General features: G+C 71.0%; 58 protein-coding genes (1 of these 58 only partly in view). 22 read left to right on the top strand and 36 right to left on the bottom strand.

Annotated features, from left to right (window positions below):
- The 4 genes in view from trpC to trpE are tightly spaced (at most 17 nt apart) and all read right to left on the bottom strand, a layout consistent with a single transcriptional unit that may run on beyond the window.
- On the bottom strand, positions 1-324 hold the 5' end (the start) of the coding sequence (trpC, locus tag CKO43_RS00290; protein WP_200377478.1) for an indole-3-glycerol phosphate synthase TrpC. The gene continues 465 nt to the left of window position 1, outside the view; the window shows 324 of its 789 coding nt (coding positions 1-324); the start codon lies at positions 322-324; its stop codon lies off the left edge, out of view.
- 2 nt (positions 325-326) lie between these two features.
- A complete protein-coding gene (gene trpD / locus CKO43_RS00285) occupies positions 327-1,361 on the bottom strand; it encodes an anthranilate phosphoribosyltransferase (protein WP_200225799.1) in 1,035 nt (344 codons plus the stop codon).
- A gap of 17 nt (positions 1,362-1,378) precedes the next feature.
- On the bottom strand, positions 1,379-1,969 hold the full coding sequence (locus CKO43_RS00280; protein ID WP_200225797.1) for an anthranilate synthase component II: 591 nt from the start codon (positions 1,967-1,969) through the stop codon (positions 1,379-1,381).
- A gap of 2 nt (positions 1,970-1,971) precedes the next feature.
- A complete protein-coding gene (trpE, locus tag CKO43_RS00275; protein ID WP_200225795.1) occupies positions 1,972-3,447 on the bottom strand; it encodes an anthranilate synthase component I in 1,476 nt (491 codons plus the stop codon).
- Positions 3,448-3,741: 294 nt separating this feature from the next.
- On the opposite strand from trpE, the gene CKO43_RS00270 reads away from it, so the two are divergent.
- Positions 3,742-4,356 (top strand): chalcone isomerase family protein, encoded by a 615-nt coding sequence (locus CKO43_RS00270; RefSeq protein WP_200377477.1) that lies wholly within the window; start codon positions 3,742-3,744, stop codon positions 4,354-4,356.
- On the opposite strand, the gene gph is transcribed toward CKO43_RS00270, so the two are convergent.
- From gph to CKO43_RS00255, 3 genes are all read right to left on the bottom strand, one after another.
- On the bottom strand, positions 4,345-5,016 hold the full coding sequence (gene gph, locus CKO43_RS00265) for a phosphoglycolate phosphatase (RefSeq protein ID WP_200225790.1): 672 nt from the start codon (positions 5,014-5,016) through the stop codon (positions 4,345-4,347). The two genes, CKO43_RS00270 and gph, sit on opposite strands and share 12 nt — an antisense overlap.
- 67 nt (positions 5,017-5,083) lie before the next feature.
- Positions 5,084-5,527, bottom strand: a complete 444-nt coding sequence (locus CKO43_RS00260; protein ID WP_200225788.1) for a hypothetical protein — start codon at positions 5,525-5,527, stop codon at positions 5,084-5,086.
- Positions 5,528-5,606: 79 nt separating this feature from the next.
- Positions 5,607-6,701 (bottom strand): saccharopine dehydrogenase family protein, encoded by a 1,095-nt coding sequence (locus CKO43_RS00255; RefSeq protein WP_200225786.1) that lies wholly within the window; start codon positions 6,699-6,701, stop codon positions 5,607-5,609.
- Positions 6,702-6,833: 132 nt separating this feature from the next.
- Between CKO43_RS00255 and CKO43_RS00250 the strand changes: the two genes are divergently transcribed.
- The 10 genes from CKO43_RS00250 to CKO43_RS00205 all read left to right on the top strand — a co-directional run bounded on the left by CKO43_RS00250 (position 6,834) and on the right by CKO43_RS00205 (position 15,522).
- Positions 6,834-7,271, top strand: a complete 438-nt coding sequence (locus CKO43_RS00250) for an Lrp/AsnC family transcriptional regulator (RefSeq protein WP_200225784.1) — start codon at positions 6,834-6,836, stop codon at positions 7,269-7,271.
- Positions 7,272-7,447: 176 nt separating this feature from the next.
- Complete coding sequence (locus tag CKO43_RS00245) at positions 7,448-8,215, top strand: IclR family transcriptional regulator (protein WP_200377476.1); 768 nt, start codon at positions 7,448-7,450, stop codon at positions 8,213-8,215.
- Positions 8,212-8,985: an ABC transporter ATP-binding protein gene (locus CKO43_RS00240; protein WP_200225779.1), complete on the top strand. Its 774-nt coding sequence runs from the start codon at positions 8,212-8,214 to the stop codon at positions 8,983-8,985. The genes CKO43_RS00245 and CKO43_RS00240 overlap by 4 nt, the downstream gene beginning before the upstream one ends.
- Positions 8,985-9,692 (top strand): ABC transporter ATP-binding protein, encoded by a 708-nt coding sequence (locus tag CKO43_RS00235; RefSeq protein ID WP_200225777.1) that lies wholly within the window; start codon positions 8,985-8,987, stop codon positions 9,690-9,692. Before CKO43_RS00240 ends, CKO43_RS00235 begins: the two co-directional genes overlap by 1 nt.
- A gap of 37 nt (positions 9,693-9,729) precedes the next feature.
- On the top strand, positions 9,730-10,938 hold the full coding sequence (locus CKO43_RS00230) for an ABC transporter substrate-binding protein (protein WP_200377475.1): 1,209 nt from the start codon (positions 9,730-9,732) through the stop codon (positions 10,936-10,938).
- Positions 10,939-10,953: 15 nt separating this feature from the next.
- Positions 10,954-11,838, top strand: a complete 885-nt coding sequence (locus tag CKO43_RS00225; protein WP_200225773.1) for a branched-chain amino acid ABC transporter permease — start codon at positions 10,954-10,956, stop codon at positions 11,836-11,838.
- Entirely contained in the window at positions 11,838-12,797 is a 960-nt protein-coding gene (locus CKO43_RS00220; RefSeq protein WP_200225770.1) for a branched-chain amino acid ABC transporter permease, read from the top strand. The genes CKO43_RS00225 and CKO43_RS00220 overlap by 1 nt, the downstream gene beginning before the upstream one ends.
- 300 nt (positions 12,798-13,097) lie before the next feature.
- On the top strand, positions 13,098-13,559 hold the full coding sequence (locus CKO43_RS00215) for a GNAT family N-acetyltransferase (RefSeq protein ID WP_200225767.1): 462 nt from the start codon (positions 13,098-13,100) through the stop codon (positions 13,557-13,559).
- A 621-nt stretch (positions 13,560-14,180) separates the two neighbouring features.
- Positions 14,181-14,954, top strand: coding sequence for a carbon-nitrogen hydrolase family protein (locus CKO43_RS00210; RefSeq protein ID WP_200377474.1), 774 nt, complete (start codon positions 14,181-14,183; stop codon positions 14,952-14,954).
- Positions 14,955-15,030: 76 nt separating this feature from the next.
- Positions 15,031-15,522 (top strand): DUF6265 family protein, encoded by a 492-nt coding sequence (locus tag CKO43_RS00205; RefSeq protein ID WP_200377473.1) that lies wholly within the window; start codon positions 15,031-15,033, stop codon positions 15,520-15,522.
- 270 nt (positions 15,523-15,792) lie between these two features.
- On the opposite strand, the gene rpe is transcribed toward CKO43_RS00205, so the two are convergent.
- The gene (rpe, locus tag CKO43_RS00200; RefSeq protein WP_200377472.1) at positions 15,793-16,455 is read right to left on the bottom strand and encodes a ribulose-phosphate 3-epimerase; all 663 of its coding nucleotides are present in this window, start codon (positions 16,453-16,455) and stop codon (positions 15,793-15,795) included.
- 33 nt (positions 16,456-16,488) lie between these two features.
- Between rpe and apaG the strand changes: the two genes are divergently transcribed.
- Together apaG and CKO43_RS00190 are read left to right on the top strand one after the other, a co-directional pair.
- Positions 16,489-16,863: a Co2+/Mg2+ efflux protein ApaG gene (gene apaG, locus CKO43_RS00195; RefSeq protein WP_200225759.1), complete on the top strand. Its 375-nt coding sequence runs from the start codon at positions 16,489-16,491 to the stop codon at positions 16,861-16,863.
- A gap of 16 nt (positions 16,864-16,879) precedes the next feature.
- Positions 16,880-18,856, top strand: coding sequence for a site-specific recombinase (locus tag CKO43_RS00190; protein ID WP_200377471.1), 1,977 nt, complete (start codon positions 16,880-16,882; stop codon positions 18,854-18,856).
- Between the two features lie 57 nt (positions 18,857-18,913).
- On the opposite strand, the gene CKO43_RS00185 is transcribed toward CKO43_RS00190, so the two are convergent.
- The 24 genes from CKO43_RS00185 to CKO43_RS00070 all read right to left on the bottom strand — a co-directional run bounded on the left by CKO43_RS00185 (position 18,914) and on the right by CKO43_RS00070 (position 39,917).
- Positions 18,914-19,678, bottom strand: coding sequence for a 4'-phosphopantetheinyl transferase superfamily protein (locus CKO43_RS00185; protein WP_200377470.1), 765 nt, complete (start codon positions 19,676-19,678; stop codon positions 18,914-18,916).
- Positions 19,612-20,049, bottom strand: a complete 438-nt coding sequence (locus tag CKO43_RS00180) for an excinuclease ATPase subunit (protein ID WP_200225752.1) — start codon at positions 20,047-20,049, stop codon at positions 19,612-19,614. Before CKO43_RS00180 ends, CKO43_RS00185 begins: the two co-directional genes overlap by 67 nt.
- Positions 20,050-20,087: 38 nt before the next feature.
- The gene (locus tag CKO43_RS00175; protein ID WP_200377469.1) at positions 20,088-20,498 is read right to left on the bottom strand and encodes a hypothetical protein; all 411 of its coding nucleotides are present in this window, start codon (positions 20,496-20,498) and stop codon (positions 20,088-20,090) included.
- Between the two features lie 19 nt (positions 20,499-20,517).
- Positions 20,518-21,747 (bottom strand): beta-ketoacyl-ACP synthase, encoded by a 1,230-nt coding sequence (locus tag CKO43_RS00170; RefSeq protein ID WP_200377468.1) that lies wholly within the window; start codon positions 21,745-21,747, stop codon positions 20,518-20,520.
- On the bottom strand, positions 21,744-22,490 hold the full coding sequence (locus tag CKO43_RS00165) for a 3-ketoacyl-ACP reductase FabG2 (RefSeq protein ID WP_200377467.1): 747 nt from the start codon (positions 22,488-22,490) through the stop codon (positions 21,744-21,746). Before CKO43_RS00165 ends, CKO43_RS00170 begins: the two co-directional genes overlap by 4 nt.
- A gap of 13 nt (positions 22,491-22,503) precedes the next feature.
- A complete protein-coding gene (locus CKO43_RS00160) occupies positions 22,504-22,977 on the bottom strand; it encodes an ApeP family dehydratase (RefSeq protein WP_200225742.1) in 474 nt (157 codons plus the stop codon).
- Between the two features lie 2 nt (positions 22,978-22,979).
- Positions 22,980-24,164 carry a beta-ketoacyl-ACP synthase gene (locus CKO43_RS00155; protein ID WP_200225739.1) on the bottom strand — a complete coding sequence of 395 codons (1,185 nt, stop codon included), beginning with the start codon at positions 24,162-24,164 and terminating at the stop codon, positions 22,980-22,982.
- Positions 24,161-24,715 carry a DUF3261 domain-containing protein gene (locus tag CKO43_RS00150; RefSeq protein WP_200377466.1) on the bottom strand — a complete coding sequence of 185 codons (555 nt, stop codon included), beginning with the start codon at positions 24,713-24,715 and terminating at the stop codon, positions 24,161-24,163. Before CKO43_RS00150 ends, CKO43_RS00155 begins: the two co-directional genes overlap by 4 nt.
- Positions 24,712-25,791 carry a class I SAM-dependent methyltransferase gene (locus tag CKO43_RS00145; protein WP_200377465.1) on the bottom strand — a complete coding sequence of 360 codons (1,080 nt, stop codon included), beginning with the start codon at positions 25,789-25,791 and terminating at the stop codon, positions 24,712-24,714. Before CKO43_RS00145 ends, CKO43_RS00150 begins: the two co-directional genes overlap by 4 nt.
- A gap of 4 nt (positions 25,792-25,795) precedes the next feature.
- Positions 25,796-26,224: an Sbal_3080 family lipoprotein gene (locus tag CKO43_RS00140; RefSeq protein WP_200377464.1), complete on the bottom strand. Its 429-nt coding sequence runs from the start codon at positions 26,222-26,224 to the stop codon at positions 25,796-25,798.
- Positions 26,221-28,581 (bottom strand): MMPL family transporter, encoded by a 2,361-nt coding sequence (locus CKO43_RS00135; protein WP_242481009.1) that lies wholly within the window; start codon positions 28,579-28,581, stop codon positions 26,221-26,223. Before CKO43_RS00135 ends, CKO43_RS00140 begins: the two co-directional genes overlap by 4 nt.
- Positions 28,574-29,194: an outer membrane lipoprotein carrier protein LolA gene (locus tag CKO43_RS00130; RefSeq protein WP_200377463.1), complete on the bottom strand. Its 621-nt coding sequence runs from the start codon at positions 29,192-29,194 to the stop codon at positions 28,574-28,576. The genes CKO43_RS00135 and CKO43_RS00130 overlap by 8 nt, the downstream gene beginning before the upstream one ends.
- Complete coding sequence (locus CKO43_RS00125) at positions 29,191-29,610, bottom strand: acyl-CoA thioesterase (RefSeq protein WP_346728189.1); 420 nt, start codon at positions 29,608-29,610, stop codon at positions 29,191-29,193. The genes CKO43_RS00130 and CKO43_RS00125 overlap by 4 nt, the downstream gene beginning before the upstream one ends.
- 68 nt (positions 29,611-29,678) lie before the next feature.
- The gene (locus CKO43_RS00120) at positions 29,679-31,229 is read right to left on the bottom strand and encodes an HAL/PAL/TAL family ammonia-lyase (RefSeq protein ID WP_200377461.1); all 1,551 of its coding nucleotides are present in this window, start codon (positions 31,227-31,229) and stop codon (positions 29,679-29,681) included.
- Positions 31,226-32,182 carry an LpxL/LpxP family acyltransferase gene (locus CKO43_RS00115; protein WP_200377460.1) on the bottom strand — a complete coding sequence of 319 codons (957 nt, stop codon included), beginning with the start codon at positions 32,180-32,182 and terminating at the stop codon, positions 31,226-31,228. Before CKO43_RS00115 ends, CKO43_RS00120 begins: the two co-directional genes overlap by 4 nt.
- Positions 32,179-32,925 (bottom strand): glycosyltransferase family 2 protein, encoded by a 747-nt coding sequence (locus CKO43_RS00110; protein WP_200377459.1) that lies wholly within the window; start codon positions 32,923-32,925, stop codon positions 32,179-32,181. The genes CKO43_RS00115 and CKO43_RS00110 overlap by 4 nt, the downstream gene beginning before the upstream one ends.
- On the bottom strand, positions 32,918-34,615 hold the full coding sequence (locus tag CKO43_RS00105; RefSeq protein ID WP_200377458.1) for an AMP-binding protein: 1,698 nt from the start codon (positions 34,613-34,615) through the stop codon (positions 32,918-32,920). Before CKO43_RS00105 ends, CKO43_RS00110 begins: the two co-directional genes overlap by 8 nt.
- Entirely contained in the window at positions 34,608-35,162 is a 555-nt protein-coding gene (locus CKO43_RS00100; RefSeq protein ID WP_346728188.1) for a COG4648 family protein, read from the bottom strand. Before CKO43_RS00100 ends, CKO43_RS00105 begins: the two co-directional genes overlap by 8 nt.
- 20 nt (positions 35,163-35,182) lie before the next feature.
- Positions 35,183-35,440 (bottom strand): acyl carrier protein, encoded by a 258-nt coding sequence (locus CKO43_RS00095; protein ID WP_200225712.1) that lies wholly within the window; start codon positions 35,438-35,440, stop codon positions 35,183-35,185.
- A gap of 20 nt (positions 35,441-35,460) precedes the next feature.
- Positions 35,461-35,724, bottom strand: coding sequence for a phosphopantetheine-binding protein (locus CKO43_RS00090; RefSeq protein ID WP_200225710.1), 264 nt, complete (start codon positions 35,722-35,724; stop codon positions 35,461-35,463).
- On the bottom strand, positions 35,711-36,487 hold the full coding sequence (locus CKO43_RS00085; protein ID WP_200377456.1) for a lysophospholipid acyltransferase family protein: 777 nt from the start codon (positions 36,485-36,487) through the stop codon (positions 35,711-35,713). The genes CKO43_RS00090 and CKO43_RS00085 overlap by 14 nt, the downstream gene beginning before the upstream one ends.
- A complete protein-coding gene (locus CKO43_RS00080) occupies positions 36,480-37,124 on the bottom strand; it encodes a beta-ketoacyl synthase chain length factor (protein WP_431191951.1) in 645 nt (214 codons plus the stop codon). Before CKO43_RS00080 ends, CKO43_RS00085 begins: the two co-directional genes overlap by 8 nt.
- A gap of 427 nt (positions 37,125-37,551) precedes the next feature.
- The gene (locus tag CKO43_RS00075; RefSeq protein WP_200377454.1) at positions 37,552-38,673 is read right to left on the bottom strand and encodes a YbdK family carboxylate-amine ligase; all 1,122 of its coding nucleotides are present in this window, start codon (positions 38,671-38,673) and stop codon (positions 37,552-37,554) included.
- Positions 38,670-39,917, bottom strand: a complete 1,248-nt coding sequence (locus CKO43_RS00070; protein WP_200377453.1) for a cation:proton antiporter — start codon at positions 39,915-39,917, stop codon at positions 38,670-38,672. The genes CKO43_RS00075 and CKO43_RS00070 overlap by 4 nt, the downstream gene beginning before the upstream one ends.
- A 199-nt stretch (positions 39,918-40,116) precedes the next feature.
- On the opposite strand from CKO43_RS00070, the gene mltA reads away from it, so the two are divergent.
- Positions 40,117-41,283 carry a murein transglycosylase A gene (gene mltA, locus CKO43_RS00065; protein ID WP_242481008.1) on the top strand — a complete coding sequence of 389 codons (1,167 nt, stop codon included), beginning with the start codon at positions 40,117-40,119 and terminating at the stop codon, positions 41,281-41,283.
- Between the two features lies 1 nt (position 41,284).
- Here the strand turns inward: mltA and CKO43_RS00060 are convergent, their stop codons facing one another.
- The 4 genes from CKO43_RS00060 to CKO43_RS00045 form a co-directional block, all read right to left on the bottom strand.
- The gene (locus CKO43_RS00060) at positions 41,285-42,163 is read right to left on the bottom strand and encodes an EamA family transporter (RefSeq protein ID WP_200377537.1); all 879 of its coding nucleotides are present in this window, start codon (positions 42,161-42,163) and stop codon (positions 41,285-41,287) included.
- Positions 42,164-42,195: 32 nt separating this feature from the next.
- Entirely contained in the window at positions 42,196-43,287 is a 1,092-nt protein-coding gene (locus CKO43_RS00055) for a GGDEF domain-containing protein (protein ID WP_200225697.1), read from the bottom strand.
- Between the two features lie 73 nt (positions 43,288-43,360).
- On the bottom strand, positions 43,361-44,482 hold the full coding sequence (locus tag CKO43_RS00050) for a GGDEF domain-containing protein (RefSeq protein WP_200377451.1): 1,122 nt from the start codon (positions 44,480-44,482) through the stop codon (positions 43,361-43,363).
- Positions 44,483-44,522: 40 nt separating this feature from the next.
- Positions 44,523-45,071: an Lrp/AsnC family transcriptional regulator gene (locus CKO43_RS00045; RefSeq protein ID WP_200225692.1), complete on the bottom strand. Its 549-nt coding sequence runs from the start codon at positions 45,069-45,071 to the stop codon at positions 44,523-44,525.
- A 140-nt stretch (positions 45,072-45,211) separates the two neighbouring features.
- Here CKO43_RS00045 and CKO43_RS00040 point away from each other — a divergent pair, with 140 nt between their 5' ends.
- The 8 genes from CKO43_RS00040 to CKO43_RS00005 form a co-directional block, all read left to right on the top strand.
- Complete coding sequence (locus tag CKO43_RS00040) at positions 45,212-48,790, top strand: indolepyruvate ferredoxin oxidoreductase family protein (RefSeq protein WP_200377450.1); 3,579 nt, start codon at positions 45,212-45,214, stop codon at positions 48,788-48,790.
- A 9-nt stretch (positions 48,791-48,799) separates the two neighbouring features.
- Positions 48,800-49,648, top strand: coding sequence for a DUF4743 domain-containing protein (locus tag CKO43_RS00035; protein ID WP_200377449.1), 849 nt, complete (start codon positions 48,800-48,802; stop codon positions 49,646-49,648).
- Between the two features lie 98 nt (positions 49,649-49,746).
- Positions 49,747-50,283, top strand: coding sequence for a cytochrome b (locus CKO43_RS00030; RefSeq protein ID WP_200225686.1), 537 nt, complete (start codon positions 49,747-49,749; stop codon positions 50,281-50,283).
- 35 nt (positions 50,284-50,318) lie between these two features.
- On the top strand, positions 50,319-50,924 hold the full coding sequence (locus tag CKO43_RS00025; RefSeq protein WP_242481007.1) for a YceI family protein: 606 nt from the start codon (positions 50,319-50,321) through the stop codon (positions 50,922-50,924).
- A gap of 38 nt (positions 50,925-50,962) precedes the next feature.
- Complete coding sequence (locus CKO43_RS00020; RefSeq protein ID WP_200225682.1) at positions 50,963-51,532, top strand: YceI family protein; 570 nt, start codon at positions 50,963-50,965, stop codon at positions 51,530-51,532.
- A gap of 171 nt (positions 51,533-51,703) precedes the next feature.
- The gene (locus CKO43_RS00015; RefSeq protein ID WP_200377447.1) at positions 51,704-52,822 is read left to right on the top strand and encodes a TRAP transporter substrate-binding protein; all 1,119 of its coding nucleotides are present in this window, start codon (positions 51,704-51,706) and stop codon (positions 52,820-52,822) included.
- A gap of 100 nt (positions 52,823-52,922) precedes the next feature.
- Positions 52,923-53,537, top strand: coding sequence for a TRAP transporter small permease subunit (locus tag CKO43_RS00010; protein ID WP_200377446.1), 615 nt, complete (start codon positions 52,923-52,925; stop codon positions 53,535-53,537).
- Positions 53,538-54,636: TRAP transporter large permease subunit (locus CKO43_RS00005; RefSeq protein ID WP_200377445.1), on the top strand; the 1,099-nt coding region annotated here is incomplete at its 3' end.

Here is a 54,636-nt window from a genome sequence, read left to right as displayed (position 1 = left end):
CTGCAGCGCGGCGACCGAACCCTGGAAGAAGCGCTGGTCGGTCAGCACGCTCAAGGCAGCGGCACCGTGGCGCTCGTAGGACGCGGCGATCTCGGCCGGCACGAAGTGTTCGCGCAGCACGCCTTTGCTCGGGCTCGCCTTCTTGACCTCGGCGATGACGCCGGCGTGGCCGGCGGCGATGCGCTGGCGCAGCCCGGCCTCGAAACCACGCGTGTCGCGCCGCGCCTCGGCCTCGTCGCGCCAGCTCTGCAGGCTGCGCTCGCGCCGGCCGGCGGCGATCTCCTCGTGTTTGACGGCCACGATGCGCTGCAGGATGTCGTCCATGTTCAGGCGGGGCGGAAACGGTTGCTGACGGCGACGTACTGCTCGAGCTTGGCCGCCGCCGCACCCGAAGCCACCGCTTCGCGCGCCCGGCGCACGCCGTCGGCGATCGAAGCCGCGACGCCGGCGCAGTAGAGCGCACCGCCGGCGTTGAGCAGCACGATGTCGCGCATCGGCCCGTCTTCGTTGGCGAGCACGCGGCGGATGCAGGCCAGCGACTCGTCGCGGTTGGCCACACGCAGCACGCGCACGTCGTAGACGGGCAGGCCGAAGTCGCTCGGGTGCACCACGTACTCGCGCACCTCGCCGTCCTTCAGCTCGCCGACCATGGTTTCGCCCGACAGCGAGATCTCGTCCATGCCGCAGGTGCCGTAGACGACGAGCGCGTGTTCGCTGCCCAGGCGCTGCAGCACCCGCACCTGGATGCCGACCAGGTCGGGGTGGAACACGCCCAGCAGCTGGTTGGGCGCGCCGGCCGGATTCGTCAGCGGGCCCAGGATGTTGAAGATCGTGCGCACGCCGAGCTCGCGCCGCACCGGCGCGGCGTGTTTCATCGCCGCGTGATGGTTGGGCGCGAACATGAAGCCGATGCCGGTTTCTTCCAGGCAGGCGGCGACCTGCTCCGGCGTCAGGCCGATGTAGGCGCCCAGCGCCTCCATCACGTCGGCCGAACCCGAGGTCGACGAGACGCTGCGGCCGCCGTGTTTGGCCACGCGTGCACCGGCCGCGGCGGCGACGAAGGTCGCCGCGGTCGAGATGTTGAAGGTGTGCGAGCCGTCGCCGCCGGTGCCGACGATGTCGACCAGGCCGCTGCGGTCGGCCACCGGCACAGGCGTCGCGAACTCGCGCATCACCTGGGCCGCGGCCGCGATCTCGCCGATGCTCTCCTTCTTGACGCGCAACCCGATCGCGAAGGCCGCGATCATCACCGGCGACATCTCGCCGTTCATGATGCGGCGCATCAGCTCGAGCATCTCGTCGTGGAAGATCTCGCGGTGCTCGATGACGCGCGTCAGCGCCTCGGTATTCGTGATCGCCATCGTGTTCCCCTTCGGCTTCAGCGCGCCGCGCCCATGGTCAGGAAGTTCTTCAGCATCGCGTGGCCGTGTTCGCTGAGGATGGACTCGGGGTGGAACTGCACCCCTTCCAGCGGCGTGGCCGTGCCGGCCAGGCCGCGGTGGCGCACGCCCATGATCTCGCCGTCGGCCGTCGTCGACGTGATCTCCAGCTCCGCCGGCAGCGTCTCGCGCTCGATCGCCAGCGAGTGGTAGCGGATCACCGTGAACCGTTCCGGCAGGCCGGCGTAGACGCCGCGGCCGTCGGTCCTGATCTCACTCGCCTTGCCGTGCATCTGCACCTGGGCGCGGACGACGCGCCCGCCGAGCGCCGCGCCGATGGCCTGGTGGCCCAGACACACGCCCAGCAGCGGCAGCTTGCCGGTGAAGTGGCGGATGGCCTCGACGCAGACCCCGGCCTCGGCCGGCGAACACGGCCCCGGCGACAGCACCAGCCGGTCGGGCTTGAGCGCGGCGATGCCGGCGACGTCGATCTCGTCGTTGCGCAGCACGCGCACGTCCTCGCCCAGCTCGCCGAAGTACTGCACCAGGTTGAAGGTGAAGCTGTCGTAGTTGTCGATCATCAGCAGCATGATCAGAACCCCTCTTCCACGAGTTCCGCCGCGCGGATGAGCGCCCGGGCCTTGGCCTCGGTCTCCTTCCACTCGAGCTCGGGCACCGAGTCGGCGACGACGCCGGCCGCGGCCTGCACGTACAGCGTGTTGTGCTGGACGATGCCGGTGCGGATCGCGATCGCCAGGTCCATGTCGCCGGCGAAACTGAGGTAGCCGCAGGCGCCGCCGTAGATGCCGCGCTTGACGGGTTCGAGCTCGTCGATGATCTCCATCGCCCGGATCTTGGGCGCGCCGCTCAGCGTGCCGGCCGGGAAGCTGGCGCGGAACACGTCCAGGCTGGTGGCGCCGTCCTCCAGCAGGCCCTCGACGTTGCTGACGATGTGCATCACGTGCGAGTAGCGCTCGACCTCGAAGGCCTCGGTCACCTTGACCGTGCCGGTCTTGGCGATGCGGCCGATGTCGTTGCGCGCCAGGTCGATCAGCATCAGGTGCTCGGCGCGTTCCTTCGGGTCGGCCTTCAGCTCGGCGGCCAGCGCCGCGTCGCGCTCGGGCGTCGCGCCGCGCGGGCGCGTGCCGGCCAGCGGGCGGATCGTCACCTTGCGGCCTTCGGGCGTGCTCTCCTGGCGCACCAGGATCTCGGGGCTGGCGCCGACGATCTGGAAGTCGCCCATGTCGTAGTAATACATGTAGGGCGACGGGTTCAGCGAGCGCAGCGCGCGGTACAGCGACAGCGGGCTCTCGGTGTAGCGTTTCTTCAGCCGCTGGCCGATGACGACCTGCATGCAGTCGCCGGCGGCAATGTATTCCTTGCAGCGCCGCACTGCGTCTTCCAGCTGCTGCTGCGTCGTCTCGCGCTCGACGGCGTAGCTCGGGCCACGCCGCACCTGCGGCGCGGTGACCGAATAACGCAGCCGGTCGGTCAGCTCGGCGAGACGCTTCTTGCCGCGGAAGAAGGCCTCGGGCGATCCCGGGTCGGCCCAGACGATCAGGTACAGCCGGCCCGACAGGTTGTCGATGACGGCGACTTCCTCGGTCTGCAGCAGCAGGATGTCGGGCGTGTCCAGGCCGCCGGGCTTCTCGGTCCTGGCCAGCCGCGGCTCGATGTAGCGCACCGCGTCGTAGCCGAAATAACCCGCCAGCCCGCCGCAGAACCGAGGCAGCCCCGGCGGCAGCGCCACCTTGAAGCGTTTCTGGTAGGCCTCGATGAAGTCGAGCGCATTGCCTTCGTGCGTCTCGACCACGGCGCCGTCGTGCACGACCTCGGTCAGCCCGCCCGTGGCTCGCAGCAGCGTGTGCGCGGGCAGGCCGATGAAGGAGTAGCGGCCGAAACGTTCGCCGCCGACGACCGATTCGAGCAGGAAGCTGTTGCGCTGGCCGCCGGCCAGCTTCAGGTACAGCGACAGCGGCGTCTCGAGGTCGGCGAAGGCCTCGGCGATGAGCGGAATGCGGTTGTAGCCCTGCTCGGCAAGGCTCTTGAATTCGAGTTCAGTGATCACTTCTGGGCCCTCTCGCGGCAGTCACCCGGCGCGTCTAGGCTCAGGCACTGCATGTCGTCTTGAGAAGCGGCGCCGACTGGGGTGTCGGCGTCTCGCGGCGTGGCCTGACGCGGTGGTCAGGCGAGGCTAGCGAGAGCGACGCCAGGGCCAGGCTCCCCGGTCGCGGGAACCTTTGGTCGATGCGTGGGCCGTGAACATGAGTGCTGCCAGTGTAACCGGGGCGACCGCCGCTCGGCCGATGCGATGCCAGACTCAGGCGCCCGCCATCGCCGGGTTCATCCTTCGAGCACCGCCATGCATCTGCGCGTCCTGACGGCCTTCCTGGTGACCACGCTGCTCCTGTCCAGCGCCGCGAACAGCCAGCCCGCCGCCGAGCCGGCGGGCGTGCCCTACCCCGCGGCCGCCAGCGTCGGCGGCAACAGCCTGGGGCTCAATGGTGCCGGCGTGCGCTACAAGTTCGTCGTCAAGGTCTACACCGCGGGGCTGTATCTGCCCCAGCGCGCCGACACGCCCGAAGCCGTGCTCGCGATGCCCGGCCCCAAGCGCATCCACGTCGTGATGCTGCGCGACATCGATGCCAACGAACTCGGCCGGCTGTTCACGCGCGGCATGGAAGACAACGCGCCGCCGCAGCACTGGCTGCAGTCCATCCCCGGCACGCTGCGCATGGCCGACATCTTCTCGGCGCGCAAGAAGCTGCTGGCCGGTGACCACTTCAGCGTCGACTTCGTGCCCGGCGTCGGCACCAGCGTGCTCGTCAACGGCAAGGCGGCCAGCGAGCCGATCCGCGAGCCCGAGTTCTTCACCTCGCTGCTCAGCATCTGGCTGGGCCCCAGGCCCGCCGACGCCGCGCTCAAGGACGCGCTGCTGGGGCGCGCGACGCGGCGCGGTGCCGAGTCAGGCCATTAGCGCCGGCAGCTCGTCGATGCGGTCGACGATCGCGTCGGCGCCCGCGGCCTCGACCGGCTCGCCGTGGTTGTAGCCGTAGCGCACCAGCGCCACCCGGCAGCCGGCGGCGCGGGCCGCCTGGGCGTCGTTCATCGAGTCGCCGATCATCAGCGTGCGCGCCGGCAGCGTGCCCAGTGCTTCGCAGGCCTTGAGCAGCGGCATCGGGTCGGGCTTCTTGCGCTCGAAGGCGTCGCCGCCGTAGGCGAGGTCGAACCAGCGCGCCAGCCCCTTGGCCTCGAGCAGCGGCAGCGCGAAGGCCGCCGGTTTGTTCGTCACGCAGGCGAGCTTGAGCCCCATCGCCTTCAGCGCCTGCAGGCCTTCGGCCGCGCCGGGGTAGACGAGCGAGGCCTGGCCGTTGATACGCAGGTAGTGGTGGCGGTAGCGCTCGTCGGCGGCCTCGTACAGCGAGGCCGGCGCACCGGCTTCGGCCAGCGTGCGCCGGATCAGGTGTTCGGTGCCCTTGCCGACGGTGTGCGAGATGAAGGCGCGCGAGACCGGCGTGTAGCCCAGGTCGTGCAGCGCATGGCCGAGCGCGAGTTCGAAATCGCCGACGGTGTCAACCAGGGTGCCGTCGAGGTCGACGATGGCGGCGTCGAAGCCGCCCGAGCGCGAGAGAGTCATGCAGGTCCCGTGAGACGAAGGGCCCGCATTCTGCCGTGGCCGGCGCTGCCGCCGGGGCGCGCCGGCCTTACTCGGGCGCCTTCAGACTGTTGCGCGTGTGCGCCGCGGCGGGATCGAGCGGAACGTAGATGATCCATTCGTCGGCCGACGACTTGCGATACTTCACGTGCTTCTTCTCGACGTCGAACTCGTACTCCGGATACACCTCGCGGAGATTGTAGAAAGCCGCCGGCGCGAAGAAGAGGATATCCAGAGCAAGATAGCCGCCGTTGAACTTCAGCGGCAGCATCCCGTAAAACGGATCCAGGCCCGGGGCCTCGGCCTTGAAGTCGTAATTGCCGAAGCTGGTGGCGGCAATCGTCTCGACGCGGGGCGCGGAAAAATCTTTCGAATTCTCGATCGCCACGCGCCCACCGGCTTGCGTCGTCGAAATCTTGGTCACCGCGGTACAGCCCGCGGCGAGCACCGCGAAGACGAGCACGGCCGAGCGCTGCAGATTCTTGATTTGCATGGTTCCTCCCTGGACTTTCATTCTTCGAATGATTGTGCCATTGAGGGAACCGGATGAAACAGCACGGCCGGCCGCTCTTTCAGCCGATGCTTTCGACCTGGCGCGACTGCTGATAGGCGGCGCCGAAGCGGTTGGCCAGGAAGTCCGGCAGCGCCACCTGTTCCTGGCGCACGAAACCCTGCTGCGGCAGCCGGCCTTCGCGGAACAGGTCGACCGCGGCGCAGATGCCGGCGGCCGTCGTGATCTGGATCGCCGAGGTCGGCTGGCCCGGCGCACGCTCGGCGAAGATCTTGCGCGCGAACACCTCCTGCACCAGCGCGCCGCCGCGCATGCCGCTGGCGGTGACGAAGACCAGCACCACGTCCTGCATCGTGCTCGGGATCGCGCGCCGCATGATGTCCTTCAGCGTGCCCTGGTCGTGCTTGAGCAGCAGTTCCTCCAGCAGCAGCTTCATCAGCGCGCGGTGGCCGGGGTAGCGCACGCTCTTGTAGTCCAGCGTCTGCACGCGGCCGGCCCAGGTCTCGCACAGCGTGCCCAGGCCGCCCGAGGTGTTGAAAGCCTCGTACTCGGTGCCGTCCAGCGAGAAGTGCTCCAGCCCTTCGAGCGCCAGCACCTCGGTCGCCCGACCGTCGCGGATCGCCTCGCAGGGGTGGCAGTACTCGTTGATCAGGCCGTCGACGCTCCAGGTCAGGTTGTATTTCAGCGCGTTCGTCGGGAAGGCCGGCAGCGCGCCGACCCGCATCTTCAGCTCGTGCAGCGCGTCGAAGCTCTGCGCCAGGTGGTGCGCGACGATGCCGATGAAACCCGGCGCGAGACCGCACTGCGGCATGAAGGCGGTGCTCGCGCCTTCGGCCAGGGCCTTGATCGCGCGCGTCGCGGCGACGTCCTCGGTCAGATCGAAGTAGTGGCAGCGCGCCTCGCGCGCCTGCGTCGCGACACGCGTCGCCAGGTAGTAGGGCAGCGCGTTGATCACCGCGTCCTGGCCGCGCAGCAGCGCCAGCAGCGCGGCGTCGTCGCCGGTGTCGGCCACACGCGTGGCCAGCGGCAGGCCTTGCAGCGCGGCCAGCGGCGCGGCGTCGCGGTCGACGACGGTCAGTTCGTAGTCGCCGCTGGCCGACAGCAGGCGGGCGATGGTCTGGCCGATGTGGCCGGCACCGAGCAGGGTCACGCGCATTCGGGCTCCTTCGGGGTGAGGGCTGGGATGCGGCGCAGTCTAGGAACAGCGCTTGACACAAGATAGGGCCGAGTTCGTCGAAAGAGGCACTTGTTTCGACGAATCGTCGGCAGCGGCCGACATAATGTCGGCATGCCCCGCGACCAGATGGACCGCGACCTGATCACGCTGCTGCAGGCGAACGCCCGCGCCAGCACGGCCGAGCTCGCGCGCAAGCTGGGCGTGGCGCGCACCACGGTGATAGCGCGGCTGGAGCGGCTGGAGCGCAGCGGCGTCATCGTCGGCTACACGGTGCGCCTGGGGCTGGACGAAGCCGAACGCGGCGTGCAGGCCTGGGTCGGCATCACGATCGAACCCAAGTCGGCGCGCGAGGTCACGCGCCGGCTGGCGGCGCTGCCCGAGCTGCGCCAGCTGTGTTCGGTCAGCGGCGAGTTCGACTACCTGGCGCTGCTGCGCACCGACTCGACCGCGCGCCTGGACGTGCTGCTCGACGAGATCGGCGAGATCGACGGCGTGAAGAAGACGACGACCTCGGTCGTGCTGGCGCTGCGCGTCGACCGTACCGCCTGAAACGAGGCCGGCAGGCGCCGGCGGCGAGTCTGCGGGTCGCCCCCGCCCCGCGCTTTCGGGGCTGGGACATCCCCATCAGCGCTTTCCCGCAAGCCGCGCGCATAGGGAAATGACCGCTCCTAGACTGCGCCGGCCGTTCAGCTCCGTGAACGGTGTTCAGCGGATCGAACACCCAGATGACCATGGCCTTGCCGATGACCGACCGCCCCGCCGCCCTGGTGCCGGCGGTCGTGCGCGCGGTGTCGGTGCTGGACCTGCTGGCGCGCGAGCGCCGGCCGATGAGCATGGCCGGCCTGGCCGCGGCGCTGAATCTACCGCGCAGCAGCGTGCACGGGCTGTGCGGCACGCTGCTGAACTGCGGCTACCTGCGCCGCGCCGACAACGGCGCGCTGCTGATCGGCCCGGGCGTGATGACGCTGGCCGCGGCCTTTGTCGCCAGCACCCACGTCGCCGCCGAGTTCGACGCACTCTGGCGCGAGACCCCGCCGCCCGACGAGACACTGGTGCTGTCGGTGCTCAACGGCGCCGACGTCGTCTACATCGGCGTGCGCAACAGCGCGCGCCCGCTCAGCCTGGCCTTCAGCCTGGGCATGCGGCTGCCGGCCTGGGTCACCAGCACCGGCAAGGCCATGCTCGCCTGCCTGGACCCGGCCGAGGTGCGTGCGCTGGTGCCGCCGGGCGCGACCGACGTCGACGCGCTGCTGGCCGAGCTGGCCGAAGCGCGCGAACGCGGCTGGGCGGTCGACGACGGCGGCGTGCGCGAAGGCGTCTACGCACTCGCCGCCCCGGTGGTCGACACCGCCGGCCGGCCCGTCGCCGGCATCGCCTTCTGCATCAACAAGGCCGCGCTCGACCCCGCAACCCTCTCGCGCCAGCGCGAGCTGGTGCTGCAGGCCGCGCGCACGCTGTCGCGCCGCCTGGGCGCCCGCGAGGACACACGATGAGCGCCGACCACATCCTCGAGACGCAGGACCTGACGAAGGAGTTCAAGGGCTTCGTCGCCGTGAACAAGGTGAACCTGCGCGTGCGCCGTGGCCACATCCACGCGCTGATCGGCCCCAACGGCGCCGGCAAGACCACCTGCTTCAACCTGCTGACCAAGTTCCTGCGCCCGACCAGTGGCCGCATCCTGTTCGACGGGCAGGACATCACCGGCGAGTCGCCGGCGCACATCGCGCGCCGCGGCGTCATCCGCTCGTTCCAGATCTCGGCCGTGTTCCCGCACCTGACGGTGCTGGAGAACGTGCGCGTGGCGCTGCAGAGGAAGCTCGGCAACTCGTTCCAGTTCTGGCGCGCCGAACGTTCGCTGCACGGGCTGAACGAGCGCGCACGCGAGCTGCTGCGCGCCGTCGACCTGGCCGACTACGCCGGCCACCTGGCGGTGGAACTGAGCTACGGCCGCAAGCGTGCGCTCGAGATCGCGACCACGCTGGCGATGGAGCCGCAGCTGATGCTGCTGGACGAACCAACCCAGGGCATGGGGCTGGAAGACGTGGACCGCGTGCGCCGGCTGATCAAGCAGGTGTCGGCCGATCGCACGATCCTGATGGTCGAACACAACATGAGCGTCGTCGCCAGCATCGCCGACACCATCACCGTGCTGCAGCGCGGCGCGACGCTGGCCGAAGGGCCGTATGCCGATGTCTCGCGCAACCCGGCGGTGATGGAAGCCTACATGGGCAGCGCCGACGCCCAGCTCGCGGGGGCGCACTGATGGCCGGCACACGTTTGCTCGAGGTGAGTGGCCTGCACGCCTGGTACGGCGAGTCGCACGTGCTGCACGGCGTCGACTTCCACGTCGACGAAGGCGAGGTCGTGACGCTCCTGGGCCGCAACGGCGCCGGGCGCACCAGCACGCTGCGCGCGATCATGGGCCTGACCGGCGCGCGCAAGGGCTCGGTGAGGGTGCGCGGCACCGAGGCCATCGCGCTGTCGACGCACCGCGTCGCGCGCCTGGGCATCGGCTACTGCCCCGAGGAACGCGGCATCTTCTCCAGCCTGTCGGCCGAGGAGAACCTGCTGCTGCCGCCGACGCTGGCCCCGGGCGGCATGTCGCTCGACCAGATCTACACGATGTTCCCGAACCTGAAGGAGCGCGCCGCCAGCCAGGGCACGCGGCTCTCGGGCGGCGAACAGCAGATGCTGGCCGTGGCGCGCATCCTGCGCACCGGCGCCCGCCTGCTGCTGCTCGACGAGATCAGCGAAGGCCTGGCGCCGGTCATCGTGCACAAGCTCGCCGAGATGGTGCTGGCGCTGCGGCGCGAGGGCTACACGATCGTGATGGTCGAGCAGAACTTCCGCTTCGCGGCGCCGCTGGCGGACCGCTTTCTCGTGATGGAACACGGCCAGGTGATCCAGCAGTTCAGCCAGGCCGAACTGCCGGCGCGGCTGGAGCGCCTGCACGAGTACCTCGGCGTGTGAACGCCCCTGCCCCCACAACCCCGACGGAGACGACCCCATGAGACTCAGCAAGATCACGTGCGCCTGCACGCTCGCGATGGCCGCCGCTTTCGGCGCCAGCGCCCACGCCCAGATCTCGGGCGACGTGGTGCGCATCGGCCTGATCACGGACATGTCGGGGCTGTACTCCGACATCGACGGCGCCGGCGGCGTCGAGGCCATCCGCATGGCCATCGCCGACGCCGGCGGCAGCGTCGCCGGCAAGAAGATCGAGGTCGTGTTCGCCGACCACCAGAACAAGGCCGACGTCGCCGCCGCCAAGGCGCGCGAGTGGTTCGACACCCAGGGCCTGGACCTGCTGATCGGCGGCACCAACTCCGGCACCAGCCTGGCGATGGCCAAGGTGGCGGCCGAGAAGAAGAAGCCCTTCATCGCCGTCGGCGCCGCGACCTCGGCGCTGACCAACGAGCAGTGCAACCCGTACACCGTGCACTGGGCCTACGACACCGTGGCGCTGGCCAAGGGCACCGGCAACGCGGTGGTCAAGGCCGGCGGCAAGAGCTGGTACTTCCTGACCGCCGACTACGCCTTCGGCGCGCAGCTGCAGAACGACGCTTCGGCGGTGGTCAAGGCCGCCGGCGGCAACGTCGTCGGCTCGGTCAAGCACCCGCTGTCGGCCACCGACTTCTCGTCCTTCCTGCTGCAGGCGCAGGCGAGCAAGGCGCAGATCCTGGGCCTGGCCAACGCCGGCGGCGACACCATCAACGCGATCAAGGCGGCCAACGAGTTCGGCGTCACCAAGTCGATGAAGCTCGCAGGGCTGCTGGTCTTCATCAACGACATCCACTCGCTGGGGCTGAAGACGACCCAGGGCATGTACCTGACCGACAGCTGGTACTGGAACCGCGACGCCGAGACGCGCGCCTGGGGCCGGCGCTTCTTCGAGAAGATGAAGCGCATGCCGTCGTCGCTGCAGGCAGGCGACTACTCGGTGGCGACGCAGTACCTCGCCGCCGTCAAGGCCACCGGCAGCGACGACCCGGACAAGGTGCTGGCGCAGATGCGCAAGACCAAGGTCAACGACATCTTCGCCAAGGACGGCTTCATCCGCGGAGACGGCCGCATGGTGCACGACATGTACCTGATGCAGGTGAAGACGCCGGACAAGTCGGTCGAGCCCTGGGACTACTACAACGTGGTCCAGACCTTCAAGGGCGAGGAGGCCTGGACCACGAAGTCCGAGTCCAAGTGCGCTCTCTGGAAGTGACCGCGGGCTGACGCGATGGACATCCTCGGCATCCCGCTGCAGGCCTTCCTGGGCCAGCTCATGCTGGGCCTGGTGAACGGCTCGTTCTACGCCATGCTGAGCCTCGGGCTGGCGGTGATCTTCGGGTTGCTGGGGATCGTCAACTTCGCCCACGGCGCGCTCTACATGCTGGGCGCCTACGTCGCCTGGCTGGCGCTGGAGAAGTTCGGGCTGAACTACTGGGCAGCGCTGGTGCTGGCGCCGCTGGTGGTGGGTGCCCTGGGCATCGTCGTCGAGCGCACGCTGCTCAAGCGCCTGTACAAGGTCGACCCGATCTACGGCCTGCTGCTGACCTTCGGCCTGGCGCTGATCGCCGAAGGCGTGCTGCGCGAGCAGTTCGGCGTCTCCGGCCAGCAATACCCGGTGCCCGAGGCGCTGCAGGGCGCGACCGACCTGGGCTTCATGATCCTGCCGAACTACCGCGCCTGGGTCATCGTCGCCTCGCTGACGGTGTGTTTCAGCACCTGGTTCGTCATCGAGCGCACGCGGCTGGGCTCCTACCTGCGTGCCGGCACCGAGAACCCGACGCTGGTGCAGGCTTTCGGCGTCAACGTGCCGGTGATGGTGGCGCTGACCTACGCCGCCGGTGCCGGGCTGGCGGCGCTGGCCGGGGTGCTGGCGGCGCCGGTCATCCAGATCACGCCGCTGATGGGGGCCAACCTGATCATCGTCGTCTTCGCCGTCGTCGTGATCGGCGGCATGGGCTCGATCCTGGGTTCGATCCTGACCGGGCTGGTGCTGGGCGTGGTCGAGGGCCTGACCAAGGTGTTCTACCCCGAGGCCTCGAACATCGTCGTCTTCGTGATCATGGCGATCGTGCTGATGCTGCGGCCCGCCGGCCTGTTCGGCAAGGAGAAGTGATGGACCGCGAACGCATGGCGCACTTCGGCTGGGGCCTGGGCCTCGTGCTGCTGCTGGCCGCGCCCTGGCTGGGCATCTACCCGATCTTCATCATGAAGGCGCTGTGTTTCGCGATCTTCGCCTGCGCCTTCAACCTGCTGCTGGGCTACACCGGCCTCCTGTCCTTCGGCCACGCGGCCTACTTCGCCGCGGCGGCCTACTCGACCGGCTGGCTGGTGCGCAGCGCCGGCTGGTCGCCGGAGCTGGGCATCGTCGCCGGCACGCTGATCGCCGCGGCGGTGGGGCTGCTGGTCGGGCTGATCGCGATCCGCCGCCAGGGCATCTACTTCGCGATGGTGACGCTGGCGCTGGCGCAGATGGTCTACTTCGTCTTCCTGCAGGCGCCGTTCACCGGCGGCGAGGACGGGCTGCAGGGCGTGCCGCGCGGCCAGCTGTTCGGCGTGCTGCCGCTGGCCGACGACCGGGTGATGTACTACGTCGTGCTGGCGGTCTTCGTCGCCGTCTTCGCCGCCATCATCCGCATCGTGCATTCGCCTTACGGGCAGGTGCTGAAGGCGATCCGAGAGAACGAACCGCGCGCGATCTCGCTGGGTTACGACGTCGACCGCTACAAGCTGCTGGCCTTCGTGCTGAGCACGGCGATCGCCGGGCTGGCCGGCTCGCTGAAGACGCTGGTGCTGGGTTTCGCGACGCTGTCGGACGCGCACTGGTCGCTGTCGGGCGAGGTGGTGCTGATGACGCTGCTGGGCGGCATGGGCACCTTCGCCGGCCCGGTGATCGGCGCCTTCACGATCATCGGCCTGCAGAACTTCCTGGCCGACCGGGTCGGCTCCTGGGTGACGGTGATCATCGGCGGCATCTTCGTCGCCTGCGTCGTCGCCTTCCGCCGCGGGTTCGTCGGCGAGGCGCTGGCGTGGATGCAGCGGAGGAAGCTGGCGCGGGCGGCGGCGGGGGGCTGAAAGCTCCCCCTCGCTTCTGGCTCCACTGGTTGACGCCGGCCGGCGCGCCACCGTCGGCGCGGGCCGCGGTCGCCGGGTGGCCGGTTCCGGTCATGTCCCCCGGGCGGGCTGCGCCCGCCCTCCTCCTAATACTTCCCTACACCGGCCACCCGACGCCCGCGGCGGGCGGTGCGAGAGCTGTTCGCCACGCTCGTCCCTCCCCTCGAAGGCGGGTGGCAGATTGAAGGCTCTGGTGCGCGGGCTCAGAATCATCTGTAACCGACGCCGCTTTCGGCGCCTCCTTTTCGGAGTCCTCTCGAGATGCGCATCCGCCGCTTCAATCCAGGCGAAGAGCCAGCACTCTTCGAGATCTACCACTCGGCGATTCACCTCATCGCCAGCCGAGACTACACGGAACAGCAAATCAATGCTTGGGCACCAGCGGTTCTAGATGAAGAAGTCTGGGCAAACCGAATTCGCGTGATCAATCCGTTCGTTGCTGAGCTTGAGGGAGCACTGGTCGGCTACGCAGATGTCCAGCAGAACGGGTACATCGACCACTTCTTTGTTTCGGGTCGGCACCCTCGGCAAGGTATTGGCAGCGCGCTCATGGCAGTTCTTGAGTCCGAAGCAAAGCGCCATCAAATCACCGAACTAACCTCGGACGTCAGCAGAACAGCTCAGCCCTTCTTCGCGCACTCTGGTTTTCAGATCGTCGAGCAACGCGTTCCTGTTGTCCGCGGAGTTGAGATTCACAATGCACTTATGCGCAAGTTTATCTGAGGCACATGTGCTGAGGCCTACCCCTTCGGTCGAGGCGAGCCCCGACGGCAAGTCCGCCCACCCGCTTCCAGGAGTGCCCCATCATCCATCGAGCAGGCGAGTCTGCTGCCCGTCGCCCACGCCTCACCTCGAACATTGACAGCGAGAAATGCGCGCACCGAACGATTGGCGACTTACCAACCAGGGGCATCACCTGCGCGGCATCACGCTGGTATGGCGTTCTTACTCTCCGGCGAATCCTGATAACGACCACGATCATTGCGAATTCTGCTCGGACAAGTTCATGGCGTCCGAGCCCGGAACCCTCCATGATGGATGGAGCACCGAAGATCGAAATCGCTGGATCTGCGCCCCGTGTTGCGACGACTTCCAAGACCTGTTCCATTGGAATCTATGCCGCTCGTAGCAGCCTCAGCGTCGTCTAACAATTCGGCCGCCACGGACACGCACCGGCAAGAGGCAAGTACTCAACGGCTCAGGTACCTGCTGTTGCTAGCGACGACGCCCGTCGTTCGGTCCGAACCACACCGGCAAGGGCCAGCGGATCCCCGATTTCTTCTGGCTTCGCAGTGATCAGATCTTTGCCTGCATCCTCATCACACCGCCCAACCCATCGTCCGCATGCTGACGTCGCCCAAGATCGCGATCGCACAAATCGCAATGCACTGGACCACCGCCGAGAACACTGCCTCGATCGAGCGCGCGATGAACTTTGCCAGTTCCAAAGGGGCGCAGGTCTGCGGGTTCTCCGAACTTGCAGTGACAGGCTTCCACCGCGAGATCGGCAGAGAGGCCCGCGCGAATCTCGTCCGGCCGGCCGTCGAACGAATCCGGGCCCTCGCCGCCCATTTATCCCTCGGTGTCGCAGTCGGCGCCCCGACCTTCGGCTCCGACCGGACCAAGTTCAATACCCACCTGCTCATTGACGAGCAGGGCATGATCACGGCCGAAGTTCCGAAGCGCGGCCTCACCGATCCGGAAGCCACCTTCTTTGCCAGAGGATCAATTCGACCGGTCGGGTCAATCCAGGGCCTGCGCTGCTCCGCTGTAATCTGCCGCGAAGTCACTGACCTCGATCACGTGCGCTCCGAGCTGCCGCCGGGAACGGTTGATTTGATCTTTGTTCCGGGCGCCTTGCGCCAGGACCCAGATACGCCCAGAACCGATCCACCCGAGTACGTGCGGGACATTCAACGCTTGGCCGCAGCGACGAGAGCGTATGTCGTACACACGAACTGGCCGAACGCCCTGAACCGACCGGAAGAGAGTGTGGACGCCGGCGGAAGTGTCGTTGCCAATCCGGACGGGGAGGTTCTGTTTCGCCTCCCCATGCAGGAGTCAGGCATTGGCATCTTCACGCTCGGCGAGCGAACTTTCAGTTGGCACCCGCAGTGAGGCCACCGCCAACGGTCGAGGCGATGAGCCGTGATCGGACCTCTTCACAAACTCGCCAGGCATCGGAAAGGCCCCCATGCGCTACGCCCCAGCCGCTATTGCCAGTGTCTTTCTGGCCTGCCTGCCCACCGTCGCACCCGCGCAGGAAAGTCAAATATCCGCCCTGAGCTGGCTCGCTGGTTGTTGGGCGTCGGAATCTGGTGAACCCGGCTCGGGGGAACATTGGATGCCGCCAGCCGGCGGCACGATGCTCGGTGCAGCAAGAACAGTGAGGGGCGGCGAAACGGTCGAGCACGAGTTTCTCCAGATTCGACAGGATTCAGCAGGCAAACTCGTCTATGTGGCGCTGCCATCGCGCCAGAAGGAAACAACCTTCACCGCAACCAGCGTTGCGGAGAACTCGGTCACCTTCGAGAACGCTCAACACGACTTTCCTCAACGCGTCATCTACAAGGCTCTGCCGGGAAATCGCCTGGCCGCCAGGATAGAGGGCCTGCGCAATGGAGCTTTGCGCGGAATCGACTTCAACATGAAGCGAATACCGTGCGAGTCGCTGGTCAGCAAGTGACACAGGCCCCAGCTGCACCCACAGCCAACGGACTCCAGCGACTCCACTCAGCTTGCATACCGCGGGCAGCGCCCCTCCCCACCTCGGAGCCGGCCGGCGGGGCGTGTCCCGGAGTGAAGTATTAGGAGGAGGGCGGGCGCAGCCCGCCCGGGGGACATGAACGCAGGGACACGCCCCGCCGGCCGGCTCTCGCGCCGATGCGGGCGCACCGCGAACTCTCCACCATCAGATCCGCGCCGCGGAGCAAGCAGCAGCGGCGCGACAAGAACCTCAGCGCGCCAACTCCGCCCGCATCGCCGCGATGACGGCGGCGTAGTCCGCCTGCCCGAAGATCGCGCTCCCCGCGACAAAGGTATCGGCCCCCGCATCCGCCACGCGCCGGATGTTGTCGACCTTGATGCCCCCGTCCACCTCCAGCCGGATGTCGCGGCCGGAAGCATCGATGATCCTGCGCGCCTGCTCCGTCTTCCTCAGCGCGCTCTCGATGAAGCTCTGCCCGCCGAAGCCCGGGTTGACGCTCATGATCAGCACCAGGTCGACCTTGTCGATCACCCACTCCAGCACGTCCAGCGGCTCGGCCGGGTTGAAGACCAGGCCCGCCTGGCAGCCTTCGGCCTTGATCAGCTGCAGCGTGCGGTCCACGTGCGTGCTGGCGTCGGGGTGGAAGCTCACCAGGTCGGCGCCGGCCTTGGCGAAGGCGGTGGCCAGCGTGTCCACCGGCTGCACCATCAGGTGCACGTCGATCGGCACCGTCGTGTGCTTGCGCAGCGCCTGGCAGACCATCGGCCCGAAGGTCAGGTTCGGCACGTAATGGTTGTCCATCACGTCGAAGTGGATCCAGTCGGCGCCGGCGGCGACGACCGCGCGGACTTCCTCGCCCAGGCGGGCGAAATCGGCCGACAGCAGCGAGGGTGCGATGCGATAGGTGGTCATAGGGAATTCTAGGTCGCTGCCTACAATCCCCCGATGGCCCAAGCCCGGTTCGACTGCAGCGTCACGGTGCAATACCTGGAGGACCGTTCGGAGCCACCCGACGGCCCGTTCGGTTTTTCGTACACGGTGACGATCCGCAATACCGGCGACGTCGCCGCCCAGCTGGTGGCACGCCACTGGATCGTCACCGACGCCCAGGAGCGCGTCGAAGAGGTGCGCGGCCTGGCCGTCGTCGGCCATCAGCCGCTGCTCAAACCCGGCGAGAGCTTCGAATACACCAGCTGGACGCTGATCGCCACGCCCCACGGACGTATGCGCGGCACCTTCTTCTGCATGACGGCCGACGCCCACCCCTTCGAGGCCGAGGTGCCCGAGTTCCAGCTCGTCTCGCCCGGGATGCTGCATTGAGCATCCGCGCGCGCCGATGACGCCCACCTGGGACCTGAGCGCTCTCGTCAACGCCGCCGATCCGAAGGCCGGCCAGGCCGAACGCCACCTCTGGCTGGTGCGCCTGCTCGAATGGCTGCGCCACGCGCCGGCCAAGGGCCGCGCCCGCGCCGACGCCTCGGTCGCACCGCAGCTCGCGCGCCTGGGCCTGCTGCTGAAGGCGGCCGAGACCCAGCCCGAGTTCCGCGCCCGGCTGCAGCAGATGCTGGAGCGCTTCTGGCGCGAGATCGACAAGGCCTCGCTCTTCGCCGAGTTCGGCTTCGGCGCGCGCCACTCGCTGTTCGGCGAGGTCGGCCGCCGGCTGCGGGTGCAGTGGCTGCCGCAGACCCCCGACACGCCCGACCTGGCCGAACTCTTCCAGCTGCTGTTCCGCCCCGAGGACATGCACTGGATCGCCCAGCTCGACGACGCCACGCTGCAGCGCGTCGCGGCGCTGATCGCCCCGGGCGACGCCAGCGGCTGGCGCCCGGCGATGCTGGACGCGATCACGATCCTCGTCAGCGCGGTGCACTCCAGCGGTTTCCTGCCGCCGCTGCGCCGGCGCATGGACCGCCAGGCGCTGGCGGCCGAGCCTTTCCGCCAGCTCACGCGTGCCGCCGACGCGGTGCGCGAAGCCGTCGCCGAAGGCCGCCACGCCGACGCGCTGCGCGAAGCCAGTTTCCTGCGCGCGCTGCTCGACGCCTGCCGCCAGGCCGCCGACAGCGTCACCGGCCATCTGGAGGAGTACGGCGTCTCGGTCGACATCGTCTACGAGCTCGACCAGATGCGCTGCCGCACGCTGCGCATCGAGGCGCTGCTGAACTGCGTGCTCGCGCCCGCGCCGCTGGCCGAGCTGCGTGCGCTGGTGCTGGAGCTGCTGCACGTGGCCGAAGACGAACGCGGCCTGCGCCGGCTGCTCGCGCGCCACTACTCGCTGCTGGCGCGCCAGGTGGCCGAACGCAGCGCCGAGACCGGCGCCCACTACATCACGCGCAACGGCGCCGAGTGGCGCGCGATGCTGCGCGCCGCGGCCGGCGGCGGCGCCGTCATCGCCGGCACCACCTATCTGAAGTTCGCGATCGGCGCGCTCGGGCTGGCGGCGTTCTGGAACGGCTTCTGGGCCGGCGCCAACTACGCCGCCAGCTTCGTGCTGATCATGCTGCTGCACTGGACGGTGGCGACCAAGCAGCCGGCGATGACGGCGCCGGCGATGGCCGAGCAGCTGACGGCCGGCATAGGCGACGCCGAGGTCGAGGCTTTCGTCGACCGCGTCGCGCAGCTGATCCGCTCGCAGGCGGCCGGCATCATCGGCAACCTCGCCGTCTGCGGCCCGCTGGCGCTGGCGATCCAGCTCGTCTGGGAAGGCCTGTTCGGCGTGCCGCTGGTGGGCGAACACCAGGCCGAGTACGTGCTGCATTCGCTGACGCTGCTCGGGCCGACGCTGGTCTACGCCGCCTTCACCGGGGTGCTGCTGTTCTCCAGTTCGCTCGTCGCCGGCTGGGCCGAGAACTGGTTCGTCTACCACCGGCTGGACAGCGCGATCGCCTGGAACCCGCGTTTCGTCGCCCGTCTGGGTGCGCTGCGTGCGCAGCGCTGGGCGGCCTGGTGGCGGCGCAACGTCTCGGGCATCGTCGCCAACGTCTCGCTGGGCATGATGCTGGGGCTGGTACCGGCGCTGGCCTCGTTCTTCGCGCTGCCGCTGGAGGTGCGCCACGTGACGCTGTCCACCGGCCAGCTGGCCGCGGCCGCCGGCGCGCTCGGCCTGGACGTGCTGCGCCTGCCGGCCTTCTGGTGGTGCGTGGCCGGCATCGTGCTGACCGGCGTGCTCAACGTCAGCGTCAGCTTCTGGCTCGCGTTCAAGGTCGCGGCACGCTCGCGCGGCATCCAGGTGCGCGAGCGCAAACGCATCGCCGCGGCCATCGCTCGCCGGCTGCGGCGCGACCCGCTGTCTTTCGTGCGGCCGCCCCGGGACTGAACCCGCGCCGCCGCGCTCGCCTGCAGTCGCGCTCGCGACGCCGGGTGCCTTGCAGCCTCAGCCCTCGTCAGGCACCAGCTGCCAGCGCTGCGGCTCGCCGCCGAAGGCCTCGGCCGGCTGCAGCCAGACGATGCCGGCGTCGGCCGGCGCCAGCAGCGCCAGCGTGGCGCCGCCGCCCTGCCAGACCCGGCCCTCGCCGTGCGCCGCGGGCTCGGCCTGCAGCGTCGGCAGGCGCTTCAGGTCCAGGCCTTCGCCGCGGCGTTTGAACCAGGCCTCCTTCAGCGTCCAGATCGTGTGGAAGCGCGACGCCCGCGCCACCGCGTCCAGCGCCAGCCAGGCCCGGTGTTCCCGCGCGCCGAAGACGGCACCGGCCAGCGCGTCCAGGTCACGCGGCCGGCGCGGCAGTTCCAGGTCTATGCCGACCGGCGCTTCGGCAGCCGCGCAGGCGACGAGCCCGCCGCTGTGCGTGATCGAGACGAACAGCGCCGCCGGCGCACCGGCCGGGCGGCATTCGACCGTCGGCGGCCGGTTCTCGCCCGCGGTCAGCACCCAGTCGGCGACAGCATCGCCGCCGTAGCCGGCGGCGAGCAGGCGCCGCAGCAGCCGGCGGCCGGCGACGAACTGCGCCCGCCGGCGCGGCGCGGCGATCGCAGCCAGCCGCTGCAGCTCGGCCGCCGACAGCCACGACGGCGCGGCCGCGCCGTCATCGTCGGCGACGGCCGCGCAGGCCAGCCGGACGTGCGGCGGCGTCGGTTTCAGTCGGCAACCTTGGCGTAGGTGCCCTTGAGGGCGACGGCCGCGACGAAGGCACCGGCGTGGCACTCGAAATCGGTCGCGCTCGCTTCCGTGTCCTTCTTGTAGTAGCTGACGATGTCGACGACGGCGTTGGCACCGGCGCGTTTGGCCGACTCCTGGAAGGCCATCAGCACCGACAGCGCCGTCCAACGGCAGGCGTCGAGGTCGGTCTTGTTGAAGGCGTTGGTCTTGCGGTTGGAGACGCCCTCGCCCTTGCGTTCCAGCACCTTGGGCGTCTTCTGCCCCTTGAGATAGAACTTGACCGAGCCGTCGAGCTTGCCCTGGGCTTCGGGCATCGCCAGCACGTCTTCCAGCGACAGCTTGTGCTCGGTGTCGCGCGCCAGCGCAGGCGTGGCGGCGCAGGCGGCGAGCACCGCAGTCAGCAGCAGTTTCTTCATCACGATGGTTCTTCTGGTCGGTTGTACACGCAGCCGGATCACTGGGACACCAGGCCGATGGTCTTGATCAGGTTGGCGATCCAGCGGTTGTAGCCCGGGTGGATCTCGGCGCCGGTGTCGAGCCCCGAGTAGTTCATGTTGATGCTGGAGACGTACTTCAGCTGGTAGCCCTCGGCGTCGTAGATCGCGTCGATCACGACCTCGTGCTTGTTCTGCTTGTTGTACTTGAGCTGCAGCTTGCCCGGCTCGTCCTTGAGGACGACCCAGCCCAGCGACTGGGCGCCGCTGATGATGGCCGCGCGCACGCTGTCGGCGCTGCGCGGGGCCTGCGTCTGCGCCGTCGTCGGCAGCAGCACGCGCTCGGGTTCGACCAGCGGCACGCTGCGTGCGGTCGCCGCGCCCATCGCCGCGGTCAGGATCAGGGCGAGCGCCCATTGTTTGGTTTTCATGCTCGGGTTCCTCCTCGGGTTAGTCCGGCCAGCGCCGGAATATCAGGGACGTGTTGATGCCGCCGAACGCGAAGTTGTTGCTCATCACGATCTCGGTCTGCAGCTCGCGGCCGTCGCCGACGATGTAGTCCAGCGGCGCGCAGCGCGCGTCGGGCTGCTCCAGGTTCAGCGTCGGCGCGAACCAGCCGGCGCGCATCATCTCGATCGTCAGCCAGGCTTCGAGCGCACCGCAGGCGCCCAGCGTGTGGCCCATGTAGCTCTTGAGCGAGCTGATCGGCACGCGCTCGCCCAGCACCTCGCGCGTGGCCGCCGACTCGGCGACGTCGCCGTGTTCGGTGGCGGTGCCGTGGGCGTTGACGTAGCCGATGGCCTCGGGCGGCAGCCCGGCGTCCTCGAGCGCCAGGCGCATCGCCTGCGCCATCGTCGCCGGCTGCGGCTGGGTGACGTGGGTGCCGTCGCTGTTGGTGCCGAAGCCCAGGATCTCGGCGTGGATGCGTGCGCCGCGCGCGCGGGCGTGCTCCAGCTCCTCCAGCACCAGCGTGCCGGCGCCCTCGCCCAGCACCAGGCCGTCGCGAGCGGTGTCGAAGGGGCGCGGCGTCAGCTCGGGCGTGTCGTTGCGCACGCTGGTGGCGAACAAGGTGTCGAAGACCGCGGCCTCGGTCGCATCCAGCTCCTCGGCACCGCCGGCCAGCATCGCCAGCTGGCGCCCGGCGCGGATGGCCTCGTAGGCGTAGCCGATGCCCTGGCTGCCCGAGGTGCAGGCGCTGCTGGTGGTGACGATGCGCCCGGTGATGCCGAAGAAGACGCCGATGTTCACCGCCGCGGTGTGCGACATCATCTTGATGTAGGTGCTCGCGGTGATGCCTTCGGTGGTCTTGTCCTTGATCATGCGGCCGAAGTCGCCGACGGCCGCTGGCGTGCCAGCCGACGAGCCGTAGGAGATGCCCAGGCGCCCGCTGCGCACCAGCGGGTCGTCGATCAGCCCGGCGTCGCGCAGCGCGACTTCGCTCGCGCGCGTGGCCATCAGCGCCACCCGGCCCATGCTGCGCGTGGTCTTGCGGTTGTAGAGCGGCGGCAGATCGAACGGCGCCGCAGGCGCGCCCAGCCGCGTGTGCAGGCCTTCGTAGACGTCCCACTCGTGCATGCGCTGCACGGCGTTGCGGCGCGCGCGCAGCCGCGCCTGCACCGTCGGCCAGTCGTGCCCCAGCGGGCTCAGGGCACCGAAGCCCGTGACGACGACGCGTTTCATCCCACCATCCCCCCGTTCACCGAGATCACCTGCCGCGTGACATAGCCGGCGTCGCCGCCCATCAGGAAGGCCACGAGCGCGGCCACCTCCTCCGGGCGGCCCAGACGCCGCAGCGGCACCAGCTTCATCGCTTCGTCCAGCACCTCGGGCGGCAGCATCTCAGTGTCGATGAGCCCGGGCGCGACGCAGTTGACGGTGATCTCACGCTTGGCGAGTTCCACCGCCAGCGCCTTGGTGGCGCCGATGATTCCGGCCTTGGCGGCGCTGTAGTTGGTCTGGCCGCGGTTGCCCATCAGTCCCGAGACCGAGGACAGCGTGACGATGCGCCCGGGCCGGCGCCGCCGCACCATCGGCATCACCAGCGGGTTGAGCACGTTGTAGAAGGCGTCGAGGTTGGTGTGGATGACGCTGTCCCAGTCTTCGCCGCTCATCGCCGGGAAGGCGTTGTCGCGCGCGATGCCGGCGTTGCAGACCACGCCGTAGGGCGCGCCGTGGGCCTCGACGTCGGCAGCCAGCGCGGCGGCCGCGGCGGCGCGGTCGGCGACGTCGAAACACAGCAGCCGCGCGTCGGCGCCGAGCGCGCGCACGGCCGCCAGCGTCTCGTCGGCGGCGGCACCCGGGCTGCGGCCGTGGACCACGACCTGGTAGCCCTCGCGCGCCAGGCGCAGCACGATCGCGCGGCCGATGCCGCGGCTCGAACCCGTCACCAGCACGCAGCGGCCGTTCTCGTGTTGTTCGTTCATTCGTTCCTCTCCCTCAGCGGGCCGCGGGCGCGGCCCCTCCTGGCGGCGCTTCGGGCGCCGTCTCGTAGACCGACACCAGTGCGCTGGCGAGCTCTTCGCCGTCGGGCGTGGTGATGCGGCAGTCGAACTGGCCCAGGCCGTTGTCGGCCACCAGCTCGCAGCGCACGCTGATGCGCAGCGTGCTGCCGGCGGCGAAGGCGCCGCAGCGTGCGCTGTAGCGCCGGCTGCCGAGCAGGAAGCCGATGCGCGGCTGGCCGCCGGCGCGGCGGGCGCGCGCGCCGGCCCAGGCCGCGACCGTCTGCGCCATGTATTCCAGGCCCACCCAGGCCGGCACGCCACCGTCCTGCACGAACAACCCGTCCAGCGGCACGTCGACCTCGGCCAGCGCGTGCTGGTCGTCGAGTTCGAGCAGCCGGTCGAGCAGCCGCATCTCGCCGCGGTGCGGCACCCAGGCTTCGACGGCCGTTCCTTCGATGCGCGTCTCCATGCTCAGGCTCCGGCGAACAGCAGCGCGGCATTGCTGCCGCCGAACGCGAACGAGTTGCTCATGATCCAGCGCGGCGCCCGGCCCAGCGCCTGGCCCGGCGCCACCAGCGCCAGCGGCGGCAGCGCCGCATCACGCTCGCCGTCCCACAGATGCGGCGGCAAGTGGCCGGCGGGGTTGCCGGCCAGCGTCACCCAGGCGATCGCGGCCTCGACGGCGCCGGCGGCGGCGAGTGCATGGCCGGTCAGCGGTTTCGTCGAGCTCGCCGGCAGCTCCAGCCCCAGAACCTCGGCGACCGCGCGGCTTTCCATCGCGTCGTTCTGCGGCGTCGCGGTGCCGTGCAGGTTCAGGTAGTCGACGACCCCGGGGCCGACGCCGGCACGCGCCAGCGCCAGGCGCATCGCGTCGGCGGCGCCGCGGCCGCTGGGATCGGGCGCCGACATGTGGTGGGCGTCGCCGGTCTCGCCCCAGCCGGCCAGGCGCACCGGGCCCTCGTCGCGTGTCATCAGGAACAGCGCCGCGCCTTCGCCCAGGTTGATGCCGCAGCGCTTCGCCGACATCGGGTTGCAGCGCGTCGCCGACACCGAGTCGAGCGCGCTGAAACCGGCCACCGTGAGCCCGCCGAGCGCGTCGACGCCGCCGGCGACGACGGCGTCGGCGATCCCGGCACGCAGCAGCCGCGCGCCCGCGGCCAGCGCCTTGGCGCCCGACGAGCAGGCGGTCGAGATGCCGTAGGCCGGCCCGCGCAGGCCGAGCGCACGCGCGACGCCAGCCGCCGCGCCGCCCATCTCCATCTGGCCGTAGTGGAAGCCCGCGGGCCAGGCGCCGTCTCGCTGGCGCAGACGCATCGCCGCTTCGCCTTCGGCGACACCGGCGGCGCTGGTGCCGACCACGGCCGCGACCCGCGTCGGGCCGTAACGGTCCAGCAGCGCCTGCACCGGCGCCCGCAGCGGCTCCAGCGCGGCGGCCGCGAGCGCGTTGTTGCGGCTGTGCAGCGGCGCCGGCCACTCGGGCGGCAGCGCCGGCAGCGGCGTGCGCACCCGGCCCAGCGGCAGCACGCGCCCGGGCGAGCAGGCGTCGCTGAAGACGAGCGAGTCCTCGGGCGGCGCCGCCAGCGCGGCCCGCAGCGCATCGGGCCCGGAGCCCAGCGCGCAGACGACACCGACGGCGTTCAGGTAGACCGCGCTCACGGCCGCGCCTCCTCGAGGTCCTGCGCTTCGATCAGCAGGCGGTAGCCGTCGCGTTCGTTGACCAGTTCGGTGCGGCCGGGCGCTTCGTGGCGGATCGTCATCACCGGCCGGTCGGCCCACAACAGGCGGCGGCCGTCGGCGCCGACCTGCAGCGTCCAGCCGGCGGGCAGCGCGGCGCGCACCGCGTCGGCCGGCCAGAGCGCGAGCTGCAGCTCGCTCAGGATGCGTTCGCCCGACACCGCCGCCGGCCACCACGGCGCGCGCTGCTGGCGCAGTTCCCGGCCGTCCCATTCCAGGCGCGCGGCGGTCTGGCCCAGGCCGAAGACCGCCAGCCGCACGGCCTGGGCGTCGGCTTCGAGCAGCAGCTCGGCGCGCTGCGGCGCCCGGCCCGGCGCACTGACGCTGATCTGCTGCTGCTGGTTCAGGCTGCGGCCCAGCGCCGCCGGCGCCAGGCGCAGCAGCGGCGCTTCGGGCAGCGGCGCGGGCGCCGGGGCCGTGGCGCAGCCGGCCAACACGGCGGCTGTGGCGACGATGGCGCCGAGGCGTCTCATGCCTCGTCCTGCACGAAACGCAGCAGCGAGTGGCAGTAGCCGATGCCGTCGCGTGTGGTCAGCAGGCGCAGGCCGGCGGCCTGGGCCAGGCGCACGTAGTCGCCGCTCTCGTAGACCTTGCTGTTGCCGCTGGCCATCGCGGTGAAGTAAGGCGAGGTGTTGATCAGGCAGTAGCTGGCGATGTCGTAGCGCTGGCGGTCCCAGAGCGTGTCCAGGATCAGCAGCTGCCCGCCCGGCGCCAGCGCGGCGGCGGCGCGCGCCAGGATGGTGGCGATGACCGGCTCGCTGAAGCAGCTGAGGAACTGGCTCATCCACACCAGGTCCATGTTGGCGGGAAAGGCGCGCGTCGCATCCAGCATGTCGACCGCGTGCAGGCTGGCGCGTTCGCGCACGCCGGCGTCGATCAGGCGCGGCTCGGCCAGCGCCAGCTGCTGCGGCAGGTCGACGAGGTGCACGCGCACCTTGGGGTCGTAGGCCAGCAGCGCGCAGGCGAACTTGCCGGTGTTGGCGCCGATGTCCATCACGCGCCGCGGCGCGCTCGCGAGCACGTCGGGCAGGATCTCGGGGAACGAGGTGTCGGAGTAGTGGTGGTCGAAAGCGAACCAGCTCGAACGTGCCGGCTCGGGCAGCGTTGCCATGCCTTCGTACAGCGTCGGCCAGTCGCCCAGCGCCTTCAGCCCGTGCGGGCGCTGCTCGTCGAGCGAACGCCCGAGATCGAACAGGCCCTGATAGCAGACGTCCTGCACGAAGTCGAAGTTGATGCGCGTGATCTCGTCGCTCAGCACACACCAGCCGGTCTTGTCGAGCTGGTAGCGGCCCTCGGCCAGCGCGACGACGCCGGCCGACAGGCAGGACTCGAGCACGACCTTCAGCGCGTAGGCGCTCCAGCGGCCGGTGGCGGCGAGTTCGTCGACGCTGCGCCCGGCCTCGCCGGCGTCGGCCAGCGCCTGCAGCACGCCGCGTTTCCAGGCGTAGTGCACGCACTGGAACACGACCGGCCCGAAAGCGATCTTCTGGGCTTCGAAACGGGCGGCGAAAGCTCGCTGGCCCGGGGGGGAGAAGGTCTTGTTCTGCATGCGCTCAGGCGCCGGCGGGCGCAGGGAACAGCTGCTGCACCAGTTCGCGGATCTTGGTTTCGGCGTCGATGAACTTGCCGGGGTTGCCCGAGCCGCGAGTCGAGTCGTAGACGGCCGAGCCGATCTGGCGCAGGTCGCGGTAGACGCGGATCTCGGCGTAGGACATGTACAGCGCCAGGTCCCAGGTCCAGCGCGCGGCGTAGGTCGCCGTCACCGGGCATTCGTCGAGTTTGGCCGTCGGCGCCAGCATGCGCACGCGGTAACCACGCGCCTGCAGGCTGCTGCGCAGCTCGCTGACGAAACCCGGGCGCACGCCGGGGTTCTCGATGACGCAGAGCTCGCGCAGGTCGGCGGGCACCGCCTGGACCTGCTGGCGGATCGCGCAGCCGGCGAGCACGAGCACCGGCAGCACGGCGAAGATGGCTTTATTCATGTGGGACTCCCTGTTGTCGTGTGTTCGGCCGGCATGCAGCGCAGGCAGGGCGCGAGCATCCACACCAGGCCGATGCCCAGCAGCAGCGTCAACCCGAAGGCGCGCAGCGCCGGTGTCGCCGACAGCGCCAGCAGGCCGAAGCTGAGCCAGGTGCTGGCCGCGCCGAGCACCACCGCCAGCCAGGCCGAGCCGTCGCCCTGGTGCTCGAAGAGAAAAATGCCGTAGTCCACGCCCACGCCCAGCAGCAGCAGCAGCGCGAGCACGTTGAAGAGCTGCACCGGCTGCCCGGCCAGGCCCAGCAACGCCAGCGTCAGCACGCTGGCCAGCAGCGTGGGCAGCCAGGCGCGCCAGGCGCCGCGGCCCAGGCGCAGCCAGAGCGCGGCGAACACGGCAGCGTGCGCCAGCACCAGCAGCCAGCTCATCGCGACGCGGTAGCGGCCCAGCAACGCGCCGAACTCGCCCGCCTTGTCGACCCAGCGCACGCCCGGCAGCCCATCGGCTGCCGCCGCCAGCGCCGGCAGCTGCGCCGGGTCGTGCAGCCCGCGCAGCATCACGACGCTGGCCGGCCGCCCCATCGTGTCGCCGAGCCAGAGCGCACGCGCCGCGGCCGACACCGGCGACGCGAGCCAGCGCTCCAGCGTCAGCGGCGCGGCGGCGAAGCCCGGCCGCTGCAGCGATTCGCCGAGCGCGGTGTTGACGCCCGCCAGCACCGAGCCTTCGACGTGCGCCGACAGCGCGGCGTCGGCGCCCTGGCGCGCGGCCGAGGGCACCCAGTCCGACAGCGCGCTCCAGCCGCCCAGGTGGCCGCCCTGCTGCAGCGGCTGCAGCCGCGCCGTCAGCGCTTCCTCGCGCTGCAGCAGCTCTTCGGCGCTGTCGGCCTGGACGAGGAAGAACTGCGCCGGGCTCGGCAGCCCGAGCAGCCGGCCGACTTCACGCTGCGCCTGGACCAGCGGCGCCGGCGAGCCCTGCAGCTGGCGCAGGTCGTCGCCCGGCTGCAGCCGCGCCAGGCCGACGCCGACCAGCAGCGCCGTCGCCACGCCGGCGACGGCCAGCGTGCGCGAGCGCCGGAACCGGGGCCACGGCGCCAGGCTGGCGGCGATGCGCTCGGCGAAGCGGCTGGCGCGCACCGGTGAGCGGTCCAGCAGCGGATACCAGCAGGCGACGGTGAGGAAGGCGGCGACCAGGCCGGTGGCCGAGAACAGCGCCATCTGGCGCAGCCCCGGGAACGGCGCGATGGCCAGCGCCGCGTAGGCGAGCACGCTGGTCGCCAGCGCCAGCACCATGCCCGGCAGCAGCTGGCGCATCAGCGTGCGCGGTGCGGTGCCGGGGTGGCCCTGGCGCGTCGCGAACCAGTGGATGCCGTAGTCCTCGGCGACGCCGACCAGGCTGGCGCCGAAGACCAGCGTCAGCAGGTGCACCTTGCCGAAGACGAGCGCGGTCAGCGACAGCGCCGCGGCGACGCCGATCAGCAGCGACAGCGCCACCAGCACGATGGGCCGCAGCGAGCGGAACGCCAGCCACACCAGCAGCAGCACCGCGGCCAGCGAGCCCCAGCCGATGGTGTTGACCTCGGCATTGGCCTGCACCGCGGCGGCTTCGGCGTGCAGCGGCACGCCGGCGGCCAGCACCTGCAGCGAGGGCTCGGCAGCACGCGCAGCGGCTTCGGCGCCGGCCAGCGCGTCGCCGATGTCGGCGCGGCCGTCGATGCGGAAGGCCGGCCCGACGACCTCGTAGCCCAGCACCAGCCACTGCCGGCCGTCGGCGGCGAGCCAGAGTTCGCCGTCCCGCGGCCGGGCGCGGGTCTGGCCGGCACGTTCGGCCCACCACTGCGGCCACAGGCCGAGCGGGTCGGCCACCCAGTCCGACATCCGCGGCGCCGCCGAGGGCTGGAACAGCGCTGCCAGCGCCTGCTGCTGCAGCGCTGCAGGCGGCGTCGCGGCCAGGCGTTCGCGCTGTGCCGGCGTCAGCAGCCGGTCGCGCCAGGGGCGGTAGAAGTCCAGCGCCGCGCCCAGCGCCTGGGTGTCGCCGAGCGTGCTCGGTTTCAGCGGCGCCGGCCCCGCCGCGAGCGTGGCGCGCCAGGCGGCGGCGGCGCGGCGGGTGGCGTCCCAGTCGGCCGCACCCAGCATCACGACGACCTGGCGCGAGGCCTGCGCCGCCAGCGCCTCGGTGGCGCGGCCGACCTCGGGCGCACGTTCGTCCTGCGGCAGCAGCGCCATCACGTCAGCGTCAAGCCGGCCCTCTTGCCAGAAGCGCCACTGGTGCCCGGCCACGGCGAGCACGACCAGCAGCCACAGCAGCGCCAGCCAGGGCCAGGCGCCGCCGCGGCGCGCCGTCGCGAGCGTCGCGGCTTCAGTCAAAACGCGCCGCCTCCTCGCGTGTCAGCACGTTCGCCGTGGTGATGGCGGAGAAACGGATCAGGCTGAGGTCGCCCTGGGCCTCGGCGACACGCACGCTGCGCACGTGGCGCTCGCCTTCGAGTTCGATGCCGGCGACCCACTGCGCGACGGCGGCGTCGCGCGGTGTCAGCTGCAGCTTCCAGCCCTCGGCGCCGGACAGCTCGCCGGCGATGCGAAAGCGCTGGTTCAGCAGCGCCAGGTCGGTGGCCATCAGCGCGAACAGCAGCTCGTTCAGCGAGCGCAGGCCCGGCTCCTCGCGCGCGTCCAGCCGCGTCGAGACGCTGCCGTCGGCACCACGCGCCAGCAGGCGCTCGCGCGTCAGCACCAGCGTCGACGCGAAGGGCTCGCGTGTGTGCCAGAACACGCCGCGTTCGCGCGCGACGAGGAAGTCGCCACGCGACAACAGCGGGTTGCGGAAGCCCTTGACGGTCTTGCGCTGCTCGAACTCGCCGCGCACCACCGGCGCTTCGGCGAGGCGCTGGCGCACCTGCTGCACGATGGCCGGCACCGGCTCGGCGCGCAGCACCAGCGGCGTGGCGGCCAGCAGCAACAGCGCGCCGCGACGCGTGCTCATGGCTGCACCCCGAGCCGGTCCCACAGCACCTGCGGGCAGACGAAACACATCTCGCGCGTCGCCATGTCGACCGCGACCTGGATCGTGTAGGCGCTGTTCAGCTTGGCGCCGGTCTCGGCGTCGCGGATCAGGTACTCGATGCGCAGCCGGTTCTCCCACTCGACGATGCGCGCCTGCACCTTCGCGCGCCGGCCGTATTCCATCGGCCGCACGTACTTCAGCCGCATGTCGACGATGGGCCAGGCGTAGCCCGACTCGCGCATCTGCGGGTAGTCGTAGTCGTAGCGCTGCAGCAGCGCGCAGCGTGCGATCTCCAGGTACTTGACGTAGTGGCCGTGCCAGACGATCTCCATCGGGTCGAGATCGTGGAAGGCGGGGCTGATCTCGATCTCGTGGACGAACTCGGGCGTGCTCACTGGAGCACCCTTCGGCCTGCCGGCCGGTCCCGCCAGGCGGGAATGAGCCCCGGACAAGTCCTGAGCGCTCATGCCAGCCTCCAGGCACGTTCGCGCAGCGCCGCCAGCAGGCGCTGCAGGTCGGCGTCGAGCGCGCGGTCCTCGACGACCGGGGCGATGCGGTCGTCCAGGTCGGCGCGGAAGGCGGCGAGTTCGGGGGCCAGCGGCAGCGCCGGATCCAGGCGCTCGCGCAGCAGCAGGCCCTGACGCGCGGCGATCAGCATCGCCGCGGCGACCTGCTCGGTCAGCTCCAGCACGCGCAGCGCGTCGCGCGCGGCGATCGTGCCCATGCTGACCTTGTCCTGGTTGTGGCACTCGGTCGAGCGCGAGAACACCGAGGCCGGCATCGTCTGTTTCAGCGCCTCGGCGGTCCAGGCCGAGACGCTGATCTGCAGCGCCTTCAGGCCGTGGTTGATGGCGGCACGCGCGCCGCTCGCACCCGACAGATTGGCCGGCAGGCCGTGGTTGTAGCGGCTGTCGACGAGCAGCGCGAGCTGGCGGTCGAGCAGGTCGGCGACGTTGGCGACCGCGTTCTTCAGCGTGTCCATCGCCAGCGCGATGTGGCCGCCGTAGAAATGGCCGCCGTGCAGCACACGCTGCTCGTCGGGCTCGATCAGCGGGTTGTCGTTGGCGCTGTTGAGCTCGTTCTCGATCAGCCCGCGCAGGAAGGGCAGCGCGTCCTCGAGCACGCCGATGACGTGCGGCGCGCAGCGCAGCGAATAGCGGTCCTGCAGGCGCTGGTCGTTGCGCGCCGGGCGTTCGCTGCGCAGGTCGGCACGCAGCCGCGCGGCCACGCGCTGCTGCCCCGGGTGCGGCTTGAGCGCGAACAGGCGCTCGTCGAAGTGGTGCGCGTTGCCCTTGGCGACGACGACGTTGCAGGCCGTCAGCCGCGTCGCCAGCCGCGACAGGTAGTCGGCGCGCCGCCAAGCCAGGCAGGCCAGGCCGGTCATCACCGCGGTGCCGTTCATGATCGCCAGGCCTTCCTTGGGCCGCAGGCGCAGCGGCGCGATGCCGATTTCGGCCAGCGCCTCGGCCGCCGGGCGGCGCTGGCCGCGGTGCAGGACCTCGCGTTCGCCGCAGAGCACCGCGGCGACGTAGGACAGCGGCGTCAGGTCGCCGCTGGCGCCGACCGAACCTTCGGCCGGGATCAGCGGCAGCAGGTCGTGCACCAGCAGGCGCTCGAGCTGCTCCAGCAAGCCGACGCTGACGCCCGAGACGCCCTGGCACAGCGAAGCCAGGCGCGCGGCGAGCACGGCACGCGTCTCTTCGGGCGTCAGGAAACGCCCGGCGCCGCAGCCGTGATAGGTGTAGAGGTGGTGCGGCAGCTCGGCGACGAGTTCCGCCGGCACCGCCACCGTGCACGAGTCGCCGTAGCCGGTGGTGACGCCGTAGACCACCCCGTCCTCGCGCAGCAGCCGGTCGAGGAAGTCGGCGCCGACGGCGATGCGGGCGCGGAAGGCCGGCTCGCACGACAGCTGCGCCTGCGCCCGGCCCTGGGCCAGGTCGGCGATGTCTTCCAGACTCAGGCGCGAGCCGTCGAAGACGACGCGGCGCGGCGGGGTGTGCGGGGCTTGGGTCATGGACGGTGGGCGCCGTCGGCCGGCGCCCAGAAGGGATAGAAGTTGAACCAGTCGTAGGGCGCGCGCTGCAGCAGACGCTCCAGGCGTCCTGCGAACGCGGCCGCATACGCGGCGAGCGCGGCGTCGCGGCGGCCGCGCGGCAGCTCGACACGCTCGGCCAGCAGCTCGAAACCGACCGCATGCGCACGGCCCTCGCGCACGCAGCCCAGCAGCACCAGCGGGCACTTCAGCAGCGCCGCCAGCACGTAGGGGCCGACCGGGAAATCGGCGTCGTGGCCGAGGAAGGGAACCCGCACGACCTTGCTGCGCGTCACCGGCACGCGGTCGCCGGCGATGGCGACAAAGCCGCCGGCCTCGACCTTGCGCGCCAGCAGCGCCGCGGTCGCCGGGTCGACCTCGGTGACCTGCAGCAGCTCGATGCGGCTGCCGGGGTCGAGCCGGCGCAGCATCGCGTTGAACCGTTCGGCGTGGCGCGTGTGCACCAGCAGCGTCAGCTGCAGCCCCGGGCAGCGGTCGGCGAGCGCGCGGCACAGCTCCAGGCAGCCGACGTGGGCGGTGACGAAGATGCCGCCCTGGCCACGCGCGATCATCGCCTGCATCGCCTCCAGCCCGGCCAGGCGCACGGCGTCGAAGGGGTAGCGGCCGCTGAAGGCCAGCAGCTTGTCGAGGATGGTCTCGGCAAACGACAGGAAGTGGCGCAGGCTGTGGCCCAGCCCCGGCTCGCGGCCCGGCGCGCAGACGCCGCCGTGCGCCGCCTGCAGCCGGCGCAGGTATTCGAGCGACGAACGCCGGGCCAGCGGCCGCGTCGCCCAGTACCAGGCGACCACCGGGTACAGGCAGAGCCGGAACGGCAGCCGCCCGAGCGTGCGGTGCACGCCGTAGAGCAGCCACATGCCGAAGACGAAGCTGCTCTCGCCGATGCGCGCCCAGTGCGGCGCCGCGCGCGTGGTCATCGCCCGCCCCGCAGCCGGCGCGCCAGCAGCGCCGGCGCGCGCAGCAGCATGCCGGCGAACAGGGTCGCGTGCATGCGCGAGATCAACAGGTTGTCGCGCCAGGCGCGGAAGTGCGAGACGCCGTCCTGCGGGTAGTGCACCCGCGTCGGCAGGTTGACCACCGCCACGCCGCGCCAGTGCAGGCGCACCAGCACCTCGCTGTCGAAGTCCATGCGCCGGCCGATCGCGACCTCGTCGATCAGCGCCACCGTGCTTGCCAGCGGGTAGATGCGAAAGCCGCACATCGAGTCGCGGATCGCCAGCGACAAGGTGTTGATCCAGACCCAGACGTGGGTCAGGTAGCGTGCGTACAGCCGGCCGCGCGGCACCGAGTCGTCGTAGACCGGGCAGCCGCAGATGACGGCATCCGGGTGCCGGCGCGACAGGGCGACGAAACGCGGGATGTCGGCCGGGTCGTGCTGGCCGTCGGCGTCGATCTGCAGCGCGTGTTCGAAACCCTGGCGCCGGGCCTCGCGCAGCCCGGCCAGCATCGCCCCGCCCTTGCCCTGGTTGCTGGCCAGGCGCAGCAGCGTCACGGGCTGGCCGTGCTGCGCGGCGAGCGCGTCCAGCACCGCGGCGCAGCCGGCATCGCTGCCGTCGTCGACGAGGATGCAGCGCAAGCCGTGGCCACGCACCGCGGCCACCATCGCGCCTATGGTCGCCGGGTGGTTGTAGACCGGGATGACGACGACCGGATCAGGCATCGGCAGCCCCGAAGACGATGCGCCCACCCGCGTGCACGCCCTGCTCCGACTCGTAGCGGAACAGGAGCACGCCCGTGCCGGCACGGCATTCCAGCAGCAGCTCGGCACGCATGCCGGGCTCGAGCGGGCGCTGGAACTTCAGCTGCTCCAGGCGCAGGAAACGCGGCGGCAGCTCGAAACACTGGCGGCCGAACGTTGCCGCCCAGTCGATCTGGGCGACCCCGGGCAGGATGGGCGCGCCGGGAAAATGGCCGTCGAAGACACGCAGCGTGGGGTCGAGCGGCAACACCAGGCGCGCGCGCTCGGGCCCGCGCTCCAGCCACACGGGCTCGGGCATCAGCGGCCGGAACAGCGCCGCGAGCGCGGCTTCGCTGCACTTGCCCTGGGTGTCGGCCGGCAGCGTGGTGACATGGCGCCAGCGCCGCGGCAGTGCCACCCGCTCCAGCGTCGCCAGCAGCGCCCGGCGCAGCTGTTCGTTGAAGGCCCGGCGGCCCAGCTGCCGCAGCCGTTCACGCGCCGCCGGCCCGGGCACGGTGACGACGGCGAGCCGGCCGCCGAGTGCTGCCGGCAGCAGCAGCGCCCGCGCTTCGGCCAGCGTGCCGTCGGCCAGCAGCGCCTGTTCGATCGCCGTCAGCGAGATCCGTTTGCCTTCGACCTTGACGATGCGGTCGGCGCGGCCCAGCAGCTCGAAAGCGCCGTCGGCCAGCGCCTGCACGCGGTCGCTGGTCGGCCACCAGGCGTCGTCGGGCAGGTGGCGCGAGCGCACGGCCAGGCGTTCGTCGTCGATGCGCCAGTCGACGCCGGGCAGCGGCTGCCAGCGTTCGCCGTGTTCGGCGCGTCGGCGCCAGGCGATGCCGCCGGTCTCGGAGCTGCCGAAGACCTCGGTCGGCGACTGCCCCAGCAGCGCCAGGCTCTGCTCTGCTGCCTCGACCGGCAGCGGCCCGCCCGACGAGGTCACGGCGCGCAGCCGCTGTCGCGCCGCGGCCCAGTCGAAAGCCGGTGGCAGGCGGCGCAGGTGCGCGGGGCTGGACACCAGCAGCAGCGGCCCGGTGCCGGGCAGCGTCGTGATCTCCTCGGCGTATTCGAGCCGGCGGGCGCAGAACGGGCGTGCCGCCGCCAGCGGCCACAGCACCTGGAACAGCAGGCCGTAGATGTGCTGGTGCGAGACGGTCGCGGCAACCCAGGCCGGGCCTTCGGCGTCGAGCGCGGCGCTGAATGCCGACTGCAGCGCCTGGACCTCGGCGTCGAGCTGGTCCAGCCGCTTCGGGATCGCCGCCGGCTCGCCCGAGGAACCCGAGGTGAAGACGAGCAGCCGCGCGGCCCGCGGGTCCAGCGGCGTGAACACCGGCGGCGTGCATGTTGCGGCGGGCTGCAGCGCGCCCGGCAGGTCTCCAGCGAAACCGCAGCCGAGCGCGCGCAGCCGCTCCAGCGTCGCCGGCTGGCGGTCGCCCGGCAGGCAGACCTCGACGCCGGCATGCCAGGCGCCGAACAGCGCGGCGGCGAAACTCAGGCTGTCCTCGAAGTACAGCGCGTGGCGGCGCCCGGGCGCGGCGGTGAAAGCGGCCCGCCAGGCCGCGGCCTCGACGACGAACTGCCGCCGCGTGACCCAGCCGCCGTCGCGCCAGGCGACCGGCAGGCCATCGGGCACGGCCTCGGCCAGCAGCCGGTGCAGCGGCAGCGCCTCAGACATGCACGCTCCCGGCGGCCAGGCGCGCGCGCAGGCGCCGGCGCAGCAGCCACTCGGCGCCGAAGAACAGGCCGATCAGCAGATAGGCCAGCAGGCCGTTGTAGAAGGCCCAGACGGCGTCGCTGGCCCACAACGCGGTGGCCAGCGCGATGCCGCCGTTGACGACGAAGAAGCCGCACCAGGCCTGGGTGACGCGGCGCGTGTAGGCGACACCGGCCGGCGGCAGCTCGGGCTCGTGCAGCCGCGCCAGACGCTCGACCACCGGCGGCCCCCAGCGCAGGCTGGCGCCGAACACGACCAGCAGCAGCGTGTTGACCAGCGCCGGGTAGAGCTTGAGCGGCAGCCAGGCGTTGCCCGCCCAGGCGAAGGCAGCGAGCACGGTCGCGCCGGCCGCCGCCGCCAGCCAGGTGCGGCTGCGCGCTGCGGCGGCGCGCGCCAGCGCGAGCGCCGCCAGCAGCAGCGCCATCCAGCGCGGCTCCAGCGTGCTCATGCCGGTGTAGACCAGCAGGGGATAGGCCACGGTCGCGAGCGCGATCAGGGCCGTCAGCAACGGCCTCAACGGGACGGCGCTCAGGCGGTCGCGCCGTCGTGCACCAGGCCGTGCAGCGCGTCGACGACGTCCTGCACCGTGCGCACCGACTTGAAGGCCTCGGGCCGGAGCCGGGCGCCGACCAGCGGCTTCAGCTGCACGATCAGGTCGACGGCGTCGATGCTGTCGATGTCGAGGTCGTCGTAGAGGCGGGCCTGCGGCGTGATGCGCTCGGGCGCGATCTCGAAGGTCTGCTGCAGGATCTCGACGATGCGGGCGAGGATGTCGTCCTTGGTCATGGCGGTGCGGGGAATAAGGGTCAGGCCGGCTGGCGCGCGGCGGCGACGAAGGCCGCGAGCGCCTGGACGCTGGCGAAATGGCGGCGTGTCTCCTGCGAGTCGGCCGAGAGGCTCACGCCGTAGCGCTTCTGCAGCGCCAGCCCGAGCTCGAGGGCGTCGATCGAGTCCAGGCCCAGGCCTTCGACGAACAGCGGCGCCTGGGCGTCGATGTCCTCGGGCCGCAGGTCCTCGAGGGACAGCGACGAGATGATGAGTTCCTTGATTTCCTGCTCAAGCCGCTGCACGTGGGTTCTCCGAAGCGAAATGGTGGGTGAGGTGGTCGGTCAGGCGGCGCACCGACAGCGGCTCGGCGACACCGTCGCCGACGAAGTGCCGCACCGGGATGTCGTCGCCGACCTCGAAGACGAAATGCGGCCGCCGCGGGGGCACGCGCCACCAGGGCTCGCCCTTGCCCAGCGTCAGCGGCTCGACGCGGATGTGCACCGGCGTCACGTCGACGCCGCCGCGCACCGCGACGTGGGCGGCGCCGCGCTGCAGCCGCGGCCGGCCCTGGCGCGGCGTGCGCGTGCCTTCGGGGAAGACGATCAGGTTGCCGCCGTCGCGCAGCGAGGCCAGGCAGTCGCCGAGCAGGCCTTCGCCGCTGTCGTTGCAGACGAAGCCGGCGGCGCGCACCGGTCCGCGCGTGAACGGGTTGAGCGCGAGCGCCCCCTTGACGATGCAGTCGGCGCGTTCGACGAAGGCCATCAGGAAGACGACGTCGACCAGCGTCGGGTGGTTGGCCAGCACCAGCAGGCCGCGGCGGCGCAGGCGTTCGGCGCCGCGCAGCTCGTAGCTCAGCACGCCCAGCCCGCTCATCATCGCGATGAACAGGCGGAAGCTGCGGCGGATCAGCCGCCGCGAGCGCCAGGCGCGCCGGCGCGGGTCGCGCACCATCGCCGCCAGCAGCGGGAAGACCACGAGGCGCAGCACCAGCCCGCCGAGCCCGAAGGAGGCGAAACACAGCCCCGTGGCGACGACTCGCCAGCTGCGGTTCAGGCGCTCAGGCATCGTGGCTCCAGTGCCAGCGGCGACCGTCGACGACACGCTGGCAGCCCGGCCCGGGCGCCAGCACGGTCTGCAGCAGCTCCAGGCCGAAGGGCAGGACGGCGGCGCTGTCGGCCTCGACGCCGGCGTCTTCCCAGTCCAGGCGCAAACAGGGCTGGCCAGCGGTGCCGGCCGCGAGCCGCCAGGCCCATGCCCAGGGGGCGGCCGGCCCATCGGAGAACTCGGCGTAAGGCTCGGGCAGCGGGGCGTCGCAGCAGACGACGAGCACCTCGGCCGCGCCGTCGGCGAGCAGCGCGCCGGCTTCGACCAGCGCCGCCGCCGGCGTCGCGGCACCGCCGGCGATCGCGGTGGTATTGGCACGGTCGCCGCGCGCGATCGCGACCATCGCGCCGATCGCGTTGTGCACCGACAGGCCGAAGGTCGTGGGCGACAGCGGCTCAGCCGCGGCCAGCGCGGCGAGCATCTCGAGCGAACGTGCCGGCTCGCCGTAGCGTGAAGCGAAGACCACCGGCATGTCGCGGCGCTCGCCCTGGCACCAGTAGACGACCTGGGCCGCCATGCGGCCGAGCGGGTCCAGGCGCCGACGCAGCATCGGCTGCATTTCGGGCAGCTCGGGGCGCGCGTGGCCAACGGGCAGCACGGGGTCTTGTGCCCAGTCCCGCCATTGCTCCTGCGAGCACAGCCCCGGACTCCAGGCCGACCAATCAGCGATGACGAACTCCAGACTCACGACCACCCCGCCAGGCGATGAGCACGCCGCGCGACAGGGCTCAACCGAGTCGGCTCATCCCCATTCGCGTCCTCCGCTAGCGCACGAATGTTTCCATTGCAATTCTAAGGTCACGCCTGTTTACGACGGTGAGCACTTGTCGCCAGGGTTATGCTGTGTGGTTGCCCGCAACAGCCCCCCGCAAACGCGCGCTTGCCTTCGGTATTCCAGCTGCGACAGGCGCTCTCGGCCCGCCAGCTTCATCGGCGCGCAGCCGGCGAACCGTAGGCTGGCGGCCGGCGCGAAGACGCCGCTTCTTGCGCCAGATCAGCCGCCCCCCGCGGCGGCAGCGCAGCCCTCAGCCGCGCCCGGCCCAGCGCAGCGTCTGCCGGCGCACCACTTCGTTGAGCAGGTGTTCGCGCCCCTGGGTCGCCCGGATCCAGCTCGCGTCGTTGCCGTGGCCGGCCAGTTCGCGCCGCAGGTATTGCAGCGCGCCCTCGGCGCGCAGGTCGGTCGCGTGCGGCTCCAGCCGCCCGAACAGCGCCTGCAGGTCCTCGCGCAGCGGGCGATGCTCGCCGCTGCCGGGGTCGACGTAGAGCGCGTCCAGCCCGAAGCGGCACGCCTGGAAACGGTTGAAGGTATAGGGCAGGTAGTCGTCCTCGGCCGGCTGGAACGGGCGCTCGATGCGCAGCCAGCGCGCCAGGCACTGGATCAGCCCGGCCATCGCCGCCGCCTTCTCGATCGTCAGCGGGGTGTCGAGCACGCGCACCTCGATCGTGCCGAACTCGGGCTTGGGCCGGATGTCCCAGTAGAAGTCCTTCATGCTCTTGACGACGCCGGTGCGCGTCATCTTGGCGAAGAAGACGCCGAAGTCTTCCCAGGTCAGCACGAAGGGCGCGCGCCCCGACAGCGGGAACGCGAACACCGAGTTCAGCCGCGCCGAGTGGAAGGCGGTGTCGGTGCCCTGGACGAAGGGCGACGAGGCCGACAGCGCGATCAGGTGCGGGATGTAGCGCCCCAGCCCGTGCAGCAGCACCAGCGCCTCGTCGGCCGTCGAACAACCGACGTGCACGTGCTGGCCGAAGATCGTGAACTGCTTGGACAGGTAGCCGTAGAGCTCGCTGATCTGCTTGAAGCGCGGCTTGTCGAAGATGCGGCGCTGGCTCCAGTCCTGGAACGGGTGCGTGCCGCCGCCGGACAGCGCCACGCCCAGCTTGTCGGCGGCGCCGACGAGCGCGTCGCGGATCTCGGTCAGCTGCGCCAGCGCGTCGGCGTGGTCCTCGCAGATGCCGGTGGACAGCTCGATCATGCTGTCGGTGATCTCGGGCACCACCGAGCCCGGCAGCTTGTGTTTGCCGAGCACACGCAGCAGGTCGGCGGCGGCCGGCGTCAGGTCGTAGTCGTGCGTCGAGACGATCTGCAGCTCGAGCTCGACACCCAGCGTCAGCGGGCGCGAATCGGAGAACTTTTCCAGGCTCATGCCGCCGCTCCCGTCGTCGCCGCCGCACGCCAGGTCGGCTCGGGCCGGTGTTCACCCGCCAGCCGCAGCCCCCACTGCACCGCCAGCGGCCCCAGTACCTCCATGAAGGCGATCGCCGACAGCACGATCGGCACCACCTGCGGCGCGAAGCCGGGGTGCGTCAGCTGCAGGTCGGTCAGCAGCACCAGCACCGTGCCCGACAGCGGCGTCAGCGCCAGCGACAGGCCCGCGGCCTGGCGCCAGCCGATGCCGCTCCAGCGCGCGAAAGCGAACACCGAGGCCGTCTTGGCCGCGGCGCGTGCGATCAGCAGCACGATCGCCAGCCCGCCGCCGACCAGCAGCGCGTCCAGCGTGACGACGCTGCCGACGACGACGAAGAGCATCAGCACCAGCACGCCGCCGGCGGTGCCGAAGTGGCGCGGCCAGACCCAGGGCCGTTCGGTCGAGTTGCGCAGCAGCACCCCGGCCAGCAGCGGCACCAGCAGCGTCGACAGGTTGGCGAGCTGGGCGATCATCAGCGCCAGCACCACCATGCCCAGCAGCAGCAGCACGGCGTTTTCGTCGCGCAGCTCGAGCCGGCGCGCGACCCAGGCCACCAGCCGCGACAGCAGCGCCGCCAGCAGCACCGAGCCGCCGAAAGCCCACAGCGGCTGCGACACCGCGCGCACCCAGTCCCCACCCACGTCCAGGTGCAGCCAGCCGATGACGAGCTTGTGCGCCAGCACCGCCAGCAGCGTGTTCAGCGCCGTCAGCACGATCATGCGTTCGGTCACCTGGCCGGCCGACTTCAGCTCGCTGGCGACACGCGAGATCACCGCGCCCGAAGCGCAGGTGCCCAGCGTCGCGCAGGCGAGCGCCACGTTGACCGGCTGCCCGGCCCAGCGCAGCACGAGATAGATCGCCGCCAGACTGGCGAAGGCTTCGAGCGCACTGGTGGCCAGCAGCGCCGGGTTGGCCTGCAGCCAGCGCAGGCGCACGCGGCTGCCGAGTTCGAACAGCAGCAGCGCCAGCGCCAGGTCGACGACCAGCCGCGCCGGGCCGTGCAGCACGCCGCCGCCCCATCCGGCCAGGCCGATCAGCAAGCCCACGGCGCTGTAGCCGACGATGCGCGGCACGCCGAACAGCCGCCGCACCGCTTCGCCCAGCAAGGCGCCGGCGACGAGCGCGAGCGCGCCCCAGAACGGCACCTGCGGCTCGAGCGGCCAGGGCTCGATCTGCAGATAACCTGCCACTTCAGCGAGCATGGAACCTCCTCCGTCTTCTTCGCTCCCGGTGACAGACACCGTCAGCGACGAAGGAGTTCCATCAGCCGGTGGCCGCCGCAGGCTGGATCAACCCTCGTCGTCGCGGCGTTCGCCCCGGCGGCGCCCGGCGAACATGACCCACCAGACGATCCAGACCAGCAGCGCCAGCGCCGCGAGCGCCTCCAGCACAATCAGCCACATGCCCTGGATTCTTGCGCCGCGACGCGGCCGGTTGGCGGCCGGGTTCGCGGCCGCCGCGCTCGCCGCCTGCAGCTCGGTGCCGCTGCCGCCCGAGCGGCCCGCCCCCGTCGAGATCGTCCCCCCGGCGCCGGCCGTGGCCACGCCGCCAGCCGGTATCGAACGCAGCCGTTCGCGCTGGGTCGCGGTCGACTGGTCCGAACTGCCCGGCTGGAACGAAGACCGTGTCGCCGAGGTCTGGCCCGCGCTGCGCGCCAGCTGCGGCCGGCCGGCAGCGGGCTGGGCCGAGCTCTGCGCGCGCGCGCAGCTGGAACCACCCGCCGACGACGGCGCCGCGCGCGCCTGGCTCGCACGCTGGCTGCAGCCCTGGCGCGTCGAGTCGCTGGACGGCCAGCCCGAGGGCCTGGCCACCGGCTACTTCGAGCCGCTGGTGCAGGCCACGCGCCAGCCGCGCGGCGAGTTCCGCGTGCCGCTGTACGCCCCACCGTCGGCGGCGGCGATGCCACGCCCGGGCTGGACGCGCCAGCAACTGGACACGCTGCCGGCGGCCAAGGCGGCACTGCGCGGGCGCGAGATCGCCTGGGTCGCCGACCCGCTGGACGCGCTGCTGCTGCAGGTGCAGGGCTCGGGCCGGCTGCTGGTCGACGAAGCCGACGGCAGCCGCCGCCTGGTGCGCCTGGCCTTTGCCGGCCACAACGAGCAGCCCTACAAGTCGGTCGGGCGCTGGCTCGTCGAACGCGGCGAGCTGACGCTGGAGACGGCCTCGTGGCCGGCGATCCGCGCCTGGGCGCGGCGTTACCCGCAGCGGGTGCAGGAGCTGCTCTGGGCGAACCCGCGTGTCGTCTTCTTCCGCGAGGAGCCGCTGCCCGACCCCACGGTCGGCCCGCGCGGCGCGCAAGGCGTGCCGCTGCTGCCGGGGCGTTCGATCGCGGTCGACGCCGCCAGCATCCCCTACGGCACGCCGGTGTGGCTGGACACCACCGAGCCGCTGTCGGCGACGCCGCTGCGCCGGCTGGTGATGGCCCAGGACACCGGCAGCGCCATCGTCGGCGCGGTGCGTGCCGACTACTTCTGGGGCTGGGGCGCCGACGCCGAGGCCCAGGCCGGCCGCATGAAGCAGCCGCTGCGGCTCTGGGCGCTATGGCCGCGCGGCGTGCGGCCCAACTGAATCAGCGCGCCGCCAGCCGTTCGCGCAGCCGCGGCCACAGCAGGTTCAGCGCCAGCCCGGCCATCACCAGCGCCGCGGCGCCGAGTTTCCAGGCCGGCAGCGGCTCGGCCAGCATCAGCGCCGACGCACCCATGCCGAACACCGGCACCAGCAGCGCCAGCGGCACGATGGTGGCCGCCGGGTGGCGCGCCAGCAGCCAGCCCCAGGCGGCGTAGCCGAAGAGCGAGTTGCCCACCGACTGCCACAGCACCGCCGCCCAGGCGCCGGCGTCGGCCGCGGCCAGCGCCTGCACGATCTGCTGCGGCCCTTCCAGCAGCAGCGACAGCAGCGCCAGCGGCGGCAGCGCGAACAGGCTGGACCAGACGACGTAACCCAGCATGTCGACCTTGCCGCTGTGGCGCGCCACCAGGTTGCCGCCGGCCCAGGACGCCGCGGCGCAGAGCACCAGCGCCAGCCCCAGCGGCGTCGTCTGGGCGTCGGTGTGCCAGGCGATGACGGCGATGCCGGACACCGCCAGCGCCAGCGCGCCCCACTGGAACAGGCGCACACGTTCGCCGGCGAGCACGATCGCCAGTGCGATCGTGAAGAAGACCTGGGTCTGGATCACCAGCGACGCGAGCCCGGGCGCGATGTGGCCACGCATCGCGACGTAGAGCAGGCCGAACTGGCCGGCGCCGATCAGCACGCCGTAGGCCGCCAGATGGCGCCAGGGCACCGGCGGCCGGCGGATGAACAGCGCTGCCGGCAGCAGCACGAAGGCGAAACGCAGCACCGCGAACAGCAGCGGCGGCAGCGTCGCCAGCGCCAGCTTGATGACGACGAAGTTGGTGCCCCAGACCGCGACCACCGCCAGCGCGAGCAGCAGATGGCGCGCCGGCAGCGCCGCGCCGCCGGACCCCGCGGCCGGCGCCGTCACGCGACGACCACCCGGCTCTCGCCCTGGCGCAAAGCGTCCTGCAGCGCCTGCTCGGCGCGCGCCACGGTCTGCTCGACGGTCTCGCCGGCGTGGTGTTCGGCCATCCCCGCCGACAGCGTGATGCGCAGCGCCTCGGCCTCGCGCAGCACCGGCACGCCAGCGACGGCCTCGCGCAGGCGGTCCAGGCCGGCGCGCGCGAGCGCGGCGCGGGTGTCGGACATCAGCAGCAGGAAACGGGCAGCGTCCCAGTAGGCGAGCACGTCGGCGACACGCACCCGGTGCGCCGCCTCCTGCGCGACGCCGCGCAGCAGCCGGATGTCGCCGTCGGCGCCGAGCGCCTCCGCGTGCGTGCCGAAGTCGTCGACCTCGAGCAGCGCGACGCAGAAGGTGTGGCCCGAGCGGATGCAGCGCTGGTGCTCCTGCTCCATCAACTCGACCATGTGGCGGCGGTTGATCAGCCCGGTGAGTTCGTCGCGCGTGGCGAGCTGGCGGATGCGTTCGAGCGCGGCGCTCAGTTCGGCGCGCTGCAGGCTCGAGCGTTCACGCAGCCGCGCCAGGCGCGCGGCGAGGATGGAAGCCGCCGGCATCATCGTCGCGACCATCAGGAAGTGGCCGAGTTCGATCGCCGGCGGGTAACGCACCGGGTCAAGCCCGGCCATCACCGCCATCGTCATGCCGAGCACGACGACGCCGAAGACGCAGACGCCGGCCATCTGCCGCATCGTCGAGCGGAACATGCCGTACATCAGCACCACCATCACGACCGGGAAGACGCCGCCGCGGCCGGGGCCGAGCAGCGCGTAGGCGGCGGCGCTGCAGGCGATCGCGAAGTCCATCTGCACGACCGACAGCGTCGGGTCGGCCAGGCGCTCGCTCCAGCCGCTGCGCATCGCGCCGTAGATCGCCGCCATGCCGGCGAAGGCGACCGCGGTCCAGATCGCGACGCCGCTGCGCGACGCGGCACCGATCCAGACGAAGTAGTGCATCGCGCCGATGCCGGCGCACATCGTCGACATCGCGAGCAGCGATTGCAGCAGCCGCACCCGTCGAACCGGGTCCGGAGTCAGCAGCAGATCGAGCAGGCGCATCGGCCTCGGGGTCCTCCACAGGGCTCAAGCCCGCGAGGGTATCGCACTCGGGCGCCGCCAGCGCCGCCGCGGATCAGGCCGGCGCGGGCTCCAGCAGCGCGCGGTCGCGGCCTTCGTGTTTGGCGCGGTACATCGCGGCGTCGGCGCGCGCGATCGCTGCGTCCAGGTCGGCATCGGCCGCGTCGCCGCAGGCGGCGATGCCGGCGGAGAAGGTGACGACGTAGCCGGGGCCCGCGGCTGCCAGCGGCGCCGCGTGCAGCCGTGCACGCAGCCGCGCCAGCACCGCCAGCGCCTGCTCGGGCGTCGTCGCCGGCATCAGCAGCAGGAACTCCTCGCCGCCCCAGCGCGCCAGCATGTCCTCGGCGCGCACGGTCTCGCGCGCGACACGGGCGAAGTGGCGCAGCACCTCGTCGCCGACGGCGTGGCCGCGGCTGTCGTTGACCTGCTTGAAGCGGTCGAGGTCGATCATCGCGACGCACAGCGGCGCACCGGGGTCGCGCGCCGCGCGCCGCAGCTGCTCGCCGGCGGCGCGGCGGTTGGTCAGGCCGGTGAGTTCATCCTTGGTGGCCAGCGCCTGGATGCGTTCGAGTGCCGAGGCGAGTTCGGCGCGCTCGCGCTGGCTTTGGCGCTTCAGCCGCCCGATCAGCGTCGCCAGCACCGTCGACACCGACATCACGATGGCGGCGAAGATCAGGTGCATCAGCTCGACACGCGGGTCATAACGCAGCGGCTCGCTCTGCGTCTTCCACACCACCACCAGGGTGATCGCGAGGAACGAGGTCAGGGCCATCAGCCGCGTCTGGCGCGGTGTCAGCGTGAAGATGCCGAACAGCGGCATCAGCACCAGCAGCACGACGGCGGCGCCGCGCGCCGGCCCGGACACGGCATAGGCCCAGGAGATCGACACCAGCGCCCAGCTCGCCTGCAGCCAGGACAGCGCGGCGTCGCTGGCCAGCCGGGGCGCCAGGCCGCTGCGCATCAGCAGATAGAACAGCGTCGCGCCGACCAGGCTGAAGACCGCCAGCCGCGAGGTGTGGGCCTCGTCCGCCAGGCCCAGCATGGCCGCCGCATGCTGCGCGCACGCCATCACGAAGCAGGTCAGCCAGCCGACCAGCGTCAGCAGCGTGTGCAGGCGCCGCTGGGGGTCGCTCCCCAGCAGCAGCTCCGCGGGTCCGGGGCGCGTCGATACAGTCATTCGCCCGATTTCGGCTAATCTGATATTTACTTGAGGAACATCATCTCGTTTCGATCAGATGCGTGAGTGGCAGCGCGGCGCCTGCCTTGACCTCGCCGAGGGAGAAGCTGGTGTGCAGGTCCTTCACGTTGGGCAGTTTGAACAGCGTCTGCATGGTCCAACGCGAGAAGGCGTCGAGGTCGGTGGCGACGACGTGCAGCTCGAAAGTGCCGGCGCCGCTGATGTAGTGGCAGGCCACGACCTCGGGCAGCGCGCGCAGGCCCTGCTCCAGCGCCTGCGTCGCGTCGGCGTTGTTGCGTTCGGCGTCGACCCGCACGAAGGCGAGCACGCCCAGGCCGATGCGGCGGCGGTCGATCTCGGCGCGGTAGCCGGTGATGTAGCCCTGCTGCTCGAGCCGGCGCACGCGGCGCCAGGTCGGCGCCGGCGACAGCCCGATGCGGGTCGCGAGTTCGGCGTTGGACAGGCGCGCGTCCTGCTGCAGCGCCGCGAGGATGCCGACGTCGTGCCGGTCCAGCCCCTGGCGCGAACCGTCCGCCGGCTCGCCGTCGCCACTCGTGGTTTTCCCTGAACCGACGGATTTGAGCGCCATTCTTTCTCCATTAGGCCATCCGACGAAATGGCATTGCCGTAATCGTCGCTGACGCGGCATTACCCGAAAAGACAGGGCCAACCCTGCTGCCTAAACTGGTTCGCACCCCTTCGGCACGCCCGGCCACGAGGAGCCGCACGATGAACGCACCCCCGACCGACGCGATCCGCCAGGCGCTGCAAAGCGTTTCGCTCGACGACAAATACGCCCTCGAAACCGGCCGCGCCTTCATGAGCGGCGTGCAGGCCTTGGTGCGGCTGCCGATGCTGCAGCGCCAGCGCGATGCGCAGGCGGGGCTGAACACCGCCGGCTTCATCAGCGGCTACCGCGGCAGCCCGCTGGGCGGCTACGACCAGGCGCTGTGGGCGGCCAAGAAGCACCTGGCGGCCCACCACATCGTCTTCCAGCCCGGCGTCAACGAGGAGCTGGGCGCGACCGCGGTCTGGGGCACGCAGCAGCTGGACCTGTTCCCGGATGCCAAGCAGTTCGACGGCGTCTTCGGCCTCTGGTACGGCAAGGGCCCGGGCGTGGACCGCTGCTCCGACGTCTTCAAACACGCCAACATGGCCGGCACCGCGCGCCACGGCGGCGTCGTCGCGATCGCCGGCGACGACCACGTCGCCAAGAGCTCGACCGCGGCGCACCAGAGCGACCACATCTTCAAGGCCTGCGGGCTGCCGGTGTTCTTCCCGGCGAGCGTGCAGGAGATCCTGGACCTGGGGCTGCATGCGATCGCGATGAGCCGCTTCTCGGGGCTGTGGACCTCGATGAAGACGATCCAGGACATCGTCGAGAGCAGCACCACCGTCGACCTCGACCCGGGCCGCGTGAACATCGTGCTGCCCGAGGACTTCGCCATGCCGCCGGGCGGCCTGCACATCCGCTGGCCCGACACGCCGCTGGAGCAGGAAGCGCGGCTGATGGACCACAAGTGGTACGCCGCGTTGGCCTACGTGCGTGCGAACCGGCTGAACCACGACGTCGTGCGCGGCGCCAACGACCGCTTCGGCATCATCGCCAGCGGCAAGTCCTGGAACGACACGCGCCAGGCGCTGGCCGACCTGGGGCTGGACGACGCCACCTGCCGCACGCTCGGCATCCGGCTGCACAAGGTGGCGGTGGTCTGGCCGCTGGAGGCGACCGCCACGCGCGCCTTCGCCGAGGGCCTGGACGAGATCCTGGTCGTCGAGGAAAAGCGCCAGATCATCGAATACCAGCTGAAGGAAGAGCTCTACAACTGGCGCGCCGATGTGCGCCCCAACGTGCTCGGCAAGTTCGACGAGCCCGAGGGCGAGGACAGCGGCGGCGAATGGAGCCGCCCGAACCCGAGCGAGAACTGGCTGCTGCGCGCCAAGGCCGACCTGACGCCGGCGATCATCGCGCGCGCCATCGCCAAGCGGCTGAAGAAGCTGGGCGTGCCGGCTGACGTGGCCGCGCGCATGGACGCCTGGCTGGCCGTCGTCGACCGGCGCGAACACGAACTGGCCGCCACCGGCACCGACACCGGCGTGCGCCCGCCCTGGTTCTGCAGCGGCTGCCCGCACAACACCAGCACCCGCGTGCCCGAAGGCAGCCGGGCGCTGGCCGGCATCGGCTGCCACTACATGGCGACCTGGATGGACCGCTCGACGACGACCTTTTCGCAGATGGGCGGCGAAGGTGTCGCCTGGGTGGGCCAGGCGCCGTTCTCGAAGGACGGCCACGTCTTCGCCAACCTCGGAGACGGCACCTACTTCCACAGCGGCATCCTCGCGGTGCGCCAGAGCATCGCCGCCGGCGTCAACATCACCTACAAGCTGCTCTACAACGACGCCGTCGCGATGACCGGCGGCCAGCAGGTCGGCGAGCGGCCCGAAGGCCACACGGTGCCGCAGATCGTCGCGAGCCTGCTCAGCGAAGGCGTGCGCCGGCTCGACGTCGTCAGCGACGAGCCGCAGAAGTACGACGGCATCGCCCTGCCCCCGGGCGTGGCCGTGCACCACCGCGACGAGTTCGACCGGCTGCAGCGCGAGTTCCGCGGCATCCCGGGCACGACGGTCCTCGTCTACGACCAGACCTGCGCGACCGAAAAACGCCGCCGCCGCAAACGCGGCAAGCTCGCCGAGCCGACGAAGAGCGTCGTCATCAACGAACTGGTCTGCGAAGGCTGCGGCGACTGCAGCGTGCAGAGCAACTGCCTGTCGGTCGAGCCGCTCGAGACCGAGTTCGGCCGCAAGCGCCGCATCAACCAGAACAGCTGCAACAAGGACTTCTCCTGCGTGAAGGGCTTCTGCCCGAGCTTCGTCACCGTCGAAGGCGGCATGCTGCGCAAGGCGACGCCGGCCGGGCGGCCGGCACTCGACGCGCTGCCGCCGCTGCCCGAGCCCGAACTGCCGCCGCACGACCAGGCCTGGGGCATCGTCGTCGCCGGCATCGGCGGCACCGGCGTCATCACGATCGGCCAGCTGCTGGGCATGGCCGCGCACCTGGAAGGCAAGGGCGTGATCACCCAGGACGCCGGCGGCCTGGCGCAAAAGGGCGGCGCAGCCTGGAGCCATGTGCAGATCGCCGCCAGCCCGCAGGCGATCCGCACCACCAAGGTCGACGTCGCCAAGGCCGATCTCGTGATCGCCTGCGACGCCATCGTCGGCGCGTCGAAGACGACGCTGGCGACGATGGCCGGCGGCCGCACCTACGTCGCGCTGAACACGCACGGCACGCCGACGGCCTCGGTGATGGCCAACCCCGACTGGGCCTCGCCCGCCGGCGCCTGCGAGGCGCTGCTGCGCAGCAGCGTCGGCGCCGATCTCGTCGGTGCTTTCGACGCCGAACAGGCGGCCGAACGCCTGCTCGGCGAGACCATCTACACCAACCCGCTGCTGCTGGGTTACGCCTGGCAGCAGGGCCGCATCCCGCTGTCGCACGCGGCGCTGATGCGCGCGATCGAGCTCAACGGCGTGCAGGTGCAGAAGAACCAGGCCGCTTTCGAATGGGGCCGGCGCTGCGCCCACGACCTGGCCGCGGTGCGTTCGCTGACGCAGGCGCGCCAGGTCATCGACATCGTGCGCCGGCCTTCGCTGGACGAGCTCGTCGCGCGCCGCGTCGACTTCCTCACGGCCTACCAGAACGCCGACTACGCGGCGAACTACCGCGGTTTCGTCGAACGGGTGCGCGAGGCCGAACGCCCGCTGGGTTCGACCCGGCTCGCCGAAGCGGTGGCGCGCTACCTGTTCAAGCTGATGGCCTACAAGGACGAATACGAGGTCGCGCGGCTGCACGTCGACCCGGCGTTCAAGGCCCGGCTGGCGGCGATGTTCGAAGGCGAGGTCAAGCTCGTGCACCACCTCGCGCCGCCGCTGCTGGCCAGCCGCAACGAACGTGGCGAACTCGTCAAGCGCCGCTACGGGCCCTGGCTGCACCACGTCTTCCCGCTGCTGGCGCGGCTGAAGGTGCTGCGCGGCACGGCTTTCGACCCCTTCGGCCGCCATCCGGAGCGTGTGATCGAACGCCGTCTGATCACCGACTACCGCGCCGACATCGAGGCGCTGCTGCCGCAGCTGGACGCCTCTCGACTGGCACTGGCGGTCGAGATCGCGCGCCTGCCGGAAGACATCCGCGGTTACGGCCACGTGAAGGAACGCCACCTGGCGGCGGTGCGCATCCGCCGCGACGCGCTGCTGGCGCGCTGGAGCGAACCGGCGTCGGCGCCGCAGGGCGAGCCCGCGAACAGCGCCCGATAGACTCGCGGCGTGAGCCCACCCGCAACCTGGTACGCCCTCACCGCCGCCACCCGCGCCGAACGGCCGCGGCTGCCGTTCAGCGTCGGTGGCCGCGTCGTCGGCTCGGTCGCGGCCGGCGAAGCCGAGGCGCTGGCCGGGTTCGCCGAACTCGAAGTCGGCACCGACGGCGTCAGTCTGGCGGTGCCGGCCGACGAGCGCGACGCGGCGCTGGCGCGCATCAACACCACGCTGCGCGACGCCGGCCGGCTGCTGGGCTGGCGCGACGAACTCTTTCCCCTCTACGACCCGCAGACGCAGGACGTGCTGGCGCGCTTCGAACGCGCCGCGGCGCGTTACTGGGGCACGCTGACGCTGGGCGCACACGCCACCGGCTGGGTGGCAGGAGCCGACGGCCGCCCGGCGGCGCTGTGGATCGCGCAGCGTTCATTCAGCAAGTCCACCGACCCGGGGCTGCACGACAACCTGATCGGCGGCGGCGTGGCCGACGGCCAGACGCCCGAACAGACGCTGCTGCGCGAAGCCTGGGAAGAAGCCGGGCTCGCACCCGAAGACCTGGCGCCGCGCCGGCCAGGCAGCGTGCTGCGCACCGCGCGCGACGTGCCCGAAGGCCTGCAACACGAGCTGATCCACTGCTGGGACCTGGAGCTGCCGGCCGGCCGGCTGCCGCAGAACCAGGACGGCGAGGTCCATGCCTTCCGGCTGCTGCCGCTGGAGCAGGCGCTGGCGCTGGCGGCGACCGCGGCGATGACGGTCGACGCCGCGCTGGTGACGCTGGATTTCCTGCTGCGCCACGGCCTCGTGGCCGACGCCGCGCTGCAGGCGCGGCTGGCGCCGCTGCGCGTCGGCATGGCCGGCTGAATCCCCCACATCCGTTCGGGCGCTTTCACCGGTTCTGACTGGGGCGATCAAATCTCTTGAACCGCGGCGTGCGGGGCGGCCCGGATACTGGCGCCGCCATGAAACACAACGCCCGCTACGACGCCGTCGCCATCACGTTCCACTGGGTGCTGGCGATCGCCATCGTCGGCGCCTTCTCGGTGGGTTTCTACATGAGCGACCTGCCGCTGTCGCCAACCCGGATGAAGCTCTACAACTGGCACAAGTGGGCCGGCGTGCTGATCCTGGGCTTCTCGGCGCTGCGCCTGCTGTGGCGCCTGACGCACCGCCCGCCGGCAGACCTGCCGGCGCCGGCCTGGCAGCAGCGCGCCGCACACGGCGCCCACATCGCGCTGTACGCGCTGTTCTTCGCGGTGCCGCTGTCGGGTTGGGCCTACAGCTCGGCCGCGGGCTTCCCGATCGTGCTCTTCGGCGTGCTGCCGCTGCCCGACTTCATCGGCGCCGACCGCGCGCTGGCCGAGACCATCAAGCCGCTGCACGGTGTCTTCGCCTACACGCTGGCCGCGGTCGTCGTGCTGCACGTCGCTGCGGCGCTGAAACACCAGTTCGTCGACCGCGACGGCCTGCTCGGGCGCATCGGCCTGGGCCGCAGCTGACCCGGCCTCCCTCATCCGACACGAAAGACATGACCATGCAGACCCTCGCCCGTCCCCTGCTGCGCGCCGCCGCCCCGCTGGCGCTGGCCGCCGCACTGCTCGCCGCCCCCTGGGCCGCTCAGGCCCAGAACAAGGCCCCCGCGGCCCAGCTGGTGCCCGCCGCCAGCGAGATCGTCTTCACGACGACGCCGATGGGCGTGCCGGTCGAAGGGCGCTTCGGCAAGTTCTCGGCCACCGTCGCACTCGACCCGAAGAAGCCCGAGGGCGGCAGCGTCGCACTCTCGATCGACACCGGCAGCGCCCGCTTTGGCACGCCCGAACTCGACGGCGAGGTCGGCAAGCCGGTGTGGCTGGCGGTGGCGAAGTTTCCGCAGGCCACGTTCCAGTCCACGCGCATCAGCGCCGCCGGCGCCGGCCGCTTCCAGGTTGCCGGCAAGCTGACGATCAAGGGCACGTCGCAGGACGTCGTCGTGCCGGTGCAGGTGACGCAGAGCGGCGCCACCAGCACGGCCACCGGCACGCTGAAGATCAAGCGGCTGGGCTTCAAGGTCGGCGACGGCGAATGGGCCGACACCTCGATGCTCGCCGACGACGTGCAGATCCGCTTCAAGCTCGCGCTCACCGGCCTGCCGCCGCTGTGAGCCCGCAACCCGTCCCTTCCCCCGCAACAGGAGTCCCGATGAAGACTTTCGCCACCGCTGCCCTGCTCGCCGCCGCCGCGTTCGCCGCTCAGGCCGAACCCGTGACCTACAAGGTCGATCCGACCCACGCCGCCGCGTTCTACGAGATCGGCCACTTCGCGACCAGCACCAACCGCGGCCGCTTCCCGGTCAAGGAAGGCAGCGTCGTCATCGACCGCGCGGCCAAGACCGGCAAGGTCGACATCACGCTGGACGTGGCCAACGTCGCCACCGGCGTGCCCGGCATGGACAAGCACCTGAAGGGCCCGGACTTCTTCGACACCGAGAAGTACCCCAGCGGCCGCTTCGTCGCCGACAAGCTGACGTTCAACGGCGACAAGGTCACCGAGGTCACCGGCGCGCTGACGCTGCTGGGCAAGACGCACCCGGTGACGCTGAAGGCGGAAAACTTCAACTGCTACCAGAACCCGATGCTCAAGCGCGAGGTCTGCGGCGGTGACTTCGAGACCACGATCAAGCGCAGCCTCTGGGGCGTGAGCTACGGCCTGCAGTACGGCTTCGCCGACGACATCAAGCTGCAGATCCAGGTTGAAGGCGTGCGCCAGTAACACCGGACTCAGCCGAACGAACAGGGCCGCCGCGAGCGGCCCTGTTCCGTTTTGGCACACCGCGCGGGCACGGGGAGCCCGGGGTAAGACCGGGTTGCCGGGCAAGGGGGCGGACTCAATAGTCGTTCGAGGCTTCCGCGAGAGACGGGGGCCGACACAGGAGACCTCCCGATGCACGACGTCCCCCCGCCCGCGCCGCGGCGCAAGTTTCTGAAGAAGGCCGCCGCCGGCGCGGCCGGCGCCGGCGCGCTGGCCGCGCCGATGATCGCCACGGCGCAGACCGTCAACCTGCGTTTCCAGAGCACCTGGCCGTCCAAGGACATCTTCCACGAGTACGCACTCGACTTCGCGAAGAAGGTCAACGAGATGGCCGGCGGCCGGCTCAAGATCGAGGTGCTGCCCGCCGGCGCGGTGGTGCCGGCATTCCAGCTGCTCGAAGCCGTCGCCAAGGGCACGCTCGACGGCGGCCACGGCGTCATGGCCTACCACTACGGCAAGAACACCGCGCTCGCGCTCTGGGGCTCGGGCCCGTCCTTCGGCATGGACGCCAACATGCTGCTGGCCTGGCACAAGTACGGCGGCGGCGAAGCGCTGCTGGCCGACATCTACAAAAGCCTGAACATGGACGTGCGCTCGTTCCTGTACGGGCCGATGCCGACGCAGCCGCTGGGCTGGTTCAAGAAGCCGATCGCACGTGTCGAGGACCTGAAGGGCGTCAAGTTCCGCACCGTCGGCATCGCCGTCGACGTCTTCACCGAGATGGGCGCGGCGGTCAACCCGCTGCCCGGCGGCGAGATCGTGCCAGCGCTGGACCGCGGGCTGATCGACGGTGCCGAGTTCAACAACGCCAGCTCCGACCGCCTGCTCGGTTTCCCCGACGTCGCCAAGACCTGCATGCTGCAGAGCTTTCACCAGAGCAGCGAGCAGTTCGAGATCCTGTTCAACGGGCCCAAGTACAACGGCCTGCCGACCGAGCTGAAACGCATCATCGACTACGCCGTCGAGGCCTCCAGCGCCGACATGAGCTGGAAGGCGATCGACCGCAACTCCAAGGACTACATCGAGCTCAAGACCAAGGACGGCGTCAAGTTCTACAAGACGCCCGACGCGATCCTGCGCGCCCAGCTCGCCGCCTACGACAAGGTGGTCGAGAAGAAGTCGGCCGAAAACCCGTCGTTCAAGCGCGTCATCGACAGCCAGCGCGCCTTCGCGCAGCGCGCCGGCTCGTGGCAGAACGACTACGGCGTCGACATGAAGATGGCCTGGAACCACTACTTCGGCCGGCGCTGATGCAGCTCCGCGCCGCGCCCCAAGCCTGAGCCCCGAGGCCACCGGCCCCCCGGTGGCCTTTTCTTCGACCGCGCCCCGCGGGGCGCCTGCACCACCCACGATGCAACGCCTGCTGCTGACGGTGGACCGGCTGTCCACCTGGATGGGCCAGGCCTTCGCCTGGTCCATCGTGCTGCTGACCTTCGGGATCAGCGCCGAGGTCTTCTCGCGCTACGTGCTCAACGAGCCGCACGACTGGGCGCTCAACGGCCAGATCATGCTGTACGGCGTGCTGTTCATGATGGCCGGCGCCTACGCGCTGGCGAAGAACAACCACGTGCGCGGCGACGTGCTCTACGGCTTCTTCAGCCCACGCACGCAGGCGGCGGTCGACCTCGTGCTCTACCTGCTGTTCTTCCTGCCCGGCATCGTCGCGCTGACCTGGGCCGGCTGGACCTATGCGATGGAGTCCTTCGTGATCCGCGAGAAGACCTTCTCGGCGACGCCGCTGCCGCTGTACCCGTTCAAGTTCGTGATCCCGCTGGCCGGCGCGCTGCTGCTGCTGCAGGGCGCGGTCGAGATCGTGCGCTGCGTGCTCTGCCTGCGCGACGGGCAATGGCCGTCGCGCGACCAGGACGTCGAGGAGGTCGACGTCGACAAGTTGAAGGCCATGGTCCACGTGAAAGACGAGGACATCGCCGCGCTCGACCGCTACGTCGCACCGAAGGAGCGCTGAGTGAAGCTGCGCAAGGAGTTGTGGTTCGGCTTCACGCTGATGGCGCTGATCCTCTGCGGCGTCGCCTTCATGCTGCTGAGCGCCAAGACCATCACCAACGGCCACCTCGGCCTGCTGATGCTGTCGCTGATCGTGGTCGCGATCATGCTGGGCTTTCCCACCGCGTTCACGCTGATGGGCATGGGCATGATCTTCACCTGGCTCGCCTACGAACGCGACATCGGCAGGACGCTGGACCTGATGGTGCAGTCGGCGTTCAAGGTGATGAGCAACGACGTGCTGATCTCGATCCCGCTGTTCGTCTTCATGGGCTACCTGGTCGAGCGCGCGAACCTGATCGAGAAGCTGTTCCGCAGCCTGCACCTGGCGATGGCGCGGGTGCCGGGCTCGCTGGCGGTGGCGACGCTGCTGACCTGTGCGGTGTTCGCCACTGCCACCGGCATCGTCGGCGCCGTCGTCACGCTGATGGGGCTGCTGGCGCTGCCGCAGATGCTGAAGTCGGGTTACGACGTGCGGCTGTCGGCCGGCGCCATCACCGCCGGCGGCTGCCTGGGCATCCTGATCCCGCCCTCGGTGCTGCTGATCGTTTACGGCGCGACCGCCGGCGTCTCGGTGGTGCAGCTCTACGCCGGCGCCTTCTTCCCCGGGCTGATGCTGGCGGGGCTGTACATCATCTTCGTGATCATCGTCGCGACGCTGCGGCCGGGACTGGCGCCGCCGCTGGCGCTGGAACTACGTGTGGTCGCGCTGCCGCTGGCCACCGCACGCATCGCCGACGGTGCCCGGCTGGCGCTGCCGGCGCTGCTGAAGGCGTTGAAGGGCCCGCGCAACGCCGACGTGCCGGCGTCGCACCTGCTGCGCCAACTCGCCGTCGTGCTGCTCCCGGCGCTGCTGTTCGCCCTGGTCGCCTGGGGCACGCACCAGCTCGTCACGGCACCGGCCGCGGCTGCCGCCGACAGCGGGCTGGCCGAGATCGGTGCGCCGGGCGAACCGGGCGCCGAACGGCCGGCCGACAGCGGCGGCCTGGCCGAACCACCCGCTGCGGCGGACACGCCGGCCGACGGCACGCTGGCCGAACCGCCGGCGGCCAGGGCGGTGG

The organism is Rubrivivax gelatinosus, from assembly GCF_016583785.1.
In the GTDB taxonomy this organism is placed as follows: Bacteria; Pseudomonadota; Gammaproteobacteria; order Burkholderiales; family Burkholderiaceae_C; genus Rubrivivax; species Rubrivivax gelatinosus_B.
Note: the sequence above shows the minus strand (reverse complement) of the source record. Positions and strands in the feature narration are given on the sequence as shown.

What these genes read in the sequence shown, in the direction of transcription:
- CKO43_RS00190 (WP_200377471.1), top strand. Translation starts at nt 16,880, where the DNA reads ATGACGCCCACCTGGGACCTGAGCGCTCTCGTCAACGCCGCCGATCCG.
- CKO43_RS00225 (WP_200225773.1), top strand. Translation starts at nt 10,954, where the DNA reads ATGGACATCCTCGGCATCCCGCTGCAGGCCTTCCTGGGCCAGCTCATG.
- CKO43_RS00025 (WP_242481007.1), top strand. Translation starts at nt 50,319, where the DNA reads ATGCAGACCCTCGCCCGTCCCCTGCTGCGCGCCGCCGCCCCGCTGGCG.
- apaG (WP_200225759.1), top strand. Translation starts at nt 16,489, where the DNA reads ATGGCCCAAGCCCGGTTCGACTGCAGCGTCACGGTGCAATACCTGGAG.
- CKO43_RS00030 (WP_200225686.1), top strand. Translation starts at nt 49,747, where the DNA reads ATGAAACACAACGCCCGCTACGACGCCGTCGCCATCACGTTCCACTGG.
- CKO43_RS00015 (WP_200377447.1), top strand. Translation starts at nt 51,704, where the DNA reads ATGCACGACGTCCCCCCGCCCGCGCCGCGGCGCAAGTTTCTGAAGAAG.
- CKO43_RS00070 (WP_200377453.1), bottom strand. Translation starts at nt 39,917, where the DNA reads ATGCTCGCTGAAGTGGCAGGTTATCTGCAGATCGAGCCCTGGCCGCTC.
- CKO43_RS00020 (WP_200225682.1), top strand. Translation starts at nt 50,963, where the DNA reads ATGAAGACTTTCGCCACCGCTGCCCTGCTCGCCGCCGCCGCGTTCGCC.
- CKO43_RS00010 (WP_200377446.1), top strand. Translation starts at nt 52,923, where the DNA reads ATGCAACGCCTGCTGCTGACGGTGGACCGGCTGTCCACCTGGATGGGC.
- CKO43_RS00170 (WP_200377468.1), bottom strand. Translation starts at nt 21,747, where the DNA reads ATGAAACGCGTCGTCGTCACGGGCTTCGGTGCCCTGAGCCCGCTGGGG.
- gph (WP_200225790.1), bottom strand. Translation starts at nt 5,016, where the DNA reads ATGACTCTCTCGCGCTCGGGCGGCTTCGACGCCGCCATCGTCGACCTC.
- CKO43_RS00270 (WP_200377477.1), top strand. Translation starts at nt 3,742, where the DNA reads ATGCATCTGCGCGTCCTGACGGCCTTCCTGGTGACCACGCTGCTCCTG.
- CKO43_RS00175 (WP_200377469.1), bottom strand. Translation starts at nt 20,498, where the DNA reads ATGAAAACCAAACAATGGGCGCTCGCCCTGATCCTGACCGCGGCGATG.
- CKO43_RS00260 (WP_200225788.1), bottom strand. Translation starts at nt 5,527, where the DNA reads ATGCAAATCAAGAATCTGCAGCGCTCGGCCGTGCTCGTCTTCGCGGTG.
- CKO43_RS00210 (WP_200377474.1), top strand. Translation starts at nt 14,181, where the DNA reads ATGCTGACGTCGCCCAAGATCGCGATCGCACAAATCGCAATGCACTGG.
- CKO43_RS00050 (WP_200377451.1), bottom strand. Translation starts at nt 44,482, where the DNA reads ATGACTGTATCGACGCGCCCCGGACCCGCGGAGCTGCTGCTGGGGAGC.
- CKO43_RS00140 (WP_200377464.1), bottom strand. Translation starts at nt 26,224, where the DNA reads ATGAATAAAGCCATCTTCGCCGTGCTGCCGGTGCTCGTGCTCGCCGGC.
- CKO43_RS00040 (WP_200377450.1), top strand. Translation starts at nt 45,212, where the DNA reads ATGAACGCACCCCCGACCGACGCGATCCGCCAGGCGCTGCAAAGCGTT.
- CKO43_RS00250 (WP_200225784.1), top strand. Translation starts at nt 6,834, where the DNA reads ATGCCCCGCGACCAGATGGACCGCGACCTGATCACGCTGCTGCAGGCG.
- mltA (WP_242481008.1), top strand. Translation starts at nt 40,117, where the DNA reads ATGCCCTGGATTCTTGCGCCGCGACGCGGCCGGTTGGCGGCCGGGTTC.
- CKO43_RS00255 (WP_200225786.1), bottom strand. Translation starts at nt 6,701, where the DNA reads ATGCGCGTGACCCTGCTCGGTGCCGGCCACATCGGCCAGACCATCGCC.
- CKO43_RS00230 (WP_200377475.1), top strand. Translation starts at nt 9,730, where the DNA reads ATGAGACTCAGCAAGATCACGTGCGCCTGCACGCTCGCGATGGCCGCC.
- CKO43_RS00075 (WP_200377454.1), bottom strand. Translation starts at nt 38,673, where the DNA reads ATGAGCCTGGAAAAGTTCTCCGATTCGCGCCCGCTGACGCTGGGTGTC.
- CKO43_RS00120 (WP_200377461.1), bottom strand. Translation starts at nt 31,229, where the DNA reads ATGACCCAAGCCCCGCACACCCCGCCGCGCCGCGTCGTCTTCGACGGC.
- CKO43_RS00165 (WP_200377467.1), bottom strand. Translation starts at nt 22,490, where the DNA reads ATGAACGAACAACACGAGAACGGCCGCTGCGTGCTGGTGACGGGTTCG.
- CKO43_RS00095 (WP_200225712.1), bottom strand. Translation starts at nt 35,440, where the DNA reads ATGACCAAGGACGACATCCTCGCCCGCATCGTCGAGATCCTGCAGCAG.
- CKO43_RS00180 (WP_200225752.1), bottom strand. Translation starts at nt 20,049, where the DNA reads ATGAAGAAACTGCTGCTGACTGCGGTGCTCGCCGCCTGCGCCGCCACG.
- CKO43_RS00215 (WP_200225767.1), top strand. Translation starts at nt 13,098, where the DNA reads ATGCGCATCCGCCGCTTCAATCCAGGCGAAGAGCCAGCACTCTTCGAG.
- CKO43_RS00220 (WP_200225770.1), top strand. Translation starts at nt 11,838, where the DNA reads ATGGACCGCGAACGCATGGCGCACTTCGGCTGGGGCCTGGGCCTCGTG.
- trpD (WP_200225799.1), bottom strand. Translation starts at nt 1,361, where the DNA reads ATGGCGATCACGAATACCGAGGCGCTGACGCGCGTCATCGAGCACCGC.
- CKO43_RS00085 (WP_200377456.1), bottom strand. Translation starts at nt 36,487, where the DNA reads ATGCCTGAGCGCCTGAACCGCAGCTGGCGAGTCGTCGCCACGGGGCTG.
- CKO43_RS00110 (WP_200377459.1), bottom strand. Translation starts at nt 32,925, where the DNA reads ATGCCTGATCCGGTCGTCGTCATCCCGGTCTACAACCACCCGGCGACC.
- CKO43_RS00045 (WP_200225692.1), bottom strand. Translation starts at nt 45,071, where the DNA reads ATGGCGCTCAAATCCGTCGGTTCAGGGAAAACCACGAGTGGCGACGGC.
- CKO43_RS00280 (WP_200225797.1), bottom strand. Translation starts at nt 1,969, where the DNA reads ATGCTGCTGATGATCGACAACTACGACAGCTTCACCTTCAACCTGGTG.
- CKO43_RS00150 (WP_200377466.1), bottom strand. Translation starts at nt 24,715, where the DNA reads ATGAGACGCCTCGGCGCCATCGTCGCCACAGCCGCCGTGTTGGCCGGC.
- CKO43_RS00145 (WP_200377465.1), bottom strand. Translation starts at nt 25,791, where the DNA reads ATGCAGAACAAGACCTTCTCCCCCCCGGGCCAGCGAGCTTTCGCCGCC.
- CKO43_RS00115 (WP_200377460.1), bottom strand. Translation starts at nt 32,182, where the DNA reads ATGACCACGCGCGCGGCGCCGCACTGGGCGCGCATCGGCGAGAGCAGC.
- CKO43_RS00245 (WP_200377476.1), top strand. Translation starts at nt 7,448, where the DNA reads ATGACCATGGCCTTGCCGATGACCGACCGCCCCGCCGCCCTGGTGCCG.
- CKO43_RS00205 (WP_200377473.1), top strand. Translation starts at nt 15,031, where the DNA reads ATGCGCTACGCCCCAGCCGCTATTGCCAGTGTCTTTCTGGCCTGCCTG.
- CKO43_RS00240 (WP_200225779.1), top strand. Translation starts at nt 8,212, where the DNA reads ATGAGCGCCGACCACATCCTCGAGACGCAGGACCTGACGAAGGAGTTC.
- rpe (WP_200377472.1), bottom strand. Translation starts at nt 16,455, where the DNA reads ATGACCACCTATCGCATCGCACCCTCGCTGCTGTCGGCCGATTTCGCC.
- CKO43_RS00235 (WP_200225777.1), top strand. Translation starts at nt 8,985, where the DNA reads ATGGCCGGCACACGTTTGCTCGAGGTGAGTGGCCTGCACGCCTGGTAC.
- CKO43_RS00055 (WP_200225697.1), bottom strand. Translation starts at nt 43,287, where the DNA reads ATGCGCCTGCTCGATCTGCTGCTGACTCCGGACCCGGTTCGACGGGTG.
- CKO43_RS00160 (WP_200225742.1), bottom strand. Translation starts at nt 22,977, where the DNA reads ATGGAGACGCGCATCGAAGGAACGGCCGTCGAAGCCTGGGTGCCGCAC.
- CKO43_RS00130 (WP_200377463.1), bottom strand. Translation starts at nt 29,194, where the DNA reads ATGAGCACGCGTCGCGGCGCGCTGTTGCTGCTGGCCGCCACGCCGCTG.
- CKO43_RS00105 (WP_200377458.1), bottom strand. Translation starts at nt 34,615, where the DNA reads ATGTCTGAGGCGCTGCCGCTGCACCGGCTGCTGGCCGAGGCCGTGCCC.